General features: G+C 36.0%; 57 protein-coding genes. 46 read left to right on the plus strand and 11 right to left on the minus strand.

The genetic code is table 11. From position 1 onward, the window contains the following. The 34 genes from ACEN31_RS04460 to truA form a co-directional block, all read left to right on the plus strand. Window positions 1-195, plus strand: a 195-nt coding sequence (locus tag ACEN31_RS04460) for a transposase (RefSeq protein WP_407108758.1), incomplete at its 5' end; no start/stop codon positions are given. 377 nt (window positions 196-572) lie between these two features. Continuing rightward, window positions 573-881 (plus strand): 30S ribosomal protein S10, encoded by a 309-nt coding sequence (rpsJ, locus tag ACEN31_RS04465; RefSeq protein WP_138404402.1) that lies wholly within the window; start codon window positions 573-575, stop codon window positions 879-881. 27 nt (window positions 882-908) lie between these two features. Next, complete coding sequence (rplC, locus tag ACEN31_RS04470) at window positions 909-1,541, plus strand: 50S ribosomal protein L3 (RefSeq protein WP_197103581.1); 633 nt, start codon at window positions 909-911, stop codon at window positions 1,539-1,541. A gap of 20 nt (window positions 1,542-1,561) precedes the next feature. After that, a complete protein-coding gene (gene rplD, locus ACEN31_RS04475; RefSeq protein WP_138404400.1) occupies window positions 1,562-2,185 on the plus strand; it encodes a 50S ribosomal protein L4 in 624 nt (207 codons plus the stop codon). Continuing rightward, window positions 2,185-2,487, plus strand: a complete 303-nt coding sequence (gene rplW, locus ACEN31_RS04480; RefSeq protein ID WP_138404399.1) for a 50S ribosomal protein L23 — start codon at window positions 2,185-2,187, stop codon at window positions 2,485-2,487. The genes rplD and rplW overlap by 1 nt, the downstream gene beginning before the upstream one ends. A gap of 33 nt (window positions 2,488-2,520) precedes the next feature. After that, on the plus strand, window positions 2,521-3,351 hold the full coding sequence (gene rplB, locus ACEN31_RS04485) for a 50S ribosomal protein L2 (RefSeq protein ID WP_138404398.1): 831 nt from the start codon (window positions 2,521-2,523) through the stop codon (window positions 3,349-3,351). 37 nt (window positions 3,352-3,388) lie between these two features. Beyond that, window positions 3,389-3,670, plus strand: a complete 282-nt coding sequence (gene rpsS, locus ACEN31_RS04490; RefSeq protein ID WP_138404397.1) for a 30S ribosomal protein S19 — start codon at window positions 3,389-3,391, stop codon at window positions 3,668-3,670. A gap of 17 nt (window positions 3,671-3,687) precedes the next feature. Beyond that, window positions 3,688-4,044: a 50S ribosomal protein L22 gene (rplV, locus tag ACEN31_RS04495; RefSeq protein ID WP_138404396.1), complete on the plus strand. Its 357-nt coding sequence runs from the start codon at window positions 3,688-3,690 to the stop codon at window positions 4,042-4,044. Window positions 4,045-4,047: 3 nt separating this feature from the next. After that, window positions 4,048-4,707: a 30S ribosomal protein S3 gene (gene rpsC / locus ACEN31_RS04500; RefSeq protein WP_138404395.1), complete on the plus strand. Its 660-nt coding sequence runs from the start codon at window positions 4,048-4,050 to the stop codon at window positions 4,705-4,707. 2 nt (window positions 4,708-4,709) lie between these two features. Continuing rightward, on the plus strand, window positions 4,710-5,144 hold the full coding sequence (gene rplP / locus ACEN31_RS04505) for a 50S ribosomal protein L16 (RefSeq protein WP_138404394.1): 435 nt from the start codon (window positions 4,710-4,712) through the stop codon (window positions 5,142-5,144). Further along, window positions 5,134-5,328 carry a 50S ribosomal protein L29 gene (gene rpmC / locus ACEN31_RS04510; protein WP_138404393.1) on the plus strand — a complete coding sequence of 65 codons (195 nt, stop codon included), beginning with the start codon at window positions 5,134-5,136 and terminating at the stop codon, window positions 5,326-5,328. Before rplP ends, rpmC begins: the two co-directional genes overlap by 11 nt. Window positions 5,329-5,348: 20 nt before the next feature. Further along, complete coding sequence (gene rpsQ / locus ACEN31_RS04515; RefSeq protein ID WP_138404392.1) at window positions 5,349-5,615, plus strand: 30S ribosomal protein S17; 267 nt, start codon at window positions 5,349-5,351, stop codon at window positions 5,613-5,615. A 34-nt stretch (window positions 5,616-5,649) separates the two neighbouring features. Then, entirely contained in the window at window positions 5,650-6,018 is a 369-nt protein-coding gene (rplN, locus tag ACEN31_RS04520; RefSeq protein WP_138404391.1) for a 50S ribosomal protein L14, read from the plus strand. A 26-nt stretch (window positions 6,019-6,044) separates the two neighbouring features. Next, complete coding sequence (gene rplX, locus ACEN31_RS04525) at window positions 6,045-6,347, plus strand: 50S ribosomal protein L24 (RefSeq protein WP_138404390.1); 303 nt, start codon at window positions 6,045-6,047, stop codon at window positions 6,345-6,347. 27 nt (window positions 6,348-6,374) lie between these two features. Continuing rightward, complete coding sequence (gene rplE / locus ACEN31_RS04530; protein ID WP_138404389.1) at window positions 6,375-6,917, plus strand: 50S ribosomal protein L5; 543 nt, start codon at window positions 6,375-6,377, stop codon at window positions 6,915-6,917. An 18-nt stretch (window positions 6,918-6,935) separates the two neighbouring features. Next, the gene (locus ACEN31_RS04535; protein ID WP_138404388.1) at window positions 6,936-7,121 is read left to right on the plus strand and encodes a type Z 30S ribosomal protein S14; all 186 of its coding nucleotides are present in this window, start codon (window positions 6,936-6,938) and stop codon (window positions 7,119-7,121) included. Between the two features lie 34 nt (window positions 7,122-7,155). Continuing rightward, on the plus strand, window positions 7,156-7,554 hold the full coding sequence (gene rpsH, locus ACEN31_RS04540) for a 30S ribosomal protein S8 (RefSeq protein ID WP_138404387.1): 399 nt from the start codon (window positions 7,156-7,158) through the stop codon (window positions 7,552-7,554). A gap of 41 nt (window positions 7,555-7,595) precedes the next feature. Beyond that, a complete protein-coding gene (gene rplF, locus ACEN31_RS04545; RefSeq protein ID WP_138404386.1) occupies window positions 7,596-8,132 on the plus strand; it encodes a 50S ribosomal protein L6 in 537 nt (178 codons plus the stop codon). A gap of 27 nt (window positions 8,133-8,159) precedes the next feature. Further along, window positions 8,160-8,519: a 50S ribosomal protein L18 gene (gene rplR / locus ACEN31_RS04550; RefSeq protein ID WP_138404385.1), complete on the plus strand. Its 360-nt coding sequence runs from the start codon at window positions 8,160-8,162 to the stop codon at window positions 8,517-8,519. Window positions 8,520-8,540: 21 nt separating this feature from the next. Beyond that, complete coding sequence (gene rpsE, locus ACEN31_RS04555; RefSeq protein WP_138404384.1) at window positions 8,541-9,044, plus strand: 30S ribosomal protein S5; 504 nt, start codon at window positions 8,541-8,543, stop codon at window positions 9,042-9,044. An 11-nt stretch (window positions 9,045-9,055) separates the two neighbouring features. Further along, a complete protein-coding gene (gene rpmD, locus ACEN31_RS04560; RefSeq protein WP_138404383.1) occupies window positions 9,056-9,235 on the plus strand; it encodes a 50S ribosomal protein L30 in 180 nt (59 codons plus the stop codon). A gap of 33 nt (window positions 9,236-9,268) precedes the next feature. Continuing rightward, window positions 9,269-9,709, plus strand: a complete 441-nt coding sequence (rplO, locus tag ACEN31_RS04565) for a 50S ribosomal protein L15 (protein WP_407090543.1) — start codon at window positions 9,269-9,271, stop codon at window positions 9,707-9,709. Further along, window positions 9,709-11,004: a preprotein translocase subunit SecY gene (gene secY / locus ACEN31_RS04570; protein ID WP_407090542.1), complete on the plus strand. Its 1,296-nt coding sequence runs from the start codon at window positions 9,709-9,711 to the stop codon at window positions 11,002-11,004. The genes rplO and secY overlap by 1 nt, the downstream gene beginning before the upstream one ends. Before the next feature lie 33 nt (window positions 11,005-11,037). Further along, window positions 11,038-11,688 (plus strand): adenylate kinase, encoded by a 651-nt coding sequence (locus tag ACEN31_RS04575; protein WP_407090541.1) that lies wholly within the window; start codon window positions 11,038-11,040, stop codon window positions 11,686-11,688. Window positions 11,689-11,733: 45 nt separating this feature from the next. Further along, entirely contained in the window at window positions 11,734-11,952 is a 219-nt protein-coding gene (gene infA, locus ACEN31_RS04580; protein ID WP_138404379.1) for a translation initiation factor IF-1, read from the plus strand. A gap of 32 nt (window positions 11,953-11,984) precedes the next feature. Beyond that, the gene (rpmJ, locus tag ACEN31_RS04585; RefSeq protein WP_124058139.1) at window positions 11,985-12,098 is read left to right on the plus strand and encodes a 50S ribosomal protein L36; all 114 of its coding nucleotides are present in this window, start codon (window positions 11,985-11,987) and stop codon (window positions 12,096-12,098) included. Between the two features lie 27 nt (window positions 12,099-12,125). Beyond that, window positions 12,126-12,488: a 30S ribosomal protein S13 gene (gene rpsM, locus ACEN31_RS04590; RefSeq protein WP_138404378.1), complete on the plus strand. Its 363-nt coding sequence runs from the start codon at window positions 12,126-12,128 to the stop codon at window positions 12,486-12,488. A 27-nt stretch (window positions 12,489-12,515) separates the two neighbouring features. Then, window positions 12,516-12,908 carry a 30S ribosomal protein S11 gene (gene rpsK, locus ACEN31_RS04595; protein ID WP_138404377.1) on the plus strand — a complete coding sequence of 131 codons (393 nt, stop codon included), beginning with the start codon at window positions 12,516-12,518 and terminating at the stop codon, window positions 12,906-12,908. 83 nt (window positions 12,909-12,991) lie between these two features. Continuing rightward, a complete protein-coding gene (locus ACEN31_RS04600) occupies window positions 12,992-13,936 on the plus strand; it encodes a DNA-directed RNA polymerase subunit alpha (protein ID WP_218931539.1) in 945 nt (314 codons plus the stop codon). A 42-nt stretch (window positions 13,937-13,978) separates the two neighbouring features. Then, entirely contained in the window at window positions 13,979-14,359 is a 381-nt protein-coding gene (rplQ, locus tag ACEN31_RS04605) for a 50S ribosomal protein L17 (protein WP_138404375.1), read from the plus strand. 253 nt (window positions 14,360-14,612) lie between these two features. Further along, window positions 14,613-15,452 (plus strand): energy-coupling factor ABC transporter ATP-binding protein, encoded by an 840-nt coding sequence (locus ACEN31_RS04610; protein WP_407090540.1) that lies wholly within the window; start codon window positions 14,613-14,615, stop codon window positions 15,450-15,452. Then, the gene (locus ACEN31_RS04615) at window positions 15,422-16,324 is read left to right on the plus strand and encodes an energy-coupling factor ABC transporter ATP-binding protein (protein WP_407090539.1); all 903 of its coding nucleotides are present in this window, start codon (window positions 15,422-15,424) and stop codon (window positions 16,322-16,324) included. The genes ACEN31_RS04610 and ACEN31_RS04615 overlap by 31 nt, the downstream gene beginning before the upstream one ends. After that, entirely contained in the window at window positions 16,317-17,120 is an 804-nt protein-coding gene (locus tag ACEN31_RS04620) for an energy-coupling factor transporter transmembrane component T (protein ID WP_338489924.1), read from the plus strand. Before ACEN31_RS04615 ends, ACEN31_RS04620 begins: the two co-directional genes overlap by 8 nt. Before the next feature lie 25 nt (window positions 17,121-17,145). Further along, window positions 17,146-17,919 carry a tRNA pseudouridine(38-40) synthase TruA gene (gene truA, locus ACEN31_RS04625; protein ID WP_407090538.1) on the plus strand — a complete coding sequence of 258 codons (774 nt, stop codon included), beginning with the start codon at window positions 17,146-17,148 and terminating at the stop codon, window positions 17,917-17,919. Between the two features lie 84 nt (window positions 17,920-18,003). On the opposite strand, the gene ACEN31_RS04630 is transcribed toward truA, so the two are convergent. Next, the gene (locus ACEN31_RS04630) at window positions 18,004-18,513 is read right to left on the minus strand and encodes a hypothetical protein (RefSeq protein ID WP_407090537.1); all 510 of its coding nucleotides are present in this window, start codon (window positions 18,511-18,513) and stop codon (window positions 18,004-18,006) included. A 136-nt stretch (window positions 18,514-18,649) separates the two neighbouring features. Here ACEN31_RS04630 and ACEN31_RS04635 point away from each other — a divergent pair, with 136 nt between their 5' ends. Next, entirely contained in the window at window positions 18,650-19,300 is a 651-nt protein-coding gene (locus ACEN31_RS04635; protein ID WP_407090536.1) for a hypothetical protein, read from the plus strand. Window positions 19,301-19,360: 60 nt separating this feature from the next. Here ACEN31_RS04635 and thrC read toward each other — a convergent pair whose 3' ends face one another. Next, entirely contained in the window at window positions 19,361-20,842 is a 1,482-nt protein-coding gene (gene thrC / locus ACEN31_RS04640; RefSeq protein WP_407090535.1) for a threonine synthase, read from the minus strand. A 223-nt stretch (window positions 20,843-21,065) separates the two neighbouring features. Here thrC and ACEN31_RS04645 point away from each other — a divergent pair, with 223 nt between their 5' ends. The 3 genes from ACEN31_RS04645 (at window position 21,066) to ACEN31_RS04655 (ending at window position 24,413) form a co-directional block, all read left to right on the plus strand. Then, complete coding sequence (locus ACEN31_RS04645) at window positions 21,066-21,461, plus strand: DUF3224 domain-containing protein (RefSeq protein WP_197103552.1); 396 nt, start codon at window positions 21,066-21,068, stop codon at window positions 21,459-21,461. 75 nt (window positions 21,462-21,536) lie between these two features. Then, entirely contained in the window at window positions 21,537-23,015 is a 1,479-nt protein-coding gene (locus ACEN31_RS04650) for a phosphate:AMP phosphotransferase (protein WP_407108759.1), read from the plus strand. Between the two features lie 228 nt (window positions 23,016-23,243). Then, window positions 23,244-24,413, plus strand: coding sequence for an ABC transporter substrate-binding protein (locus ACEN31_RS04655; RefSeq protein ID WP_407108760.1), 1,170 nt, complete (start codon window positions 23,244-23,246; stop codon window positions 24,411-24,413). A 116-nt stretch (window positions 24,414-24,529) separates the two neighbouring features. On the opposite strand, the gene ACEN31_RS04660 is transcribed toward ACEN31_RS04655, so the two are convergent. Beyond that, window positions 24,530-25,501, minus strand: coding sequence for a lactate/malate family dehydrogenase (locus ACEN31_RS04660; protein ID WP_407108761.1), 972 nt, complete (start codon window positions 25,499-25,501; stop codon window positions 24,530-24,532). A 479-nt stretch (window positions 25,502-25,980) separates the two neighbouring features. Here ACEN31_RS04660 and ACEN31_RS04665 point away from each other — a divergent pair, with 479 nt between their 5' ends. The 6 genes from ACEN31_RS04665 (at window position 25,981) to ACEN31_RS04690 (ending at window position 31,407) form a co-directional block, all read left to right on the plus strand. After that, on the plus strand, window positions 25,981-27,144 hold the full coding sequence (locus tag ACEN31_RS04665; RefSeq protein ID WP_407108762.1) for an ABC transporter substrate-binding protein: 1,164 nt from the start codon (window positions 25,981-25,983) through the stop codon (window positions 27,142-27,144). 277 nt (window positions 27,145-27,421) lie between these two features. Continuing rightward, a complete protein-coding gene (locus ACEN31_RS04670) occupies window positions 27,422-28,300 on the plus strand; it encodes a branched-chain amino acid ABC transporter permease (RefSeq protein ID WP_407090555.1) in 879 nt (292 codons plus the stop codon). 8 nt (window positions 28,301-28,308) lie between these two features. Next, the gene (locus tag ACEN31_RS04675; protein WP_407090554.1) at window positions 28,309-29,280 is read left to right on the plus strand and encodes a branched-chain amino acid ABC transporter permease; all 972 of its coding nucleotides are present in this window, start codon (window positions 28,309-28,311) and stop codon (window positions 29,278-29,280) included. Further along, a complete protein-coding gene (locus ACEN31_RS04680) occupies window positions 29,277-30,053 on the plus strand; it encodes an ABC transporter ATP-binding protein (RefSeq protein ID WP_138404360.1) in 777 nt (258 codons plus the stop codon). Before ACEN31_RS04675 ends, ACEN31_RS04680 begins: the two co-directional genes overlap by 4 nt. Further along, a complete protein-coding gene (locus tag ACEN31_RS04685; RefSeq protein ID WP_407108763.1) occupies window positions 30,053-30,757 on the plus strand; it encodes an ABC transporter ATP-binding protein in 705 nt (234 codons plus the stop codon). Before ACEN31_RS04680 ends, ACEN31_RS04685 begins: the two co-directional genes overlap by 1 nt. A 2-nt stretch (window positions 30,758-30,759) precedes the next feature. Beyond that, window positions 30,760-31,407 carry a CBS domain-containing protein gene (locus ACEN31_RS04690; protein ID WP_197103538.1) on the plus strand — a complete coding sequence of 216 codons (648 nt, stop codon included), beginning with the start codon at window positions 30,760-30,762 and terminating at the stop codon, window positions 31,405-31,407. Window positions 31,408-31,461: 54 nt separating this feature from the next. On the opposite strand, the gene ACEN31_RS04695 is transcribed toward ACEN31_RS04690, so the two are convergent. Next, window positions 31,462-31,932, minus strand: coding sequence for a glutathione peroxidase (locus ACEN31_RS04695; protein WP_407108764.1), 471 nt, complete (start codon window positions 31,930-31,932; stop codon window positions 31,462-31,464). Between the two features lie 28 nt (window positions 31,933-31,960). Further along, window positions 31,961-32,674 (minus strand): YebC/PmpR family DNA-binding transcriptional regulator, encoded by a 714-nt coding sequence (locus ACEN31_RS04700; protein WP_407108765.1) that lies wholly within the window; start codon window positions 32,672-32,674, stop codon window positions 31,961-31,963. Between the two features lie 394 nt (window positions 32,675-33,068). Between ACEN31_RS04700 and ACEN31_RS04705 the strand changes: the two genes are divergently transcribed. Then, window positions 33,069-33,311: a YdcF family protein gene (locus ACEN31_RS04705; protein WP_407108766.1), complete on the plus strand. Its 243-nt coding sequence runs from the start codon at window positions 33,069-33,071 to the stop codon at window positions 33,309-33,311. A gap of 68 nt (window positions 33,312-33,379) precedes the next feature. Here ACEN31_RS04705 and guaC read toward each other — a convergent pair whose 3' ends face one another. From guaC to ACEN31_RS04735, 6 genes are all read right to left on the minus strand, one after another. Next, window positions 33,380-34,354 (minus strand): GMP reductase, encoded by a 975-nt coding sequence (gene guaC, locus ACEN31_RS04710; protein WP_338489888.1) that lies wholly within the window; start codon window positions 34,352-34,354, stop codon window positions 33,380-33,382. A 30-nt stretch (window positions 34,355-34,384) separates the two neighbouring features. Beyond that, the gene (locus tag ACEN31_RS04715; protein ID WP_407108767.1) at window positions 34,385-36,013 is read right to left on the minus strand and encodes an ABC-F family ATP-binding cassette domain-containing protein; all 1,629 of its coding nucleotides are present in this window, start codon (window positions 36,011-36,013) and stop codon (window positions 34,385-34,387) included. Window positions 36,014-36,256: 243 nt separating this feature from the next. Further along, on the minus strand, window positions 36,257-37,804 hold the full coding sequence (gene ppk1, locus ACEN31_RS04720) for a polyphosphate kinase 1 (RefSeq protein ID WP_407108770.1): 1,548 nt from the start codon (window positions 37,802-37,804) through the stop codon (window positions 36,257-36,259). Beyond that, a complete protein-coding gene (locus ACEN31_RS04725) occupies window positions 37,795-38,475 on the minus strand; it encodes a hypothetical protein (RefSeq protein ID WP_407108768.1) in 681 nt (226 codons plus the stop codon). The genes ppk1 and ACEN31_RS04725 overlap by 10 nt, the downstream gene beginning before the upstream one ends. A gap of 28 nt (window positions 38,476-38,503) precedes the next feature. Further along, window positions 38,504-40,057, minus strand: coding sequence for a Ppx/GppA family phosphatase (locus ACEN31_RS04730; RefSeq protein WP_407093896.1), 1,554 nt, complete (start codon window positions 40,055-40,057; stop codon window positions 38,504-38,506). A gap of 16 nt (window positions 40,058-40,073) precedes the next feature. Beyond that, window positions 40,074-40,550: a nucleoside 2-deoxyribosyltransferase gene (locus tag ACEN31_RS04735; protein WP_407090546.1), complete on the minus strand. Its 477-nt coding sequence runs from the start codon at window positions 40,548-40,550 to the stop codon at window positions 40,074-40,076. Window positions 40,551-40,724: 174 nt separating this feature from the next. On the opposite strand from ACEN31_RS04735, the gene ACEN31_RS04740 reads away from it, so the two are divergent. Beyond that, a complete protein-coding gene (locus ACEN31_RS04740) occupies window positions 40,725-41,144 on the plus strand; it encodes a DUF308 domain-containing protein (protein ID WP_407108769.1) in 420 nt (139 codons plus the stop codon). Window positions 41,145-41,247 lie beyond the last annotated feature (103 nt).

The following is a 41,247-nucleotide window of genomic DNA, read 5'->3' on the forward strand; positions in this document are numbered from 1 at the left end:
CCTTGGCAAAGAGGATCTAATGAGAATACAAATGGACTCCTTAGAGAGTACTCACCGAAAGGTGTTGATTTGACAGATGCAACTGATGAAGAGATACAAGGTTGGGCAACGAAATTAAATACACGTCCCAAAAAATGTTTGAATTGGAAAACACCTTATGAAATCTTTTATAAAACTGTGTTGCACTTAATTTGACAATTTAAGATACAAAAATAAGTAATAATAAATAAATATAAAAAAAACTTCCATCCACCAGGATTTTCCATTAAAATGTTACAAAGCTTAAATAGAGACACAAAACGTGTATATATAATAGAAAGAAATATTATTTTGAATTTTTTTTAAAAAAATGCGAAAAAAGCTTGCTTCTAAGTGTTGTGTTCGTTATAATATTCGTTGTGTCATAAGTAGATATATTTCTGCTGAACGTAACACAGCCCCCTATATTATAAGGTGGGCGAGCTATGAAGTGAGAGGTTGCGACACGCTAGGCTGAGTTGCCAATGACCAGTGTAGTCGGTAATTCTTGCGGAGCAAGTCAATTTAACAAATTTGACGGAGGAGGAAAAACAATGGCAAACCAAAAAATTCGTATTCGTCTGAAAGCTTATGAGCACCGCGCTCTTGATGTATCAGCGAACAAAATCGTAGAATCTGCACAAAGAACTGGAGCACAAACTGTAGGGCCAATCCCATTGCCAACAGAACGTTCGGTATATACAGTTATCCGTTCACCGCATAAATATAAAGATTCACGTGAGCAATTTGAGATGCGCACACACAAACGTTTAATCGATATCGTTAACCCAACTGCTAAAACAGTTGATGCATTAATGAAATTAGATTTACCAAGTGGTGTAGACGTAGAAATTAAGTTATAAAATAAAAAATAAAATGGAGGTGTACTCATGACCAAAGGAATCTTAGGAACAAAAGTAGGAATGACGCAATTCTTTACGGAGAATGGTGAGTTAATCCCTGTAACAGTAGTGGAAGCTCAACCAAACGTTGTATTACAAGTGAAATCAAATGAAACAGATGGATATGAATCTGTGCAATTAGGTTTCCAAGACAAACGTGAAGTATTAGCAACAAAACCTCATAAAGGTCATGTAGCGAAAGCAAACGCTACTCCTAAGCGCTTCATTCGCGAATTTCGTGATGTCGAGCTAGGAGAATATGAAGTTGGGCAAGAAATCACTGTAGAAACATTCGCAGTCGGAGACATCATCGATGTAACAGGAACATCTAAAGGTAAAGGTTTCCAAGGGGTTATTAAACGTCACGGCCAAGCTCGTGGACCAATGGCTCACGGATCTCGTTTCCACCGTCGCCCAGGTGCGATGGCAATGGCAGCTTCACCATCACGTGTTTTAAAAGGTAAAAAATTACCTGGACAAACTGGTAGTGAACAAGTGACGATTCAAAACTTAGAAATCGTTGCAGTAAATCCTGAAGATAACGTTATCTTAATTAAAGGTAATGTACCAGGTGCTAAAAAATCTTTAGTACAAATTAAAAAAGCAGTTAAATCTAACTAATTAAGAGGGGAGGAACGAGAATGACAAAAGTTACTTTATTTAAACAAGACGGATCGCAAGCTGGAGAAGTTGAGTTAAACGAATCGATCTTCGGTATCGAACCAAACGAAAGTGTTATGTTCGATGCAGTAATCATGCAACGTGCATCATTACGTCAAGGTACACACGCAGTTAAAAACCGTAACGCAGTTCGCGGTGGTGGACGTAAACCTTGGAGACAAAAAGGAACAGGTCGTGCACGTCAAGGATCTATCCGCTCACCACAATGGGTTGGGGGAGGAGTTGTCTTTGGTCCGACACCTCGTTCATACAGTTACAAATTACCAAGAAAAGTACGTCGTTTAGCAATTTTATCAGCATTATCACAAAAAGTTGTTGAAGATAAATTTGTAGTTGTTGATGGATTAAGCTTAGATGCACCAAAAACAAAAGACCTTAAAGGTATTTTATCTAACTTAAACTTAGACACTAAAACATTAATCGTTTTAGAAAATAACAACGATAACGCATACTTATCAGCTCGTAACATCGATAACGTTAAAGTTATTGACGAGAACAACATCAACGTATTAGACGTTGTTAACTATGACAAAGTATTAATCACTCAAGCAGCATTATCAACAGTAGAGGAGGCATTAGCATAATGGAATTTTCAGAAGTAATCCTACGTCCAGTAATTACTGAGCAATCTATGTATAACATTGACGATAACAAATACACTTTTGAAGTAGATCGTCGTGCTAACAAAAACCTTATTAAACAAGCTGTTGAAGCTATGTTTGAAGGCGTTAAAGTAGAGAAAGTAAATACTATCAACGTTGAAGGAAAAGCAAAACGTATGGGTCGTTACCAAGGATTCACACGTAAATACAAAAAAGCAATCATCACATTAAAAGCTGATTCAGCTAACATCGAATTATTCGAAACAGAAGAAGACGAAGAATAATTCACAAAATAAGATAAGTAGGAGGGAATTCGAGTGGCAATTAAACACTACAAACCGATAACTAACGGTCGTCGTAATATGACTGGTTATGACTTCTCAGAGATTACAACAAAAACTCCTGAAAAATCATTATTAGAATCGAAAAAACAAAGAGCTGGCCGTAATAGCCAAGGTAAAATCACAGTTCGTCACAACGGTGGTGGACACAAACGTGCTTACCGTGTTATCGACTTTAAACGTAACAAAGACAACGTTGTCGGAACAGTTAAAACTATCGAATATGATCCAAACCGTAGCGCGAATATCGCATTAATTAACTACGAAGATGGAATTAAAACATATATCATCGCACCAAAAGGACTTAAAGTAGGTCAAAAGATTGAATCAGGTGCTGAAGCAGATATCAAAGTAGGGAATGCATTACCATTAATCAATATCCCAGTTGGTACTGTAATTCACAATATTGAGTTAAAACCAGGTAAAGGTGGACAATTAGTTCGTTCTGCTGGAACAAGTGCTCAAGTATTAGGACAAGAAGGTAAATATACATTAGTACGTTTAGCTTCAGGTGAAGTTCGTATGATCTTATCAACTTGCCGTGCAACAATCGGAACTGTTGGTAACGAACAACACGAATTAATTAACATTGGTAAAGCAGGTCGTAAACGTTGGTTATCTAAACGTCCAACTGTTCGTGGATCTGTAATGAACCCTAACGATCACCCACACGGTGGTGGTGAAGGACGCGCTCCAATCGGACGTCCAAGTCCAATGTCACCTTGGGGTAAAAAGACTCTTGGTCTTAAAACTCGTAATGCTAAGAAAAAATCAAGTAAATTAATCGTTCGTGGACGTAAGAAATAATCGTATATAGATTAAATTTCCGAAGGGAGGCTACACTGTGAGTCGTAGTTTGAAAAAAGGGCCATTTATTGACGCACACTTAATGAAAAAAGTAGAAGCTCAAGAAGATGCTCAGAAAAAACAAGTTATTAAAACATGGTCGCGTCGTTCAACAATCTTCCCAAACTTCATTGGGCTAACAATTGCAGTATATGATGGACGTAAACATGTCCCAGTATACATCCAAGAAGATATGGTAGGACACAAATTGGGCGAATTCGCACCAACTCGTACATATAAAGGTCATGCAAATGACGATAAAAAAACAGGAAGACGTTAATAAAGGAGGGAAATTAGATGTCAGAACAAATTACATCTGCAACAGCAACAGCAAAAACAATCCGCATTGCCCCTCGTAAAGTTCGTCTAGTAACTGATTTAATTAGAGGAAAAAGCATAGGTGAAGCAATTTCTATTCTGAAATTCACACCAAGATCAGCATCACCTGCTGTCGAAAAAGTGTTAATGTCAGCTATTGCTAACGCGGAACACAACTATGATTTAGATTTAGAAAACTTATTCGTAAGTGAAGCTTTTGTTAACGAAGGACCAACTATGAAACGTTTCCGTCCTCGTGCTAAAGGATCAGCTTCACCAATCAATAAAAGAACAAGCCACATCACAATTGTGGTATCAGAGAAAGAGGAGGCATAATACATGGGTCAAAAAGTACATCCAATAGGTATGCGTGTTGGCGTAATCCGTGATTGGGATGCTAAATGGTATGCTGATAAAAAGTATGCCGACTTCCTACATGAAGATTTACGCATTCGTGAGTACATCTACGGTAAACTTTCAGACGCTTCAATTTCAACAATTCAAATTGAACGTGCTGCTAACCGTGTAATTGTTTCAGTTCATACTGCTAAACCAGGAATGGTTATTGGTAAAGGTGGATCTGAAGTTGATGCACTACGTGCACAGTTAAATAAATTAACTGGTAAAAAAGTACACATCAATATCGTGGAAATTAAACAAGCAAACTTAGACGCAAAATTAGTAGCAGAAGATATTGCTCGTCAATTAGAAAACCGTGTTGCATTCCGTCGTGCTCAAAAGCAAGCTATCCAACGTGTTATGCGTGCTGGTGCACAAGGAGTTAAAACACAAGTATCTGGTCGTTTAAACGGTGCTGATATGGCACGTACTGAACACTACAGTGAAGGTACAGTTCCATTACATACACTTCGCTCAGATATCGACTACGCTTGGGAAGAAGCAGACACTACATACGGTAAACTTGGAGTTAAAGTATGGATTTGTCGTGGAGAAATCCTTCCTGAAGTAAATGAAAACAACCAGAGAGGAGGAAATTAATCATGTTAGTACCTAAACGTGTAAAACACCGTCGTGAATTCCGTGGTAAAATGCGCGGAGAAGCTAAAGGTGGAAAAAACATCGACTTCGGAACATACGGATTAAGAGCCATTGAATCTAAATGGATCACAAACCGTCAAATCGAAGCAGCTCGTATAGCTATGACTCGTTATATGAAACGTGGTGGGAAAGTATGGATTAAAATCTTCCCTCACAAATCATACACATCTAAACCAATCGGTGTTCGTATGGGATCCGGTAAAGGTGCACCTGAAGGTTGGGTAGCTCCAGTTAAACGTGGTAAAATCTTGTTTGAAATCGATGGAGTTCCAGAAGAAGTAGCTCGTGAGGCTTTCCGTCTTGCATCAAACAAATTACCTATCAAAACAAAATTCGTAAAACGTGAAGAATATGGTGGTGAATCGAATGCAAATTAAAGAAATTAGAGAATTATCCGCTGCTGATATGGTTAACAAAGAAAAAGAATATAAAAAAGAATTATTCAATCTTCGATTCCAATTAGCAACAGGACAATTAGAAAACACTGCCCGTTTACGTCAAGTACGTAAAACAATCGCTCGTATTAAAACTGTCTTACGTGAACAAGAACTGACTAAATAATAAAAGGAGGCAGATGTTAAATGACTGAAGAACGTAACAAACGTAAAGTTTATCGTGGTCGTGTCGTTTCAGACAAAGGAGACAAAACAATCTCTGTTGTTGTTGAAACTCGTGTAGTACACCCTAAATACGGTAAACGTGTTAAATATTCAAAAAAATATACAGCACATGATGAAAATAACAGCGCAAAAGAAGGCGACATCGTCCGCATTATGGAAACTCGTCCATTATCTAAAACGAAACGCTTCCGTTTATTAGATATCGTTGAAGAAGCTGTAATTATCTAATACATAAAGAAGAAATCGGAAGGAGGACATCGGAATGATTCAACAAGAAAGTCGATTAAAAGTTGCCGACAACTCTGGTGCACGTGAAGTATTAACTATTAAAGTACTAGGTGGATCAGGTCGTAGAACAGCTAACATTGGTGATGTAATTGTTGCAACAGTTAAACATGCAACACCAGGTGGAGTTGTCAAAAAAGGTGACGTAGTAAAAGCAGTAATCGTACGCACAAAAACAGGAGCTCGCCGTAATGATGGGTCTTATATAAAATTTGACGAAAATGCATGTGTCATTATTCGTGATGATAAGACACCTCGTGGAACACGTATTTTTGGACCAGTTGCACGTGAATTACGTGACAACAACTTCATGCGTATCGTATCATTAGCTCCAGAAGTTCTTTAATCCAATTACGAAGGAGGAAACAATTCATGCGCATTAAATCAGGAGATACAGTAAAAATTATTGCTGGTAAAGATAAAGGCGAAACAGGAACAGTTCTTAAAACTTTACCTAAGCAAGATAAAGTGATCGTTGAAGGATTAAACATCCATAAACGTCACCAAAAACCTACTCAAATGGCGACAGGTGGAATCGAAGAATTCCCTGCTCCAATTCATGTATCAAACGTAAAATTAGTAGATTCTAACGGAGAAGCAACACGCGTTGGTTACCGTTTTGAAGATGGTAAAAAAGTACGTTTCTCTAAAAAATCAGATACAACACTTAACTAATCATTTTGGGAAGGAGGACAAAGTTTAATGGAAAGCCGTTTAAAACAAAGATATAATAACGAAATCACTAGCAAATTAGTTGAACAATTTAACTACTCTTCTGTTATGGAAGTACCAAAAATAGATAAAATTGTTGTTAACATGGGTGTTGGTGATGCAGTTTCAAATGCTAAAAACTTAGATAAAGCAGTTGCAGAATTAACATTATTAACTGGACAAAAACCAGTTATTACTAAAGCTAAGAAATCAATTGCAGGTTTCCGTCTTCGTGAGGGAATGCCAATTGGAGCTAAAGTTACTTTACGTGGACAAAGAATGTATGACTTCTTAGACAAATTGATCACAGTATCATTACCACGTGTACGTGACTTCCAAGGTATCTCAAACAAAGCCTTTGATGGTCGTGGAAACTACACTTTAGGTGTTAAAGAACAATTAATTTTCCCAGAAATTAACTACGATAACGTAGATAAAGTTCGTGGAATGGATATTGTAATCGTAACAACAGCAAACACTGACGAAGAATCACATGCCTTACTTAAAGAGTTAGGTATGCCGTTTAAAAAATAATAAAGGAGGCGAATCGTATTGGCTAAAAAATCAATGGTAGAAAAAAATCAACGTACACCAAAATATAAAGTAAGAGAATACACACGTTGTGAACGTTGTGGACGTCCGCATTCAGTTTACCGTAAGTTCAAACTTTGCCGTATTTGCTTCCGTGAACTTGCTTATAAAGGACAAATTCCTGGCGTTAAGAAAGCAAGCTGGTAATTCAAATACTTTTAAACTAAGGAGGTAAATACACATGGTAATGACAGATCCAATTGCAGATTTTCTAACAAGAATTCGTAATGCAAATGCACAAAAACATACATCTGTAACAGCACCATCTTCTAATACTAAAGTGGCAATTGCTGAAATCTTAAAAAACGAAGGTTTCATTAAAGGTTATGAAGTAACTGAAGATAACAAACAAAATGTAATTAAATTAAACTTAAAATACGGACGTAATAACGAAAAAGTTATTACAGGTCTAAAACGTATTTCTAAACCAGGTTTACGTGTTTACGCTAAATCTGAAGATATTCCTAAAGTTTTAAATGGCTTAGGAATCGCAATCGTCTCAACTTCTCGTGGCTTAGTAACTGATAAAGTTGCAAGAAATGAAAAAATCGGTGGAGAAATTTTAGCATACGTTTGGTAATTTGTAGATAAATATTATAAAATATAAGGAGGTGCGGTACTGTGAGTCGTATAGGTAAAAAACCTGTAGTAATTCCATCAGGAGTTACCGTAGAACTAAATGGTACTACAGCAACTGTTAAAGGCCCAAAAGGCGAATTAACTCGTGAACTATCGCCAGCAATTTCATTAGAAATCGCGGATAACGAAATCACTTTCACTCGTCCAAATGACAATAAAGCTAACCGCTCAATCCATGGTACAACTCGTTCATTAATTGCTAACATGATCGAAGGTGTGTCTACAGGATTTAAAAAAGAATTAGAATTAATCGGTGTAGGTTATCGTGCACAAAAACAAGGTAACAAACTTACATTGAGTGTTGGTTTATCACACCCAGTTGAATTCGAAGCTAGCGAAGGTGTAGATTTTGAAGTTCCTTCGAATACACAAATCATCGTTCAAGGATTCAACAAAGAAAAAGTTGGAGAATTAGCAGCAAACATTCGTGCAGTTCGTCCACCAGAGCCGTATAAAGGTAAAGGAATTCGCTATGTTGGTGAATTTGTTCGCCGTAAAGAAGGTAAAACTGGTAAATAATAAATAAAAAATTAAAGAGGTGACAAAATGATTTCAAAACCAGAAAGAAATAAATTACGTAAAAAAAGACATTTACGTATCCGTAATAGAATCTCTGGTACTGCAGAGTGCCCACGCTTAAGTGTATTCCGTTCGAATACTAACATCTACGCTCAATTAATTGATGACGTAGCGGGTGTGACGCTAGTCAGTGCCTCTTCACAAGACGAAGAAGTTAAATCAAATGGATCAAAAGTCGAACAAGCTGCATCAGTTGGTAAATTAGTTGCCGATCGCGCAACAGCTGCTGGACATAAAACAGTAGTATTTGACCGTGGTGGATATGTATATCACGGACGTGTACAAGCATTAGCTGAAGCTGCTCGTGAAAACGGCTTAGAATTTTAATAGAAAGGGGAACATTGTTTAATGGAATTTATTAATCCAGAAACATTAGGCGAAATTGAAGATCGCGTAGTTGCGATTAACCGCGTAACTAAAGTTGTTAAAGGTGGACGCCGTCTACGTTTCTCTGCTTTAGTAGTTGTTGGTGATAAGAATGGTCACGTTGGTTTTGCTACAGGTAAAGCTCAAGAAGTACCAGAAGCAATCCGTAAAGGTATCGAAAATGCTAAGAAAAACATGATTAAAGTCCCTACATCAGGAACAACTATTCCACATGAAATCGTTGGTGAATTCTGTGGAGGACAAGTATTACTTAAGCCTGCAACTGCCGGTTCTGGGGTTGCCGCTGGTGGACCAGTTCGTGCCGTTATTGAGTTAGCTGGTATTGCTGACGTAACAAGTAAATCACTTGGATCAAATACACCAATTAACATGATTTCTGCAACTGTTGAAGGTCTTAAAAATCTTAAAGAAGCCGATGAAGTTGCTGCATTACGTGGCAAATCAGTCGAAGAACTTTTAGGTTAGGAGGACATTCAATGGCCAACTTAGAAATCACATTAAAACGTAGCTTTATTGGACGTAAACAAAACCAAATTCAAACAGCTAAAGCGTTAGGCTTAACAAAACTTAATAAGAGTGTAGTGAAACCTGACAATGAATCTGTTCGTGGAATGGTTCGTACAATAAGCCATTTAGTAGAAGTCAAAGAAGCTTAAGTTTAAAATCTTATATAAGGAGGTGCCGAAGGAATGAAACTTCATACATTACAACCTGCTGAAGGATCACGCAAATTACGTAACCGTGTTGGGCGTGGACAAGGTTCAGGGAACGGAAAAACAGCTGGTCGTGGACAAAAAGGTCAAAAAGCACGTTCAGGCGGTGGAGTACGTTTAGGATTTGAAGGTGGACAAACACCTTTATTCCGTCGTTTACCAAAACGTGGTTTCACTAACATCAATCGTAAAGATTATGCTGTAGTGAACTTAGAAACATTAAATCGTTTTGAAGATGGCACAACAGTTACACCAGCTTTATTAATCGAAACTGGCGTTGTGAAAAACGAATTATCAGGAATTAAAATTTTAGGTGATGGTAAATTAGAGAAAACATTAACAGTTCAAGCTGCTAAATTCTCTAAATCTGCAGAAGAAGCTATCACTGGTGCTGGTGGATCGATTGAGGTGATTTAATGTTTTCCTTCTTGAAAAATGCATTCACTGTTAGAGATATTCGACGTAGAATTTTATATACATTATTTATCTTCGCAGTATTCCGTTTAGGGTCTCATATCCCAGTACCAGGTGTTAATGCTGGTGCTTTACAAACATTAGGCAACACTGGGGTATTAGGTTTATTGAATACTTTTGGTGGAGGTGCACTACAAAGATATTCTATCTTTGCTATGGGTGTATCGCCATACATTACTGCATCAATCATTATGCAATTATTGCAAATGGACTTAGTTCCTAAGTTTACCGAATGGGCCAAACAAGGTGAAGTCGGTAGACGTAAGCTTAATCAAGCTACTACTTACACAGCAATAGTTTTAGGTTTTATCCAATCTTTAGGATTATCATTTGGGTTTAACCAGTTATCTGGTTTAGGTTTAATTAATGACCCTACAATGGCAACTTATCTAACAATTGCTTTAATCTTAACGGCTGGAACAATGTTCTTAGTTTGGTTAGGTGAGCAAATCACGCGTAATGGTGTCGGAAACGGAGTATCTATGTTGATCTTCGCCGGTATTGTTGCAGAAGTGCCAAAAGATTTTTATGGATTTTTCCAATCATCTATATCAGGTGTGACAGGTAATGAACTGACCCAAAATTTACTGATTTTATTAGCCATCGTACTAGTAATCATCGTAAGTATTGTTATTGTTGTTCTAATGGAAAGAGCACAAAGACGTATTCCAATTCATCACTCTAAGAAAGCAACTGGTGCCCGTCATACAGCGCACTTACCATTAAAGATTAACTCTGCTGGTGTTATTCCTGTAATTTTCGCAACGTCGTTTATTACAACACCACAAACAATCTTTTCTTTCTTAAGTACTGACAACGCAGGTCCAGTGATGCAGTTTTTCGGAAACTTGTTTAACTTACAACATCCATTAGGAGCAGTATTCTATACTGTATTACTCATTGCCTTTACTTATTTCTATTCATTAGTACAGGTTAACCCTGAGAAAGTAGCAGAAAATTTACAGAAACAAGGCGCTTATATTCCAAGTGTACGTCCTGGTAATGATACCGAGACATTTATTACACAATTAATTAATCGCTTAAGTGGGGTCGGCGCATTATATCTAACATTAATCGCCGTATTACCGATCGTTGCTGGATTTATCTGGGAAATACCAATGAATATTTCATTAAGTGGAACAAGTATTTTGATTGTTGTAGGTGTTGCTATAGAAACAACTAAACAAATCGAAGGTAGAATGGTAAAACGTCGCTATAAAGGATTTCTTTATCAATAGTTCATCGATATTAAATAAGTAAGGACGATTTATATGAATATTTTATTAATGGGCCTTCCCGGAGCAGGGAAAGGAACACAAAGTGAACATATCTCCACAGATTATTCAATGGTACATATTGCAACAGGGGATATCTTCCGTGAAGCAATTAAGAATGAAACGAAATTGGGATTAGAAGCTAAATCATATACAGATGCTGGTAATCTTGTGCCGGATGATGTCACGAATAACTTAGTTCGTGAACGTTTATCACAATCAGATGTACAAGCAGATGGGTTTATGCTAGACGGGTACCCAAGAACGCTTCACCAAGCACATGCACTAGAAGAGAATTTAAAAGATATGAATTCTGATATTGACGCTGTTATTTATATCGATGTTGATTCAGATGTCCTTGAAAAACGTCTAAGCGGTAGAATTATTTGTCGTGATTGTGGAGCTACGTATCATAAAGTATACAATCCACCTTCAGTTGATGGTGTTTGTGATAACTGTGGTTCTCATGACTTCTATCAACGTGAAGACGACAAGCCAGAAAAAGTTAGACATCGTATTAACTTACAGATGGAATCAATTAAACCGATCTTAGAATTCTACGATGATAAAAACATACTACACCGCATTAGTGGTGAAAATCCGATTGAAGTAGTTTATCGTGAGATACGTAATATTCTTGGAGAATAGATACCAAAGCATTTCACTAACTGGTAAAAAAAGGAGGAAGTATTAATGGCTAAAGATGATGTTATTGAAGTAGAAGGAATTATATTAGAAACCTTGCCAAATGCAATGTTCAAAGTTGAATTAGAAAATGGCCACGAAATTTTAGCTCATGTTTCAGGTAAAATTCGTATGAACTATATCCGTATTTTGCCAGGAGATAAAGTAACAGTTGAAATGTCTCCTTATGATTTGACAAAAGGTCGAATTACATATCGCTTTAAATAGTCGATGGTTAAGAAGTTTAAGGAGGGAAAATGATGAAAGTTAGAGCATCAGTAAAACCAATTTGTGAGAAGTGCAAAGTTATCCGCCGTAATGGTAAAGTAATGGTAATTTGCGAAAATCCAAAACACAAACAACGTCAAGGTTAATTTTAAGAAAAAGGAGGAAACTAGTCTATGGCTCGTATAGCAGGAGTTGATATTCCACGTGACAAACGTATTGTTATTTCATTAACATATATCTTTGGAATCGGGAACACTACAGCAAAACAAATCTGTGCAGATGCTAATGTATCTGAAAACACTCGCGTACAAGATTTATCTAACGATGAATTAGACCGTTTACGTTCTATTGTTGACGGAATCAAAGTTGAAGGTGATTTACGTCGTGAAGTAAGTTTAGACATCAAACGTTTACAAGAAATCGGATCATACCGTGGTAACCGTCACCGTCGTAACTTACCAGTTCGCGGACAAAACACTAAAAACAACGCTCGTACCCGTAAAGGTCCTAAAAAAGCAGTTCAAGGTAAGAAATAATTAATTTAAAAGGGAGGTTAAGACTTCATGGCAAAAAGACAACAAGCTCGTAGACGTCGTCGCGACAGAAAAAATATTGAACGTGGAATCGCACATATTCGTTCAACATTCAATAATACAATCGTTATGATTACAGACGAGAATGGTAACGCACTTTCTTGGTCATCAGCAGGATCATTAGGATTCCGTGGATCAAAAAAATCTACTCCATTTGCTGCTCAAATGGCATCAGAAGTTGCTGCTAAAGGCGCAATGGAACATGGTATGAAATCTGTAGAGGTTGCAGTTAAAGGACCAGGATCTGGTCGTGAATCGGCAATCCGTTCATTACAGGCAGCTGGATTAGAGGTTTCAGCAATTCGTGACGTAACCCCAATCCCACATAACGGTGCTCGTCCACCAAAACGTCGTCGTGTTTAATGATAATTCCTATATTTAAAAACTTTTAATGTTGCTACAAAATTATCATTGAGACATAACGTATTGAAAGGGGAAAATTACTAATGATCGAGATTGAAAAACCAGAGATTACTACGGTTGAAGTCAGTGAAGATGAAAAATTTGGCAAGATCGTGATTGAACCATTAGAACGTGGATATGGAACAACTCTTGGAAACTCATTACGTCGTATTCTGCTATCTTCATTACCAGGTGCAGCAGTAACTAATATTCAAATTGATGGTGTGCTTCATGAGTTTGCTACAGTCGATGGTGTAGTGGAAGATGTTCCTACGATCATTTTAAACTTGAAGAAGTTAGCCCTTAAATTGCACACAGAAGAAAGCAAAGTAATTGAATTAAATGTTGCGGGTCCAAAAACAGTAACAGCTGCTGACATTATTCATGATAATGATGTACAAATTTTAAATCCTGATTTACATATTTGTACCTTAGCCGAAGATGCAGAATTGAACATGCGTATTAGCGTGTCCAACGGTCGAGGTTATGCACGTAGCGAATACAATAAGAGTGATGATATGCCAATTGGTGTATTACCAATCGATTCAATATATACACCAATTGAAAAAGTGAATTATCAAGTTGAAAATACACGTATTGGTCAAAAGAATATATTTGATAAATTGACTTTAGACATTTGGACAGACGGATCAATTAGTCCAGAAAAATCTTTAAGTTTAGCTGCAAAAATATTGACTGAACATTTAAATATCTTTGTTAACTTAAACGATGAAGCACGCGAAGCAGAAATCATGGTTGAAAAAGAAGAAGCAGAAAAAGAAAAAGTTCTTATCATGACAATTGAAGAATTAGACTTATCTGTTCGATCTTACAACTGCTTGAAACGTGCTGGAATTAATACAATTCAAGAACTTACAAATAAAACTGAAGCTGAAATGATGAAAGTTCGTAACTTAGGACGTAAATCATTATCAGAAGTTAAAGGCAAATTAGATGATCTAGGCCTAAGTCTGAAAGACGACGAATAATAGATCATTAGGGTTTATTTTACAAGAAATGGAGGAATCTTAATGGCATACCGTAAATTAGGACGTACAAGTACACAACGTAAAGCATTACTACGTGATTTAACGACTGATGTAATTATCAACGAACGTATCGAAACAACAGAAGCTCGTGCTAAAGAAGTTCGTAAAACTGTTGAAAAAATGATTACATTAGGTAAGAAAGGTGACTTAGCTTCTCGTCGTAAGGCAGCTTCATTCTTACGCCGCGAATTAGCTGATGCTCGTATTGAAGATGACGAAGTAATTATTGAATCAGTATTAGATCGTTTATTCGATAATTATGCTAACCGTTATGAAAACCGTAATGGAGGTTATACTCGTATCCTTAAAAAAGGACCACGACGTGGTGACGCTGCTCCAATGGTAATCTTAGAGTTAGTTTAATAATTTAATAAGAACCAATAGTTTAGTCACTTAATGATGGAGAGTGTTATGATCAATAATTTGGTCTAGCTCTAATGCACAAGCAATGTTTATTGCTTAGATTGGAGGGGATTTTCTCCTCCAATCCATGTGCTTCTATCGTAAGTGCTTTTTTTATAGTTAAGTATATGATTGTTTTGAGAAAAGAATCGAATTAAATGGTATATTTACCTATGAAAAAATCAGAAAGATGTGTCGCGAAAGGAAGATAATAATGAAAAGTCCTATCATCGAGTTAAAAGATATATCATTTCAATATCAAGGCGTAGAGTCTTTTGCTTTGACGAATGTTAATCTGACCATCAATAAAGGGGAATGGGTTGCATTAATCGGACCAAACGGATCAGGGAAGTCAACTTTAGCAAAAATTATGAATGGTCTTTTGGTGCCTGAAAGTGGAAAAGTATTTATCAATGGTAAATTACTAGATGAAGAAACCGTTTGGGAAGCTAGAAGATCTGTCGGAATGGTCTTTCAAAATCCTGATAACCAATTTGTTGGGGCAACGGTTGAAGACGATGTTGCTTTTGGTCTAGAAAACAATGGAGTTGAACGTCTAGAGATGATTCAACGTGTTGATGAAGCACTTCAACAAGTTAGAATGTCTGATCATAAAAAGAAAGAACCCGCTCGTTTATCTGGTGGGCAAAAACAAAGAGTGGCACTTGCAAGCGTCATTGCTTTACGACCAGATGTAATTTTACTAGATGAAGCAACGGCGATGTTAGATCCTTTGGGTCGCGAAGAAGTGATTGAAGCAATTGAGAAAGTAAAAGAACAATATGATTTAACTGTTATCTCTATCACACATGATATCGATGAAGCTTCCAAAGCAGATCGAATTATTGTGATGAAAGATGGCGAAAAGAAAAGTGAAGGTGTTCCTGCCGATATCTTTAATTTAGGTGAAGGTCTCATTGATATGGGACTAGATTTACCATTCACACAGAAGTTGAAACATGCTTTAATGGAGCGTGGAGTAGATATACCGGATGAATATTTTGATGAGGAGGCTTTATTACAATGGATAATCCAATCGTATTTAACAATGTAGATCATATTTATAATGCGGGTAGTCCATTTGCCGTTTCTGCATTAAAAAATGTGAACTTAAGTATTCCTAAAGGAAAGATTACTGCCATTATCGGACATACTGGGTCAGGAAAATCAACACTTATCCAACATCTAAACGTGTTGTTACGACCAACGCATGGTACTGTAAAGATTAATGATGTAGAAATTACTGCTGATTCAAAAAATAAAAATTTAAAAGCACTGAGAAAACAAGTCAGTGTTGTGTTTCAATTTCCAGAGTCTCAGTTATTTGAAGAAACCGTCTTAAAAGATGTCATGTTTGGACCTTTAAACTTTGATGTATCCGAAGAAGAAGCTGAACGCATTGCGCGTGAGAAACTGTCTTTAGTCGGTTTATCTGAGAATCTTTACGACCGATCTCCGTTTGACTTGAGTGGAGGTCAAATGAGACGTGTCGCTATTGCTGGTGTTCTAGCCTTGGAACCAAGCGTTCTCGTTCTTGATGAACCGACAGCTGGTTTAGATCCAGCGGGTCAGAAGTACATGCTAGAGATGTTTGTAAATTTACATCGCGAACAAAACATCACACTCGTTTTAGTAACACATCAAATGGAAGATGTGGCTTTATATGCCGATAATGTCATTGTGATGGAGAATGGAACAGTGGTTAAGACAGGAGAACCATTAGAAATTTTTAAAGATGAGGATAAACTAGACACATTACAATTATCTCTACCTCATTCGCTACAGTTTTTTAAAGATATTGATACTCAGTTAGAAACAACTTATATAAAAGAGACTCAACCGATTACAGTAGAGCAACTAGCAGATGAGATTGTAAAAATTAAACAATCTCGTACTCTAAAGAGTGAGGTGTCAGAAAATGTTTGATAAATTACTTTTAGGCCGCTATTTACAAGGTAATTCAATAATTCATGAATTAGATCCCCGCACTAAGTTATTAGGTAGTTTCTCTTTCATTGTGATTGTTTTTTTAGCAAATCATTGGCTAGCTTACTTACTCCTTGCAGCATTTGTATTTTTTGTCATCAAATTAAGTAATATTTCTATATCTTACTTTTTACGTGGAATTCGACCAATGTTGTGGATTATTATGTTTACCGTTATATTTCAGATGTTATTTACTGTGGGAGGAACGGTTTATTTCCAATTAGGTCCGATAACAATTACATCTTTAGGGGTAATCAATGCGATTTATATCTTTATGCGATTAGTCTTAATTATTATGATGTCAACCATCTTAACTCTTACAACAGCACCATTAGAATTAACAGATGGTATTGAACACTTATTAAGACCGTTGTCTCGTTTAGGTTTTCCATCACACGAAGTGGCGTTAATGCTCTCCATTGCTTTACGTTATGTTCCTACTTTGATGGATGAAGCGCAAAAGATTATGAATGCTCAAAGAGCTCGAGGGGTAGAATTCGATGAAGGTAGTTTCATTGACCGTGTTAAGGCTATGGTACCCATCTTAATTCCACTGTTCGTTAGCGCATTTAACCGGGCTGATGAGATGGCGATTGCCATGGAAGCTCGAGGTTATCGAGGTGGGGAAGGTCGGACAAAATATAGACAATTAAAATTCTCAAAAATAGATGCTTATGCACTCTTAACTTTATTATTAGTAACAACGGCGTTAATTGCGATTCGAATATTTATTTGATAATTTGTAATTGGAGGTAAACTGAATGACGACACGTTATGCGTTAAAAATTCAATATGACGGCACTAACTATGTCGGCTATCAAGTGCAACCAAATGGGCCATCGATACAAGAAGCTTTGCAAAAGGCCTTACATATAATGGCAAAGGCTAAACCCGGGGAATTAATTAAGAATTCAACATCGGGAAGAACTGACTCTGGTGTTCATGCACTCGGACAAGTCATCCATGTCGATTATCCAGCTAAAATACAGCCTAAATCAATGCGTAAGGCATTGAACAGTATCTTAGACCAATCTATTCGAATCGTCGATGTAGCGCAAGTATCGGATGAATTTCATGCTCGCTATCATGCCATCGGTAAAGAGTATCAGTATCGGATAGATATTAATGATTTTCCCGATCCGTTCAAGCGATTATACACGAGTCATCATCCGTATGCTTTTGATTTGGAACGAATTCAAGAGGCGCTTAAGATTATTGTTGGTGAACATGATTTTACAAGTTTTTGTTCTACGAAAACTGACATTGAGAATAAAGTGCGCCATGTGTTAGAAGCTGAAGCTTGGATAGATGAAGCGAAGAACGAATTAGTCTTCCGATTTTATGGAAAAGGTTTTTTATACAATATGGTTCGTATACTGGTTGGAACTCTCCTTCAAATTGGAGATGGCTTAAAGCCAGTGGATGAGATGCAAAGGCTATTAGAAGTAAAAGACCGAAATGAAGCGGGACCAACAGCGCCACCGAATGGCCTGTTCTTAATGCGTGTTGATTATGAAGTGGATCCATTTAAATAACTTTCAAACTGACCTATGAGTGAAGCTCATAGGTTTTTTTATTCACAAAAAAATACCTGACTGAAATATTAGCCAGGAACAAAATTATTTAGAATATTGAAAAACTTCTCTAGGTGTTCCGTCTTCAATGATAATATCACCGCAATGTTGAAAACCAAATTTTTCGATTAAAGCAATCATAGAAGTATTCTTTCGATGGGTATCGATTTTTATATTGTCGTAATGATCTATGACATACTGCATACAAAAGCTTCCGGCACCATTAATCTGTTGATTAGAAGCAATTCGGTGAATAGTAACATAAGGACGATCATTAAGCCACTCGCCATTGATCTCTTGATAGGTTGGATCTTCGCCACTTTGAATACACATTGTCGCAACAATTGTTTCCTCTGGTAAGTCCGTTTGGTCCTGATCGTCTATCACACAAACATAACTATGGTTATTTAAGATATCAGTTTCAATATCACTAGCTGCCGGATAATGATTTGGCCATTGAATATTGTTCCCATTCTTTCTTTGTAATTGTCTGCCGTATTCAATCACTTTCATAACTTCAGGAATTTCATTTTTCTTCGTTTGTCTTATGTACATTATTACCCTCTTTTCGATTTTTGTGGTATGTTTATAAAGTATTTAAATTAATTTACCCATTTAAACATTCAATTAATATTTATTAAATGGTATCATATGAGTAGCTAATTATTAGTATAATTAAGGAGAGAAATTAATGCAATATATTACTGAGAACCAAGCAATCCGTTTAGCCGCTGATTATATCAAAGATCCAGCCCAAAAATATATCGTTTATAATATCCGTCGTCGTAATTACTTATTACACGATTATTATAAATTCTTCTTCCGTTTTAGCCGTCGTGAATCGGTTTGGAATACACCATTGTTTAATATTGAAGACATTGCATCTGATTTAACCAATGAAGAAACAGTTGCGAAAGAAATCTTTGCAACTATCAACAAAAATGTGGATGATACGTTAAGTTTAAAACATAAGAAAGATTTTTCACTTAGAGATTGTGAAGTATTATTAAACTATTACTTTAATGGTAAAACTTATATCGCATTCTACGATTATTATTTAGGTCGCGTTGTATTAATTAAAGAACGTGATAAATCGAATGATTTCGGTGAATTAATTGGAAGTCGATACCAATTAATCGGTAACTTGCATACCATTATTAATAAATCAATTGAACTTTCGGATGGCTTACTAGAAAGATTCATGAGTGAGTTAATCAATGATTTTACACCAATTAGAGAAATTGATGGTTTTGAAGAGTTAAACACAACGCTTCATGCATATATCGTTGAAGAGATTAGTAAAATTGACTCATGGGTTAAAGAAGAAAAAACAAAAGCATAATCATATAAGAAAAGGCAGAAGAACATGAAGTACTTCTGCCTTTTGTGTATCTACGATTACTTATTTTGCAATATTTCGAACAAATTCGCGCATGTCAGAAACCTCTATAGTAGTATCGTGTAATCTTTCTGCCTCTAGTAAACCTTCAATTGCTGGTGGATACGGGATATTTGATAATTCATTTAATTTATCTAAAAGTTCTCGATCTGTTAACGTTTCAGCTTCAACACCAAGCGCAACTAAAACAGCCTCAGGAAATTTGTAAGGGCTGGCAGTTGAAACAATAACAGCAGGGTTCGTTGAAAGTCCTTCTTGGTTGAGATTGCGCCATGCTCTAGAAGCCACTGCTGTGTGGGTATCCATAATATAGCCGGTTTTTCTGTAAACAATATTAATTTCCTCTTTAGTTTGAGCTTCGGTCACATAGTCAGATAGGAAACTTGAAAAATGCGCCTGCTCCTCGTCTGTTAAAGTATAGTGACCCTTAGTGTCTAATTGTTCCATTAAGTCGCTTAAACGCTCGCTATCTTCATTTACAGCATGATAGACGAGACGTTCTAAATTACTAGAAACTAGAATGTCCATTGAAGGAGAAATCGTTAATATAAAGTCACGTTGACGGTTATATTCACCGTCTTGGAAGAAATCATAAAGCACTTTATTATCATTTGAAGCACACAGTAGTTTACCAATTGGTAGACCTGAACGTTTAGCGTAGTAACCAGCGAGTATATTACCAAAATTCCCTGTGGGTACACTAAAATCAATTTCACTGCCTGCATCAATCTTCCCTTGCTTCACAAGTTGAGCGTATGCATAAAAATAATACACAATTTGTGGGACTAAACGGCCGATATTCATAGAATTTGCTGAAGAAAATTGGCTGTCAGACGATTGAAGTTCATCACGCAGAACTGAATCATTAAATAAGTTTTTCACTTCAGTTTGGGCATCATCAAAGTTTCCAACGATAGAAACTACGTGTGTATTATCTCCTGTTTGCGTAAGCATCTGTTGCTCCTGAATGGAACTCACACCACCCTTAGGATAGAAGACGATGATTTTAGTTCCGGGAACATCTGAGAATCCAGCCATTGCTGCTTTACCAGTATCACCAGAGGTCGCCGTTAAGATTAGGATATCATTGTAATTATTATTAATCTCAGCAGAAGTTTTCATTAAGTGGGGTAATATCGATAAGGCCATATCTTTAAAAGCAATCGTTGATCCATGGAATAATTCCAGGTGATAATGCTTCTCATCAATGTCTACTACCGGTGCAATCACTTCTGTGTCAAATTTATTATCATAGGCTAATTCAATACAACGTTTTAGCTGCTTGTCCGAAAAGTCGGATAGAAATGGTTTTAAAATAAAGTGAGCCATTTCTTGATAAGTATATTGACTGAGTATTTCCCAATTTAAGTCAAAACTTGGGAAGGATTCTGGAACGTATAAACCACCATCGGTAGCAAGTCCTTGGAGTATAGCTTGAGAGGGTGTTACGATGTTCTTCGAGTTACGGGTACTTTTATAATTCATATTCTCACCTTTTTCTCATTTTATATCATTCAAATTATACTGAAAAAGTTTACTTTCAGCAATGTTTAAGTAAAAATTCAATAGAATTATATAAAGGTACATAATTAAGTTTGGAAATACAACCGATTACAAAGTCAGTGAAATAGTTTTTTCAACGAGTGTGTATATTAGAACTTAATGTGGAATAATGCTAAAATGTACGAAATAAGAAAGGATGATTGCCATGTTAGTGTCAACAACTGGAAAAGTAAAAAGAGACTTTAAACAAAATATTTTGACAGATAATAAAGATAAAGTCATCACTGTTTGGAATGTAAGTTATGAGATTAGAAGCAAGGAAATTACGGGAACGATTGAAGCTAATTACCTAACACATCAATCAGAAGCCGACGTTACTCCAGAATTAATTCGTGGTTTTGCTGAATTTCAAGGCACCATCGATGGTAAGCAGGGAAGCTTCACAGCTCAGGAAGATGGTCGGGTACAAAATAATATATTGAAAATCAACGGTAGAATTATTGATGCGAGTGAAGAACTAAGTATGTTAGTCGGTCGTTACGACTATGATGGTATTCTTTCGGAAAGTGTTTATGAAATTAATTTTGATATTGAGTTTTAAGTAGGAAAGTTGGCACTTTTGTAACAATCAACTTAATTTTTTGGACTAAGTATCATGAAAGGAAGAGGAAAGTGTATGTTAAAAAAATATGATTTCGATGATATTGATGATCGCTATGACAATTTTAAACGGTCGAATCTAGGGGAAGAAATTGATAAGTTACAAAGAATCGTCCAAAGATTAAAGATACCTGTGCTCATCCTAGTGGATGGTTGGGAGAGCTCAGGGAAGGGCGACATTATTAATGATTTAACAAGAGAATTAGACCCGCGTTATGTCAAAGTTGAACTATTTGACAGTCGGTCTGATGTTGATTATCTACATCCAAGCGTGTGGCGTTTTTGGCAAAAACTACCAAGTCACGAAGAAGTCGTCGTATTTGATCAAAGTTTTTACTCACAGGTTATGAACAAAGATGAACGATCGAGTGATAAATTAAAGCAAAGAACTGAAGAATTATTAAACTTAGAACATATGCTTCTGGATGATGGCACTATTGTTATTAAATTCTTTTTACATATTAAAGAAAAAACCCAAAGTAAAAATATAGAAGCTTTAGAAGATTCTAAATTCCGTCAATTTTTACTATCAGATAATGATTATAAACAAAACAAAAACTATGAAGAATATTTAGAATGGTTTGATAAAGTCTTAAAGAAAACAGATGTGCCTGAAAGTCCATGGAATATAATTAATGCAGAAGACAGAAAGTTAGCAGCTAAGACTGTTTTAGGTATTACGCTCGAAGAAATCACATCAGGGATTGAACGAGTGACTTTAGCAAGAGAGCGAGCAGATAAATCGGATCGTAAATATTATATAGAAGACACCCAGTTAGATGAGTTTGATTTATCTAAGATAATCTCAGATAAAGAGTACGACAAAGAATTAGAAATTTTACAAAAGGAAGCTGCTGATTTAGTTTATGATTGTTATACGAAAGATATTGCTATTATTACTGCTTTTGAAGGGGTAGATGCGGCTGGTAAGGGTGGAGCAATCCAAAGATTGACGCGCCATATTGATCCTCGAAGTTATACGATTCATGGAATTAAAGCACCGACAGATTTAGAAAACAGCTATCATTATTTATGGCGTTTTTGGACCAAATTCCCCAAAGATGGAGACATGGCCATCTTTGACCGAAGCTGGTATGGTCGTGTTCTCGTTGAACGAATCGAAGGGTTTGCTTCAGAGTCAGAATGGGAACGCGCTTATGATGAGATTAATCATACGGAAAAAGTATTAACAGATCACGGAAGTATTGTGATGAAATTCTTTATGTATATTGATGAAGATGAGCAAAAAGAGCGTTTTGAAGATCGCCAGGAAGAACCAGATAAGAATTATAAAATTACCGAAGATGATTGGCGCAATCGAAGCCAGTGGGATGAATATATTGCTGCTTATGAAGAGATGCTAGATTGTACCCATACGGCTAATGCTCCGTGGTATATTGTTGCGACTAATCAAAAGAAATTTGCCAGAATTGAAGTATTAAAGCACTTTATTAATCATATTAAAGAGCATTTAAGTGAGTTACCAGAGTCATAAGCATCAAAATTATAACTTAATATTAATTTAAAATGAGAAAAGTGTTGTCTTTTCTCATTCTATTGTATAGAATATAATTTAGAATACAGATTTTATAAGAAGAGGAGGATAATAATGGGAGATACAGAAAGCAACTTACAATTAGATAACGACAGTCGATTAATGGTGGCAGGCCTATTATTACTCGGCCTGCCGGAAAAATTTAACTTATAAAATTTGGAGGAAATTATGAATATTAAAATTAAACAAATAGGGAAACACATTATTACAGGAGTCACTATAGCATCTGCACTTCTATCACCAGTCTTAACTTCAGCACAAGATACCGTAAAAATTGGTGCTAACTATGAATTATCCGGGGACGCTGCGTCTTATGGGACTCAAATGTTAGAAGGTTTAGAGTTAGCTGTTGAAAAAGTGAATGCCAATGGTGGAATACTTGATGGTCAAGAAATTGAGATTGTGAGTTATGATAATCAAAGTAACGTGACTGAGTCTGCATCTGTTGCTCAAAGGTTAGTAGCTGAAGGAGTTGTTGGAGTGGTCGGACCGGCAACAACAGGAAACACAGAGGCGCAACTGCCAATTTTCACAGAGGCGAACATTCCAATGGTATCTCCATCAGCAACCGATGATGACATTACTTTTGATTCAGCGGGAGATGTATTAGAATATTTCTTTAGAGTATGTTTCAATAACTCATATCAAGGTAGTGCCGGTGCAACTTTTGCTGCTGAAGATTTAAGTGCAACAAATGCAATCGTATTTGTCGATCAATCTTCGGATTATTCTCGCGGATTAGCTGATAACTTTAATTCTGAATTTGAAAGTCGTGGTGGAACAATTGTTAATGAAGATTCATTTACAGCTGGAGACACAGACTTTTCTGCCATTTTAACAACAGCGTTGACACAAGACTTTGATGTTATTTATATTCCAGCATATTATACTGAAGCAGGATTAATTATTAAACAAGCCCGCGAGATGGGGATTGAACAGCCAATTATTGGACCTGATGGATTCTCAAGTGAAGTTTTATTAGACCTTGCAGGAGTTGAGAATGCGAACGACATCTACTATACTGACCACTTCTCAAACGAAAGTGAAGAAGAGTCGGTTCAGAATTTTCTTTCAGCTTTTGAAGAAAAGTATGGTAAAGAAGGTGGAACATGGAACGCACTTGGTTATGATGCAGCTATGTTAATTATTGATGCTATCGAACGTAGTGGTTCAACAGATCCACAAGCCATTACAGATGCGATTGCTGAAACAACTGAATTTGCGGGAGTAACGGGGACATTCGCGATTGACGAAGACCATAACCCAGTAAAACCAGCGGTTATGATAGAACTACAAGAAGGCGAAATTGTTTCGGCTGAGAACGTATCAGCAGAATAATCAGTATAATTTACAAGCAGAAGGGCATAGACCTTCTGCTTTTTTAGTGTGTAAATTTTATAAATCAATACAAAAAAGCTGAGAAGTAAATACCTCTCAGCTTGAATAGTTAATGATTATAGTAATGATTCTGCTAAATCGATCGAAGCACGAATGCTTTCAGCTGAAGCATTTAATTTCTCAGTTTCCCATTCATTTAATGATACTTCGAAGCGTTTAGTCCAACCTTGACGTGTAACTACTGTCGGAGTACTAAATGCTACTGGGCGTTCTGTGTTGTACTCACCATCAAATAATGGTGTACTTACAGGATAAATTGAATGCTCATCTAACAGAATTGAACGTGCTAATTCGATTGATGACTGCGCCACTGCTGCGTTTGTTACTCTAAATTTGTTATCAAATACTTCATAAGCTGCTTGAACAACTTTTTCTTGAACTTCGTCAGCAGTTAATGGTTCAATATCAGGGAAATGCTCTGATAATTGGTCATAAGGAATACCAGCTACACTTACGCGACTTAAGATTGGTACTGCACTGTAACCATGCTCACCCATCATGTATCCACTCACTGATTTAGGATCAACGCCGTAATGCTTACCGATGATATAACGTAATCTTGCTGAGTCTAACATACATCCTGTACTCATCATACGTTTTTTTGGATATGAAAATTCATTCGCAGCCATATAAATGACAGTATCAGCTGGGTTCGTAATAAAGATAATGATCGCTTCTTGCGTTACTTCGCTTATGTTTTTCATAATTGAACGAATAATTGAAGCATTGTTCGTTAATAATTGTTGACGGTCCGCTGGTACTTCACCATTGGGATAAACGTGCGTTGCTGAAACAATGATAACATCCGCATCGCTCAGATCATTATAATCATTTGATGAATGGATGTTAACATTTTGACGAGAAAGTAATCCAGTAGCATGGTCTTGGTCTAAAGCTTCACCAAAAGCTAGCTCTTCTCTACTATCTACAACAACGATTTCCCCGAATAAGTCAGAAGAACTTGCGTAGGCTAAGACATGCTCTCCTACGTGGCCGACTCCGATAATCCCTAATTTTTGTGACTTCATTTTCAAGCTCCTTTAAATTAAAATTTTAATAATATTCTTATTTAAACATATAAAAACTGTTTTTTAAAGAAATAATTAATATAAAGTATACTATATGAGTAAAACTTAGCAAATACTTTTTTTATATGATAAAAAAATGAGATTATAGTTAAAATACTTATTAACTTAATCTCATAAATCGTATATCATAAATTTAACAACAAAAGATAAGAGGGATTCACATGAAGAAAAGTGTATTAAACGTTCAAAATATTATTAGCATTATCATTAGATAGTGTTTGTAGCTAAGTTACTTAGGTACAAACACGGCTTCGATTGTTTGTATCTATGAGGTGCTAGTTATTTTGATGCCCACATAGATTGATTTCTAGAGTGGGAATATCTGATACACTTTTTCAAAGTGAGCGAAGAACCTGACCTAGATAATCTGTCTAGGTCAGGTTTTTTGTTGAAAAATTATTCCTGAGGAGGAGTACAAAATGAAATTAAGAAAATTAGCGTTGTCTTTATTAACAGGATTAGCAGTCGGGTCGAGTTTATTAGGAGCAGGTCAAGTATTAGCGCAAGATACTGTAAAAATCGGTGGAAACTTTGAATTAACTGGAGATGCAGCGGCTTACGGAACACCCATGTCAGAGGCGGCAAAATTAGCAGTTAAAGAAGTAAATGAAAATGGTGGAGTATTAGGTGGTGAGGTTGAATACGTAGAGTATGATAATACATCAGATTTAACTGAAGCTGCTTCAGTTGCTCAGCGATTAGCATCTGAAGACGTTGTCGGAATTGTAGGACCAGCAACAACAGGTGACTCTAACGCACAAATTCCAGTCATTCAAGAAGCAGCAGTTCCAGCAATTTTACCAGCAGCAACGGGGAATGGTATGACATTAGACGATAATGGAGATGTGTTTGAGTATTTATTCCGTGTAGCATTTGAAGATGCATTCCAAGGCCGTGCGGCAGCAACATATGTTACTGAAACATTAGGTGCACAAACAGCAGCATTATTCGTTGACCAATCTACGGACTATGCGACAGGGCTAGAGCAGGCATTTACTGAAGAGTTTGAAGCTTTAGGAGGACAAGTTGTTACAACTGAATCATTCCAATCAGGCGATACTGATTTTACAGCATCGTTAACATCATTACTATCTCAAGAGTTTGATGTACTTTATGTACCTGGTTACTATACAGAAGTTGGTTTATTAATTAAACAAGCACGTGAATTAGGAATTACACAACCGATTGTCGGAGGGGACGGTTTAGGGAACCAAACTTTAGTTGACTTAGCAGGTGCAAGTAACGTTAATGATGTTTATTACACAGCTCACTATTCTCCCTTAAGTGACGACGAAGATTTACAAGATTTTTTAACAAAGTTCGAAGAAGAATATGGTAAACAAGCGGATCAATTCGCAGTGTTAAGTTATGATGCGACAATGTTATTATTAGATGCTGTTGAGCGTGCTGGATCAGCTGATCGTCAAGCAGTTACAGATGCTTTAGCAGCGACGGAAACATTTGATGGGTTAACGGGTACGTTCTCAATTGACGAAGATCATAACCCAGTTAAAGAAGTTTTAATGTTGCAATTAACAAATGGTGAAGTTGAAAACGTAGAAGCTGTTAATGTTGGTGAATAGTAACGTGTTTTAAGACATAGACTGTAAGCTATTAACATGCTTGTTATTAGCCTACAGTCTTTTTATTAGAATTAAATTAGAAACATTCAATAAAATATATAATTTGTAGAAGTGTAGCGTAAAAAGGATAAAGACAGAAAAATGAAACGGTTACATTTGTTTTTGATTGGAATTATTAGAGAAAAGCTAATTTATTTAAGAAAACCGGTTGTAAAATTAGAAAGTCTATATTATACTCTTATAAATTATTAAATTTTAACAAGAAAGGAATTTTATTATGCAACTATTTTTGCAGCAACTAGTAAATGGTGTTGCTTTAGGTAGTATATACGCATTGATGGCCTTAGGTTATACAATGGTATATGGTACGATTAAATTAATTAACTTTGCACATGCCGATATATTTATGATGGGTGCCTTTGTAGGGTATTACTTAGTCACAGTTTTAGAGATGAACTTATTCTTAGCAATGTTAATTGCTATGATATTTTGTGCAATTTTAGGAGTCGTAATTGAACGTGTTGCATATAAGCCTTTACGTAATTCAACTCGTGTAGCTTCTCTGATTACAGCAATTGGGGTATCGTATTTTCTACAGAATATTATGATTTATTTCTTAGGTCCGGAAGTTAGAGCTTTTCCATCGCCACTTGAGACTTCAATCTATCGTATAGGTAATATTGTAATTAACTCAAAACAAATTTTAGTATTTGCTATTACAGTGATTTTAATGATCTTACTGTATACGATTGTTCAACGATCAAAAATGGGGAAAGCAATGCGAGCTGTTGCCGTCGATTCAGAAGCGTCACAGTTAATGGGGATTGACGTGAACCGCGTTATTTCCTTTACATTCGCCTTAGGTTCAGGACTTGCAGGTATTGCAGGTGTCCTAGTTGGTGTTTATTATAATTCAATTTCTCCTGGTATGGGTACAGCTTTAGGTCTAAAAGCCTTCGTAGCTGCCGTAGTTGGTGGGGTTGGGTCAATTCCTGGAGCAATGGTTGGTGGATATGTCATTGGTATCCTAGAAACAATCGTTACTTTCATGGGTGGGTCAATGTATAAAGACGCCGTAGTTTATGGTTTATTAATTGTAATCTTACTTGTACTTCCTTCAGGGTTGTTCGGTAAGAATGTTAAAGAGAAAGTTTAGGTGATAACATGCAGAGAATACATTTACGAAGTATATCATGGTTAGCGCTAGCGCTCTTTGGTTTTGCGGCAATCTACTTTCTAACTTCAACAGGCGTTATTAATCCATTCTACCGAATTACATTAATGACAATTATGTTGAACGTTATTTATGCAGCAGGTTTAAACCTTATCTTAGGAGTGGCCGGTCAATTCTCATTAGGACATGCCGGTTTTATTGCTATTGGAGCTTATTCAGCTGCCATCTTTACAAAAGAAATGGACAATAGTACATTAGGTTTATTTGTTGGGATTGCAGTCGGAATGGTCATTGCAATGATCATGGCATTATTAGTTGGTGTCCCTACTTTAAGACTGAAGGGTGATTACTTAGCTATCGCAACACTTGGTGTTAGTGAGATTATCCGTGTTCTAATTAATAATTTACGTGATATTACAAATGGTCCAGCAGGTATCAGTGGTATTCCATTAGTAACAACTTGGGAGTTAGTTTATATCTTCTTAATTATCATTGTAACGATTATTGTATGTTATACATATAGTAGTAGTGGACGTGCCACTTTAGCAATCAATCAAAACGAAATTGCTGCTGAGGCCATGGGAGTGAGTGTTACTAAATATAAAGTTATGGCTTTTGTTATTGGAGCAATGACGGCAGCTGTTGGTGGGTCACTTCAAGCGACATTCATTGGTATCGTAACGCCAAGTGATTATACATTTAACCGTTCAATTGATGTATTAATCATTGTCGTATTTGGTGGTATTGGTAGTTACACTGGTACTTTCATTGCTGCGATATTATTAGGATTACTTAACTTATTCCTTCAAGACTATGGTCAATTGCGTATGGTTATTTATGCCGTTGCCTTAGTGCTAATTATGATTTTCCGCCCAGGAGGGTTATTAGGAACTTGGGAATTCAAATTTGGTAGTATCGTGGACAGATTATTTGGAAGTAAAGATAAGGAGGCAGTTTCATGAGTCTATTAGAAGTCGATAAATTAACAAAAAACTTCGGTGGATTAGCAGCCGTATCAAATGTTTCCTTAGAGTTGAACGAGGGTGAATTAGTTGGATTAATTGGCCCTAACGGAGCAGGGAAGACAACATTCTTCAACCTTTTAACTGGCGTATATAAACCAACAGAAGGAACAATTAAATTAAAAGTTGATGACGAAATGAAAGAACTAAATGGTAAGCGACCAGATAAAATTAACGGAATGGGCCTAGCAAGAACATTCCAAAACATTCGCTTATTCCCAGATATGACTGTACTTGAAAATGTTCAAGTAGCGATGCACCGAGAAGATGGGAATTCTATGTTCTCAAGTATTTTTAGAACATCTGCTTATTATGAAACAGAAAAAAATATGCGTGAGGAAGCTTTTGAGTTACTTTCAATCTTTGATTTGGCTAAACATGCTAATGATAAAGCGAGAAACTTAGCTTATGGGCAACAAAGACGTTTAGAAATTGTCCGTGCGTTAGCAACTAAACCCAAAATCTTATTCTTAGATGAGCCAGCAGCCGGAATGAATCCGAATGAAACCGCAGATTTAACATCATTAATTGCGCAAATCCGTGAGCAATTTAACTTGACGATTGTGTTAATAGAACACGATATGTCTCTAGTTATGGATATTTGCCAAAGAATTTATGTACTGGAATATGGACGATTGATTGCTGAAGGTACACCGAAAGAAATTCAATCAAACGAAGATGTTGTTCGTGCATACTTAGGAGGGGATAGTTAATGTTAAAAGTAAATAATCTCCAAGTAAACTATGGAATGATTAACGCGGTTCGTAACGTGAGTTTTGAAGTTAATGAAGGTGAAATCGTTACTTTAATTGGAGCCAATGGAGCAGGTAAATCGACGATTCTTAGAACAATTTCTGGTTTAGTTAAAGCTGCTGGTGGATCGGTTGAATATGCAGGTAAAAACTTAGAAAGATATTCACCAAAAAAGATTGTTGAAGCAGGAATCTCTCAAGTGCCTGAAGGCCGCCACGTATTTAAAGGCTTAAGTGTTAAAGAGAATTTAGAATTAGGCGCGTTTTTACGTAAAGATAAGGATCAAATTGAAGAAGACTTACAAAACGTTTATAAACGATTCCCAGTATTAAGTGAACGACTGAAACAAGATGCTTCAACTTTATCTGGTGGAGAGCAACAAATGTTAGCTATGGGTCGTGCACTGATGTCTAAACCTAGATTATTATTATTAGATGAACCATCAATGGGACTCGCACCAATCTTTATTAAAGAAATCTTTAGTATTATTGAATCCATCCAAAAACAGGGAACAACCGTGCTTTTAATTGAACAAAATGCTAAAATGGCATTGCAGATAGCTACACGAGGCTACGTGTTAGAGACTGGTAAAGTTGTTTTGTCTGGATCTGGTGAAGAGTTATTAGCAAGTGATGAAGTTCAAAAAGCATATTTAGGAGGATAAAAATGTACGTAAAAGATTATATGACAGCAGAATTAATTACGATTACTCCTCAGACTTCTGTGACTGAGGCTCAAGATTTATTACGTAAACATGATATTAATCGTCTACCAGTTTTAAAAAATGACAAGCTTGTTGGTTTAGTAACTAAAGATTTAATTAATCGTAACTTACCATCGAACGCGACAAGTTTAAGTCGTAATGAAATTAACTATTTATTAGAGAAAACAACTGCAGAAGATATTATGGCTACAAAATTACACTCAGCAAATCCAGATACATTATTGGATCATGCAGCGACAATTATGTCTGAAAATAATTTAGGTGTCTTAGTTGTCTTAGAGAACGAAAGATTAGTCGGAGTCATTACAGACAAAGATATCTTTAATGCATTCGTGGATATATCAGGAACGCGCGAACCTGGGACGACTATAGTTGTTGAGTTAGACAAAGACCGTGAAGGTGTGATTGAAGAAATTGGTGATGCCTTAGTTGAGTCAGATAATAACCTAACTCATATGATTGTTTACTATCATCTTGAGAATTCAATTCGAATTGTCATCAGTGTGAATACAGATAGAGTGGATAATTTAGTTCAAGCTATTGAAAAGCGTGGTTATGAAGTTAAATCAGTAACAAAAAAACCAAATTAAGATATAGAGAAAGGCCGTTCCAAACGAAGAGGTTTGGGATGGCCTTTTAAATATTTATAACAGTTCTTGAATGTCTTTTTTGATACTAATAGGTTTAGTTGTTGGTGGATATCTTTTTACTACCTTACCTTGACGGTCAATTAAAAATTTTGTGAAATTCCATTTAATATCACTGTTAAGTAAGCCACCTTTTTCTTGTTTTAACCATTGGAACACAGGCTCAGCGTTCTTCCCATTGACATTCACTAATTCATTCAATGGAAACGTCACACCAAAATTAATCTCACAACTTTCTGCCATAGAATCATTGGTTTGATCTTCTTGTTTAAATTGATTGCTCGGAAAGCCAATGACGGTAAAATCTTGTTCTTTGAATTCTTGGTAAAGTGCTTCTAGCTCTTCGAATTGGGAATTGAGACCACATTGTGTGGCAGTATTCACAATCAATAAAACGTGATTATTGTAATCATTCAATCGATAGGGATCACCATTGCTTCGAATAAGTGAAAAGTCAGGTAGTGGCATAATATCTCCTTCTCTAATTAAAGTTATCTTATAGATCTACGTTATGATAAACCTTCTGAACATCCTCGTCATCTTCAAGTGCATCAATGAGTTTTTCAAACTGAGCTAAATCATCTTCCCCAAGTGATACTTCTGATTTAGGAAGCATTTCTAATTCAGCAACTTCGAACTTATCAATTCCAAATGCTTCAAGTGCGTCTTTAATATGGCTGAAATCTGTTGGTTCACCATAAACAACGACTTGGTCATCTTCTTGTTGAACGTCACGGACGTCAACATCAGCTTCGAGTAAAGCCATCATTATTTCTTCAGCATCTTGATTAGCAATTACAAATACAGCTGTGTTATCAAATAAATAACTAACTGAACCACTGACACCCATGTTACCGCCGTTTTTCCCATATAAAGAGCGGACATTTCCAGCAGTACGATTTACATTATTCGTTAAGGCATCTACGATAACCATTGAACCACTTGGACCGAAGCCTTCGTAACGTAATTCTTGGAATTGCTCATCATCTGACCCTTTTGCTTTATCTACAGCGCGATCGATAATATGTTTAGGTACATCATAAGTCTTTGCACGTTCAATCGCAAATTTTAGTTTTTGGTTTAAATCGGGATCAGGTTCACCTGATTTTGCTGCTGCATAGATTTCAATACCAAATTTCGCATAGACACGGGAAGTGTCTTGGTCTAGTTTCGCTTTCTTTTCTCTGATATTCATCCATTTACGTCCCATTAACTTCACTTCTCTTTCTTAGTTTATCTTATATTATTATAACCATAGTTTCTTAAATTGTTAAATAATAAATTGATGAGTATAATTAAGATAAAAGTATACACCTAGAATGCGATGATGACAAGTTTGAGAGTCAGTGGGTCAAGAACGAATTTTTAATATAAAATGCATATTTATATTAAAATAATGAGGTATATAAAGTAGCAGTAAAAATTAAAAGTAGGTGGATTGTTTTCTCTCTCTTAATTATCAATCTTTAATTGATAACTATAATGCTGAATTTAATGCACTTTACCAAAATGAATCTTGATTATCAAGTGGTTCTAGGGGCGGGGGTAGCCGGGACACGTCATTATTAGCCAGTCGAGTAAATAAAGCGATTAAGTTATAAGGAGTGCCCAAAGAGGTGATTATCCTAGAGAATCAGGCGACGAATACAGAAGAGGACATCTTATGTTCATATGCTAAGATGACGTCGCAAAAGCTCAAATTTTCGGTTGTAACGAGTGCTTATCATGTCTTTAGGGCTTTATTAATTATTTATAGTTTAACGACACATGTATGTAAAAATAATCATCACTTTTACAGTGAAATACATATTGATAAATACGGTAATTTTGTTGCTGTTATAAGTTAATACAAAAAGGATGTTAAATGAGTCTTGAAACTCATCTAACATCCTTTTTTGTTTATAGGGCGAAGAAATTATCTGTCACCATTATAAATTGTATTACGAACTAAAACATAATCAACGTGACGAATGGCTTCCAATTTGTTACCACCTGCATAAGAGATGGCTGATTGTAAGTCTTGTTGCATTTCTACTAATGTATCAATTAATTTTCCACGTGCACGGATCATTTCGATTTTACCTTCGACATTTTTGTGCTCACCTTTTTGATGTTCAGATGCACTACCGAAGTATTCTTTGAACATTTTACCATCGATTTCGCGTGATTTACCTGGGCTTTCTTCGTGGGCTGCAAATAATGATCCAATCATTACCATTGAAGCACCGAAGCGTACAGCTTTAGCAATATCACCATTGTGACGGATACCACCATCAGCAATAATTGGTTTTGTTGCAGCTTTCGCACAAGCACGAACAGCAGCTAATTGCCATCCACCTGTACCAAAACCAGTTTTTAACTTAGTAATACATACACGACCTGGTCCAACGCCGACTTTAGTAGCGTCTGCACCAGCGTTTTCTAATTCACGAACAGCTTCAGGTGTACCCACATTACCAGCAATTAGGAAAGTCTCAGGTAAGTATTCTTTAACAAAACGAATCATATCGATAACATATTCTGAATGACCGTGAGCAACATCAATTGTGATATACTCAGGAACAATTTTTTCTTCAGCAAGTTGACGAACAAAGTCATATTCATAGTCTTTGATACCAACACTTATTGAAGCGAAGAGTCCTTTTTCGTGCATCATTTTAACGAATGGAATACGTCCTTCTTCGTCAAAACGGTGCATAATATAAAAGTAATCATTCTCAGCGAACCAAACTGCAAGTTCTTCATTCATGACTGTTTGCATATTTGCAGGTACTACCGGAATTTTAAATTCACGTGGACCAAACTTGATAGATGTATCACACTCAGAACGACTTTGTACGATACTTTTATTAGGGATCATTTGAACATCTTCGAAATCAAAAACTTCCATTATATTAATTAAGTCTCCTTTTAATCTGTTTTAGGCGTTGTATAAAGCTTCCAGACGATTTTGTACATCTTGATCATTAACATATTCTTCATATGTAGAGTTAATACGATCAAATGAACCGTTTGAAGTGACTTCAATCACTCGGTTACATGTTGTATTTAATACTTCAAAGTCATGTGAAGCCATTAAAATGGCACCTTTAAATTTAATTAAACCTTCGTTTAATGCAGTGATTGACTCTAAGTCTAAGTGATTTGTCGGTTGATCTAAGACTAATACGTTTGCTTTAGAAAGCATCATCTTAGAAAGTAGGCAACGGACTTTTTCACCACCAGATAATACATTCACTGGTTTCATAACATCTTCACCACTAAATAACATTCTTCCTAAGAAACTGCGTAAGAAAGTATTGTCTTGTTCTTCTTTTGAAGCGTATTGTCTTAACCAATCGACAATAGTTAATTCAACACCATCAAATTCATCACCAGAGTTACGTGGTAAGTAAGTTTGAGAAGTTGTTACTCCCCATTCAACTGTTCCGGTATCTGGTTCCACGTTCCCCATAAGAATTTCAAATAGGGCAGTTGTTGCGTTGTCGTTACGACTTGAAAAGGCAACTTTATCTTCACGGCTAAGTGTAAAAGTAATGTTGTCTAATACTTTTTCTCCATCAATGGTTTTTGAAACACCTTCAACGCGTAATAAGTCATTACCAATTTCACGCTCGGGTGAGAAGCCAACAAATGGATAGCGACGTGAAGAAGGTTGGATATCATCTAAAGTGATTTTATCTAACATTTTTTTACGTGATGTCGCTTGTTTAGACTTAGATGCGTTCGCAGAGAAACGAGCGATAAAGTCTTGTAATTCTTTAATTTTCTCTTCTTTTTTAGCGTTTTGGTCAGCTTGCATTCTTGCAGCTAATTGGCTTGATTGTAACCAGAAATCATAGTTACCAACGAATAGTTTAATCTTACCAAAGTCCACATCCGCCATGTGTGTACAAACTGTATTTAAGAAGTGACGGTCATGGGAAACAACAATCACTGTGTTAGGGAAGTCCATAATGAAATCACTTAACCAGTCAATGGCTTGTGCGTCTAAACCGTTAGTCGGCTCGTCCAGTAATAAGTTATCTGGTTTACCGAATAATGCTTGAGCAAGTAAAACTTTGATTTTATCCGCTTCATTTAATTCACGCATTAATTGACTATGCATGCTTGTATCGATACCTAAACCTTGAAGCATATCGCTCGCTTCAGATTCAGCTTCCCATCCGCCCATTTCTGCGAATAGTCCTTCTAATTCACCTGCGCGAATACCATCTTCATCTGTGAAGTCTGGCTTCATATAGATAGCATCTTTTTCTTTCATTGTTTCGTATAATTCTTTATAACCCATCATGACAGTTTCAATCACCGTATGGTCTTCGAAGCCATAATGGTTTTGGCTTAATACAGCCAGACGTTCTTCTGGGTCCATACTAACGTTTCCGGTAGTTGGTGTAACGTCACCAGATAAAATTTTAAGAAATGTTGATTTTCCAGCCCCATTCGCACCGATAACTCCGTAGCAGTTTCCAGGCGTAAACGTAATATTTACTTCATCAAAAAGCTTACGATCTGGGAATTGTAAACTGACGTTAGATACATTTATCATTCTTTTTCCTCCCATTGGAATACTCATTCGTGCCCTTAATACTTTTTGGCACCACCAGATATAATAACACAAAAATTAAATAAATAAACCATAAATATACAAAAATTCAAAAAAAGCTTTGATTATTATCGAGATTTATTTTAAACACCTTAAAACAGCTTATACTCAGCCTAATCAAGCTTTATTTACACAGAAAAAAGTGCCAGCGAAATAACTCTCACCAACACTTTTCGTTTAAGAAAATTAGTTATTAAAGCGACGTAAAATACGGGTAAACCAATTATCTTTTTTCTTACTTTCAATTGTTATTGTCTGAATCGCTTCAGTAGCAGCATTCGCACGTTTCATTAATTCATTTTGAGAATTTAAATGAGTGGCAGTTCGGTCTGGACGAACATAGTCTCCGTCATATTGCAAGACGCGCGCTTTCATTGTATCTGCTAATTGCAATTCAAGAATATCAAGTACTTCCGCTTCGATATCTTGATCTAAAATTGGAAACTCAATTTCAACACGTTTTGTCATATTACGTGTCATCATATCTGCAGAAGATAGGAATAGGTGTTTTTTGCCATTACGGTTAAAGTGATAAACACGACTATGCTCTAAGAATCGCCCAACGATACTGCGTACGTGGATATTCTCTGAGATACCTGGTATACCAGGACGCAAACAACAAATACCTCGGACAATTAAGTCGACTTTCACACCAGCTTGACTTGCTTCATACAATTTTTGAATCAAAGGTTTATCAGTTAATGAATTCATTTTCGTAATAATACGCCCATTGCCATATTGTTTTTGATAATCAATCTCTTCATTAATGTAATCAATTAAGGAATCACGAATCTCAAAGGGGGAGACGTGAAGATGCTTGTAAGTCGGTCTTTCTGTATAACCACTTAAGTAGTTAAAGAAACTAGATGCATCGCTAGCTAATTCATCGTGAGAAGAGATGACACCCATATCTGTATAAGTATTTGCTGTTTTGTCATTATAATTTCCAGTACCTAAATGAATATATCTTTTAATCTTATTGTCGTCTTTGCGAATAATTAGCGTGATTTTACTATGTGTCTTTAACTCGCTCACACCATATAGAACGTGACAACCAGCTTCTTCTAGTTCACGAGCCCAATAAACGTTATTTTGTTCATCAAATCGCGCTTTTAATTCAACCAAAACAGTCACTTCTTTACCATTCTCAGCGGCTTTTTTCAAAGCAGAAATAATGGGGGAATTTTTTGATACACGATAAAGCGTTTGTTTAATCGCAATCGTATTCTCATCTTCAGCTGCTTGTTCCACAAAGGATACAACCGGTTTGAAGGAGTCGAATGGGTGATTTAAGAAGATATCTTTTTTATCAGCCTCATCGAATAAGCTCTCACCTAAATGTTTTGGATTTAAATGCGGTGTAAATGGTTTATATAACTGATCAGGGTGTTCCTCACCAATTTGGTCAACAAGTGAGAACAGATAAGTAAGATCAAGCGGACCATCAACTAAGTAGATATCTTGGTCAGCTAATTCAAGAATATTTTGTAAAAATGTATGATGGTCTGAATTATAATTTTCTACACCACGTGTATCGATTTCTAAACGGACAGCCATTCCTTTTTTTCTACTTTTAACATAATCTTCAATCAGTGCTAATAAGTCTGCGGCACTGTCTTCAATGATGTCGAAGTCAGCATTTCGTGTAATACGGAATGGGTAAGTGTACTTAATTGTGTAACCAGTAAATAAAGCACTAATAAAATGAACAATAATATCTTCTGTTAATATAATTGTACGTTTTTCCCCACTTCAAGTGTTGTATAGCGATTTAATAATGAAGGGATAGGAACGATGGCAGTTAATTCTTCCTTTTTCTGTTCAAGTTGAACAAGAATATTCAAACTCTTATTCGATAAGTGAGGGAAGGGTTTATATGCATCGACTCCCAATGGTGATAAAGTTGGAAGAATCAAGTCTGTAAAATATCTTTCTGCTTGAGCCAATTCTTCTTCATTTAACTCATTCATTCGCTTAATTGAATAATTTAAGGAATCCAAAGTTGGAATGATTTCGTTATATCGTTTGTACTGTACGGTGACATTTTCATGATTTTTCTCACTGATACCTTGTAATAAATCTCTAGGTGTCATTTGAGTTTTGTTTTCAGCGACTTTTACACCGGCTAAAAATTGATCATAAACTCCAGCCACGCGAACCATGACAAACTCATCTAAGTTTGAAGAGCCTATAGCTAAGAAGTTTAATTGCTCAAGTAAAGGATTCTCTTTATCAAAGGCTTCATCAATACAACGACGATTAAAATCTAACCAACTTAATTCTCGGTTAAAGTAGTAATTAGGATTATCTAAGTTAATCGTTGTCTTTGATGCATTCGCTTGATTTGAAGAATCATGATTCCAGACGTTATCCACCATTTTATTATCTTCCGTTTGTTTATTCACAAAATGCTCCTTTCTCACTACAGACTAATTATTTTTGAATGAATTCTATTTCTAAATCACCATCTAATGCTCTTTCAAAATGCTTGGCATGGCGCATACTCCGGTATTTTTCTGCAATCACTGGAGCTGAGTGATAAATATCAAGTTTGTAATTTTTATCTTTGGTACGATATAGTTTTAAATCCTCTATCGGACCAGTTTTTGAGTCGTTTAAAGCAGAGCTAAATTTTAAGACGCCACCTAAAACTTCTAAGTTACTAATTTCTTCATCTGTTAACCAATTCTCATAGTTTGTTAGATATTGCTTAAATAGTGATCGGTTACGGTAACTTGCTAGTAATGCAAGACACAGACGTTTTCGATGCGAGAAACCGAGTAAGTTCATATTAGATAATAGGTAGAACGTATGCTGAGAATCGGCTTCTGGACTAATAAAACCACCAAAACGGTAAATATAAGCTGCAAATTCAATTTCTTCTTGAGTTTCATAACTGTATGTCAATAAGCCAAGTTTACAAAGTTGTTGATATAAGCTAATAATAATATCAACGATAATTTGAGCCCCAACAGTGTTAATAGGAAAATCACGAACAACTTGACGAATCGATCGCACGCGAATGAGTTGGTTATCTAATGGATAATTGTATGTATGATTAATATATTTGAGAATAATCCCTTCACGTAAACCTTGTGATGACAGTAGGAATTCTTTTGCTTTTACTATTTTAAAAAGCTCTAGAAAAACGATATTAGCAGGAATAATCAAATCTTTACGGTCGGCACTAAGTCCTTCAATGTCAGTCATATCATCAATATCTGTTGATATAAATAAATCTAGTGTTTCTTTAATATCATCTTCATCCATAGAATAGCCATGGACTCCGGCCATTTGGTAATCAACTAAACGTTGATGAACATTCGCAATGTTACGGGCTGACCCACCAATTGCCACAATCGGTAGCTTCGCTTTTTTAATCCAATCAAACTGTTTAAATTGCTTGCGGACATATTCTTGAACTGCCTCAATGGCTTCGGAATCATTATGATCTTTGTCTTGGAAGAATTGTTTGCTTAAACTTACAGCACCAAAAGGAAAACTGTGGTATTGAACCATGTTTTTATCTTCATAATAAGTAATCTCACAACTTCCACCACCGATATCGATTGTAATCGCATCATTAACGACTGTCGAATGAGTGATAGCGTATTGACCGTAACTTGCCTCATCTTCTTCAGAAACAAGATTAATTTCTAAACCAGTGCCCTCTTTTACTTGTTCAAGAATATCTGCTTTATTAACAGATTGACGCACGGCTGCGGTTGCCATAGGAAGGATTTGAGCTACATTAAATGATTCAGCTACGGCTCTAAAACTGATTAAAGTTTCAATTAATTTATCAATACCGTCTTGAGACATCTGAGGGTTTTCACCATCTTTATCAGTAATTAAATACTGCGAAAGACGGGCAGGTGTTTTAATATTTTGGATTTCGATATAGTTGTATTGCTCATCCAACCCGAATATCACAAGTCGAATGGTGTTGGAACCAATATCGATAACTCCGATAACTTCTTTATACATAAAAGGATCCTTTCATTTATATGTAATTTGAAATACGTTCGATTAATTCTTGGGATGTATTGACGATTTCTCCGTTTAATTTTATTAATCCAACTGTATACAGATTAACATAAGGGAACTGAGATTCGGCAACATTTTGCAGTGCATCTAATTTTTCTTGGTTATCCGCACCTTGGTGACGTTGGTCAGAGTGAAGGCCAATGACAGGTATTCCTGCTTGGTAAGCAATGCCAATTTCTGAAGCAACACCTGGGTCAATGACTAACCCGTCTAGTATCGCAACAACTAAATCACTTTTTAACACAGCCTCTGTATCAGCTTTAGCAATCATCATTGAATCTGCATAACTTTGTTTATCATTAATATCACCTTGTTCTTGAGGTAAGAACACAGTGCTTTCTGTATATTTTTCTCTAATTTGTTTAACTAATTGAGCGTTATAATTTAATTCCATTTCACTAAATAATGGGCTTGCAAAATAAATTTGTGACATATAAATAATTCCCCTCTCGTTTATATATTTATTATAACTGAGGAGGTCAGAATGCTCAATTGAGAAGGTGAAGTTATTACTTTTTAAGTGCAGGTTTATCAAGCATATAAATTGATATTATAAAAATCTCACGTTAAAATAATTATATAATTTATAATGAAAGAGGTGGTTTCATTGTCAAAAACTGAGAATGGATTTAATTGGTGGTCACTTATTGTTGGAATTATTTATATTATTTTAGGGATACTTGCATTTAACAACCCACTTGGAAGTGCCAGTTTTGTCATATATTTATTTGCTTTTGCGGTAGCGTTTAAGGGGATTACGCAAATTATAATTCGTAATCGCTTAAAAGAATACACAGGGATGACGAATAATTGGCTGATTGTGATTGGTATCATCGATATTATTATTGGTGTATTCTTATTCTTTAACATCACTGCCGGTGTTATTGCTTTACCAATCGTATTTGCGATTTGGTTTATCATTGATTCAGTTATTGCCTTGGTATCAGCAAGAGCGATTAGAAAATATAGTAAAAGAAATTTCTGGTTAATTGTGTTTTTATCTACGCCAATTGTAAAATTAAGCTAGACAACTAAAACAGCCATTTGTGGTACACTCAACTTGTAATTCCGACCAAAGAATACAAAGGAGTGACCACAAATGACCTACACCCATCTTACCACGGATGAAC

Origin of the sequence: Ruoffia sp. FAM 26255 (assembly GCF_045528525.1) — a bacterium.
Classification (GTDB): Bacteria; Bacillota; Bacilli; order Lactobacillales; family Aerococcaceae; genus Ruoffia; species Ruoffia tabacinasalis.

Bases quoted from the DNA above. Each gene is read 5' to 3' on its own strand.
- rplP (WP_138404394.1), top strand. From the start codon at position 4,710: ATGTTAGTACCTAAACGTGTAAAACACCGTCGTGAATTCCGTGGTAAA.
- ACEN31_RS04680 (WP_138404360.1), top strand. From the start codon at position 29,277: ATGAGTCTATTAGAAGTCGATAAATTAACAAAAAACTTCGGTGGATTA.
- ACEN31_RS04610 (WP_407090540.1), top strand. From the start codon at position 14,613: ATGAAAAGTCCTATCATCGAGTTAAAAGATATATCATTTCAATATCAA.
- rplO (WP_407090543.1), top strand. From the start codon at position 9,269: ATGAAACTTCATACATTACAACCTGCTGAAGGATCACGCAAATTACGT.
- ACEN31_RS04575 (WP_407090541.1), top strand. From the start codon at position 11,038: ATGAATATTTTATTAATGGGCCTTCCCGGAGCAGGGAAAGGAACACAA.
- rplX (WP_138404390.1), top strand. From the start codon at position 6,045: ATGCGCATTAAATCAGGAGATACAGTAAAAATTATTGCTGGTAAAGAT.
- rpsM (WP_138404378.1), top strand. From the start codon at position 12,126: ATGGCTCGTATAGCAGGAGTTGATATTCCACGTGACAAACGTATTGTT.
- ACEN31_RS04690 (WP_197103538.1), top strand. From the start codon at position 30,760: ATGTACGTAAAAGATTATATGACAGCAGAATTAATTACGATTACTCCT.
- ACEN31_RS04730 (WP_407093896.1), bottom strand. From the start codon at position 40,057: ATGTATAAAGAAGTTATCGGAGTTATCGATATTGGTTCCAACACCATT.
- rpmD (WP_138404383.1), top strand. From the start codon at position 9,056: ATGGCCAACTTAGAAATCACATTAAAACGTAGCTTTATTGGACGTAAA.
- rpsQ (WP_138404392.1), top strand. From the start codon at position 5,349: ATGACTGAAGAACGTAACAAACGTAAAGTTTATCGTGGTCGTGTCGTT.
- rplC (WP_197103581.1), top strand. From the start codon at position 909: ATGACCAAAGGAATCTTAGGAACAAAAGTAGGAATGACGCAATTCTTT.
- infA (WP_138404379.1), top strand. From the start codon at position 11,734: ATGGCTAAAGATGATGTTATTGAAGTAGAAGGAATTATATTAGAAACC.
- ACEN31_RS04650 (WP_407108759.1), top strand. From the start codon at position 21,537: ATGTTAAAAAAATATGATTTCGATGATATTGATGATCGCTATGACAAT.
- rpsK (WP_138404377.1), top strand. From the start codon at position 12,516: ATGGCAAAAAGACAACAAGCTCGTAGACGTCGTCGCGACAGAAAAAAT.
- rpsH (WP_138404387.1), top strand. From the start codon at position 7,156: ATGGTAATGACAGATCCAATTGCAGATTTTCTAACAAGAATTCGTAAT.
- ACEN31_RS04715 (WP_407108767.1), bottom strand. From the start codon at position 36,013: ATGATAAATGTATCTAACGTCAGTTTACAATTCCCAGATCGTAAGCTT.
- secY (WP_407090542.1), top strand. From the start codon at position 9,709: ATGTTTTCCTTCTTGAAAAATGCATTCACTGTTAGAGATATTCGACGT.
- thrC (WP_407090535.1), bottom strand. From the start codon at position 20,842: ATGAATTATAAAAGTACCCGTAACTCGAAGAACATCGTAACACCCTCT.
- ACEN31_RS04660 (WP_407108761.1), bottom strand. From the start codon at position 25,501: ATGAAGTCACAAAAATTAGGGATTATCGGAGTCGGCCACGTAGGAGAG.
- rplR (WP_138404385.1), top strand. From the start codon at position 8,160: ATGATTTCAAAACCAGAAAGAAATAAATTACGTAAAAAAAGACATTTA.
- guaC (WP_338489888.1), bottom strand. From the start codon at position 34,354: ATGGAAGTTTTTGATTTCGAAGATGTTCAAATGATCCCTAATAAAAGT.
- rplD (WP_138404400.1), top strand. From the start codon at position 1,562: ATGACAAAAGTTACTTTATTTAAACAAGACGGATCGCAAGCTGGAGAA.
- ACEN31_RS04735 (WP_407090546.1), bottom strand. From the start codon at position 40,550: ATGTCACAAATTTATTTTGCAAGCCCATTATTTAGTGAAATGGAATTA.
- rpsJ (WP_138404402.1), top strand. From the start codon at position 573: ATGGCAAACCAAAAAATTCGTATTCGTCTGAAAGCTTATGAGCACCGC.
- ACEN31_RS04620 (WP_338489924.1), top strand. From the start codon at position 16,317: ATGTTTGATAAATTACTTTTAGGCCGCTATTTACAAGGTAATTCAATA.
- rpsE (WP_138404384.1), top strand. From the start codon at position 8,541: ATGGAATTTATTAATCCAGAAACATTAGGCGAAATTGAAGATCGCGTA.
- ACEN31_RS04695 (WP_407108764.1), bottom strand. From the start codon at position 31,932: ATGCCACTACCTGACTTTTCACTTATTCGAAGCAATGGTGATCCCTAT.
- rplW (WP_138404399.1), top strand. From the start codon at position 2,185: ATGGAATTTTCAGAAGTAATCCTACGTCCAGTAATTACTGAGCAATCT.
- ACEN31_RS04700 (WP_407108765.1), bottom strand. From the start codon at position 32,674: ATGGGACGTAAATGGATGAATATCAGAGAAAAGAAAGCGAAACTAGAC.
- ACEN31_RS04655 (WP_407108760.1), top strand. From the start codon at position 23,244: ATGAATATTAAAATTAAACAAATAGGGAAACACATTATTACAGGAGTC.
- ACEN31_RS04630 (WP_407090537.1), bottom strand. From the start codon at position 18,513: ATGTACATAAGACAAACGAAGAAAAATGAAATTCCTGAAGTTATGAAA.
- rplE (WP_138404389.1), top strand. From the start codon at position 6,375: ATGGAAAGCCGTTTAAAACAAAGATATAATAACGAAATCACTAGCAAA.
- ACEN31_RS04615 (WP_407090539.1), top strand. From the start codon at position 15,422: ATGGATAATCCAATCGTATTTAACAATGTAGATCATATTTATAATGCG.
- rplQ (WP_138404375.1), top strand. From the start codon at position 13,979: ATGGCATACCGTAAATTAGGACGTACAAGTACACAACGTAAAGCATTA.
- ACEN31_RS04635 (WP_407090536.1), top strand. From the start codon at position 18,650: ATGCAATATATTACTGAGAACCAAGCAATCCGTTTAGCCGCTGATTAT.
- rpmC (WP_138404393.1), top strand. From the start codon at position 5,134: ATGCAAATTAAAGAAATTAGAGAATTATCCGCTGCTGATATGGTTAAC.
- truA (WP_407090538.1), top strand. From the start codon at position 17,146: ATGACGACACGTTATGCGTTAAAAATTCAATATGACGGCACTAACTAT.
- ACEN31_RS04600 (WP_218931539.1), top strand. From the start codon at position 12,992: ATGATCGAGATTGAAAAACCAGAGATTACTACGGTTGAAGTCAGTGAA.
- rpmJ (WP_124058139.1), top strand. From the start codon at position 11,985: ATGAAAGTTAGAGCATCAGTAAAACCAATTTGTGAGAAGTGCAAAGTT.
- rpsC (WP_138404395.1), top strand. From the start codon at position 4,048: ATGGGTCAAAAAGTACATCCAATAGGTATGCGTGTTGGCGTAATCCGT.
- ACEN31_RS04665 (WP_407108762.1), top strand. From the start codon at position 25,981: ATGAAATTAAGAAAATTAGCGTTGTCTTTATTAACAGGATTAGCAGTC.
- rplV (WP_138404396.1), top strand. From the start codon at position 3,688: ATGTCAGAACAAATTACATCTGCAACAGCAACAGCAAAAACAATCCGC.
- ACEN31_RS04670 (WP_407090555.1), top strand. From the start codon at position 27,422: ATGCAACTATTTTTGCAGCAACTAGTAAATGGTGTTGCTTTAGGTAGT.
- ACEN31_RS04675 (WP_407090554.1), top strand. From the start codon at position 28,309: ATGCAGAGAATACATTTACGAAGTATATCATGGTTAGCGCTAGCGCTC.
- rplN (WP_138404391.1), top strand. From the start codon at position 5,650: ATGATTCAACAAGAAAGTCGATTAAAAGTTGCCGACAACTCTGGTGCA.
- ACEN31_RS04645 (WP_197103552.1), top strand. From the start codon at position 21,066: ATGTTAGTGTCAACAACTGGAAAAGTAAAAAGAGACTTTAAACAAAAT.
- ACEN31_RS04685 (WP_407108763.1), top strand. From the start codon at position 30,053: ATGTTAAAAGTAAATAATCTCCAAGTAAACTATGGAATGATTAACGCG.